Origin of the sequence: Jannaschia donghaensis, from assembly GCF_001403795.1 — a bacterium.
Lineage (GTDB): Bacteria > Pseudomonadota > Alphaproteobacteria > Rhodobacterales > Rhodobacteraceae > Jannaschia > Jannaschia donghaensis.
Genome location: NZ_CXSU01000011.1, coordinates 69300 through 124188, shown reverse-complemented (window position 1 = coordinate 124188; position 54889 = coordinate 69300). Strand labels below are relative to the sequence as shown.

Genomic DNA, 54889 nt, shown 5'->3' with positions numbered 1-54889 from the left:
TACAGGTCGACTTCTTCCGGATCGTCGTCGTTCGATACGATAGCTTTCCTGACATCCTCTTGAAACGCTTCAAAGTCCTCAAAAATCCCGATTTTATGGCCGCCGCGATCATCAATTCTCATGCCCTGCCAAAGGTCCGCAGTCGATTGAGTGATCTGGGCCCGCAAGCCTGCTGCGTGGGTGGCACGACTGATCCACGCCGGTCCAGCCATCGTGCAATTGGGTCTGGCTTCCTCGATCCCCAAAACGGCGAGGGAAGCGTCACCGTAGGCCATCCCGATCTGGTTCTTGCCCAGCGACGAGTTTCCCAGGATTGAGGCGGCCATGAACGCGCCATTGCCGACGGTATAGTTCAGATCGTCGGCGCGGAAGTTATGGACGATGACGCCCGCCATCAAAGTTTGAAAAATGGGGGGCGGCGTTTCGCTTTCCTCATCCTCTTCGATGGTCCGCCAGCCCAAATTTTCGAAGGCCTCGACCGCCAGAGGGATCGTATTGGGCAGGGCGAAACAGAGATCGATCGTGGCTGTCATCAAAGCCTGCTCCGCCTCCGTGGGGCGATGCTCATCTGTCTGACCAGACGCTGCCGCAGACAGGCAAACCCCGGCGATGGTAATCGCCAGGGTTCTGAGACACCCGAGAGAGGAGCGTCCCGATGCCATCTCATCCGATCGCTTCCTTCACAGCCTCGCCCAGCGTGGCGGGGCTGTCGGCGACGACGATGCCGGCTTCCTTCATCGCTTCGATCTTGCTCTCCGCGTCGCCCTTGCCGCCCGCGACGATGGCGCCCGCGTGGCCCATGCGGCGGCCCGGAGGGGCGGTGCGCCCGGCGATGAAGCCGGCGGTGGGTTTCCAACGTCCGGCCTTCTTCTCGTCCGCGAGGAATTGCGCGGCTTCTTCTTCCGCCGTGCCGCCGATTTCGCCGATCATGATGATCGAATGCGTTTCCGGATCGGCCAGGAACATCTCCAACACGTCGATGTGTTCAGTGCCCTTGATCGGGTCGCCGCCGATGCCGACGGCCGTGGACTGGCCCAGCCCCATGTCGGTCGTCTGCTTGACCGCCTCGTAGGTCAGGGTACCCGAGCGGGATACGACGCCGACCGACCCGCGCTTGTGGATGTGACCGGGCATGATGCCGATCTTGCAGGCGTCCGGCGTGATGACACCCGGGCAGTTCGGACCGATGAGCCGCGTCTTGGACCCGTCGAGCGCGCGCTTGACCTTCATCATGTCGAGGACCGGGATGCCTTCGGTGATGCAGATGACCAGCTCGATCTCGGCGTCGATGGCCTCCAGGATGGAATCGGCGGCGAAGGGCGGCGGCACGTAGATGACGGAGGCGTTGGCCCCGGTGGCATGCACCGCTTCGTGACAGCTGTCGAAGACGGGAAGATCCAGGTGCGTCTGACCACCCTTGCCGGGCGTGACGCCCCCGACCATCTGCGTGCCGTAGGCAATCGCCTGTTCGGTATGGAACGTCCCCTGGGAGCCGGTGAGCCCCTGGCAGATGACCTTGGTGTGTTTGTCGATGAGAATGGCCATCGGGCCCTCCTTGGTCTTGGATTTCTGGCCCCGAAGGACCGGTGTGGGTGTGGGCCGCTAACGGGCCTGGGCGTGAACGATGAGAATGACGGGATGGTCGAAGGCGGTGCCCTGCCCGGTTTCTGGATTCGTGAAAGTGGTGCGCGCGACCGGCAACGTCACGGCGAGGTTGTCGAAGAAGAAGCCGACGCCGCCGTCGACATTGGTGCCCGCCCCCAAGGGTGCCAGCAAAGTATCGCTGCCGTCGATCAACCGCGGGGCCAGGATTTCGCCTGCCAGACGGTTCGCGCGGTCGGTCCCCACCGCAGGCGAGCCGACGGAACACCCGCTGCCCGCGATGCTGCGCCGCTGGCCCTGATCGTCGGTGAAGGTCTGATCGGGGGCGGGGCCGATGCGAATGAAGGTCAGCGTGCCGGGGTTGGCATAGACGATGGAATTGCCATCACGCTCACGCACCGGGAAGTTCAGCGCGCGGGCGGCGCGGTCCTGCGTGCCGCGGGTGCGGTTGTTGAGGCAGACGGCCTCGGCGGCGAAGCGCATCCGCTGCGCGGCGATGTCGCCGACGCCACTGCCGAATCCGTTGGTGCCGGTCTGCACGCAGCCCGCGAGGGCGAGAAGAAGGACCAAAGGGCGGATCATCGGCTAGCCTCGCTTGCTTGCGGGGTCAGCCGCTCGACCGACAGAAAGGTCTCGACCCCGTTCGGGCCGGGACGGGTGCCGGTGTGGACGACGGCGATGCGGGTCGGATTGAGCGCGCGTGCGGCCAGCAGGGTCGTGCCGGGCAGGGCCGCGTTCGCGTGGGTCGCGGGTACGGGGGTGCCGGCGGTGATACCTTCGGCTTGCAGAGCGCTTGTCGCGACTTCGGCGGCGGCGTCGCCATGGCGTCCATCGAACGTCACTTCGCATCGCCGGTCGGTACCGGGGGTGATGGCCGTGCCGGGCGTTGGGGCGACGTCGGAAAATGGGTTGAGGTCGTAGAAATCGACCCGCGCGCCGGTGCTGGCGATCTCGGACTTAACGCGGGCAGGCGTGAGGTAGGGCGAGAAGCAGTGGCCGGCGAAGGCTCCCAACATTTCGTTGCGCGCTGGATTTGCGTGAGCGTGACCGAGACTTATCGCCAGCACCGCGCAGGAATATACGCCAGATGTCAGTCTCATTGGCCGCTCCCGACCGAGGGACAGGTCTGCCGACCGTGGAGAACCGATATCGTCGTGAAACGGAAATCGTTGGTTGCCGCAAGTGACTCGTTCACACGATCGAGAACAGCTCTGCCGGGAGGCGTGACCGTAACGCGGATTGGCTGACCGGCGTATGTCGTTAACCCGCTGAGATAGGTATTATTCCCCTCGCTCGTGACCTCCAAGTTCAATGACTTGTCGAAGAGCGGGCTATTTTCCAGCACGCTTGCCACGGCGGGGCTGTTCTGCGTGTCGAACCCGACGGCGCATTCACTCACCACCGGGGTGCGTGCGTTTTGTCGCGGCCCGCAAATGAACTGAACATCCATATCCAGATCGTCGGCCGCATAGGCCGTTATCTGTCCGGATCTTCTGAGGGCATAGCCGCGCGGATCCTGGGCGATAAGATCATGGATCTGTGAACGATTGCTAGCGGCATTCGAGATGTCTTGAAGGCAGAGGTCCTCAAAAATTGCTACGCCGACACTTGGAGAAACGTTCTCGCGCGTCATGCCACCTGTCGGTTCACAACCGGCAAGACCGACGATCGCGAGCAACGCGCAAGGCATTCCCCGGAGCGGACCCATTACCCCTTGACCGCCTTCACGATCTTCTGTGCGCCGTCCTTCAGGTCATCGGCGGCGATCACGTCGAGGCCCGACTCATTGATGATCTTCTTGCCCTGTTCCACGTTCGTGCCTTCCAGCCGCACGACCAGCGGCACCTTGAGCCCGACCTGCTTGACGGCCGCCACCACGCCCTCGGCGATGACGTCGCAGCGCATGATGCCGCCGAAGATGTTGACCAGGATGCCTTTGACCTGCGGGTCAGACGTGATTATCTTGAACGCCTCGGTCACCTTTTCCTCGGTGGCGCCGCCGCCGACGTCGAGGAAGTTTGCCGGTTCGGCCCCATAGAGTTTGATGATGTCCATCGTTGCCATGGCCAGACCCGCGCCGTTGACCATGCAGCCGATTTCACCGTCCAGCGCGATATAGTTCAGGTCGAACTTGGAGGCGGCGAGTTCCTTGGGGTCCTCCTCCGTCTCGTCGCGCAACTCGGCGATGTCTTTCTGGCGGTAGAGCGCGTTGCCATCGAAGCTGACCTTGGCGTCCAACACCTTGAGATCGCCGCCGTCGGTCACGATCAGCGGGTTGATCTCCAGCATCTCCATGTCCTTCTCCTCGAAGGCCTTGTAGAGTTGCCCCATCAGTTTGACGCACTGCTTGACCTGCCCCCCTTTCAGCCCCAGCGAGAACGCGACGCGGCGGCCGTGGAAGGGCTGATAGCCGGTGGCGGGATCGACGGAGAAGCTGATGATCTTCTCGGGGGTGCTGGCGGCCACCTCCTCGATGTCCATGCCGCCTTCGGTCGAGCAGACGAAGCCGATGCGGCTGGTCGACCGGTCGACCAGAAGGGCGAGATACAGCTCCGTCTCGATGCCCGAGCCGTCTTCGATGTAGATGCGGTTGACCTGCTTGCCGGCGGGGCCGGTCTGATGCGTGACCAGCGTGTTGCCCAGCATCTGCGATGCGTGATCGGCCGCTTCCTGAACCGATTTGGCAAGGCGGACGCCACCGGCGTCACCGGCCTCGGCTTCCTTGAACTTACCCTTGCCGCGCCCGCCTGCATGGATCTGCGCCTTCACGACCCAGAGTGGCCCGTCCAGCTGACTGGCGGCGGTCTTGGCGTCTGCCGCCTTGGTAACGGCCACCCCGTCGGAAACGGGTGCGCCGAAATCGCGCAGCAAGGCCTTGGCCTGGTATTCGTGGATGTTCATGGGACGCGCCCCCGCTTGGTCAAAGGTTCCACGATCCTTGACACGCGATTCGCCTATTTGAAACCGAATTGCCGGTGATTGAAGGCAATTCTCCGGGAATAGCCGTTTTTGTGATCACAGCAACGCAAGCTGTGATCACAAAGAGGAAGCGTGGCCGAAGATATCATGTGTGGATCGGTGTCGGCCAGACTGTTAGCTTGCGGAAAACAAAAAGCGCTGGGCAGATCGATGAACCACTCACAACCGCGTGAAATACCTTCGCGGGTTGCCCGCGGAGAGATTGCAGCCGTGCCGCTGGGCGCGCGGATCTGCAGCGATGAAGATCTGCCCTATGGCGAGACATTCCTGCGTCAGTTCGTGATAGATACCCGGCCGGTCGCCGTGCCGTCCAACTGGCGCCACGCCACGCTGGGGGCGCGGACTCTTTGGCATTGTCCCGAGCTGCCCTTGATGCGGCTGGTGGACGACGCCGGCGAAGTTGTCGGTCTTGTCCTTGGTATCGCATTGATTGCAGGCGCCGGCATGGTGGCCGACGGCACAAGAGTGCCCTGCACCCCAGACGCATTGGAGCGCTGGATAGAGAATGTCGCTGGCCGCTACATCGTGCTGACCGACAATCGGCTATACGTCGATCCATCGTGCAGTTTGACACCTTTCTTCGATCCGACGACCGGTCGGATCGCCGCGTCGGTTCCGCTTGCGATTGACCGCCCGCTGGCTGACTCGCCGGACCTGCCTCTGTCTCTCTTCCGGGCGGAGCGGGGGCGATACTATTTTTTCGGCGACACCGTCGACGCGACCGTGCAGCGGATGATGGCAAACCATTATCTCGACCTTTCGCAATATCGCCAGGTCCGACACTGGCCCCGCGACGATACGGATTTCACGCAACCTGCGTCCCATTCCGATCAGGTCGATGCGATCTGCGATCGCCTGACACAGGTTTTGGAGGTGTTGATCGGATCGAACCGATGCGCCCTTCCGATCACGGGCGGTCAGGACAGCCGATTCCTTCTGGGCTGTTGTCATCATCGCCTGTCGGATCTGGCATCGCTCTATTGCTGGGTCCGCAACGAGGCGACCTTCGTCGATGCCCTGTTGGCCGAGACGATTGCGGAGCGGTTGCAGCATCCCCTGCTGACCATCTCCTGCGCCGGGCCAACGGCGGAGGCGATCGGCGACGCAGACGTTGAGCGGATCGCGCGGATGATCGACCTGCGCTCCAGTTTCCAATATGCGCCGGACGCACGGTCGATCCGGGCGCACCAGATGGCACCGCCGGGCGATCTGATCCTGCGCGGCGGGCTGATCGAATTGATGCGCGCGAACAAGTGGCGGGTGGCCTGGGGGACGCAGGTGACACCCGAACTGGGCCTGCGCGCGCTCAGCATGCCCACACTGCAACCGGACGATTTCAAGGCACGGTCAGAGCCACGATATGGCGCATGGCTGGATGGTCTGCCTGAAGCGGCCAAGACCCGGGCGGCGGATCTTGGGCATTGCGAGATCTGGATGCCGACAACGCAGAGCATGATTTCCGCCGGATACGCGAACCGTACGATCGTCTATGGGGCCAATGATCGCGAACTTCTGCGCATGATCATGTGCATGACCTATCCTGTCCGCCGCGGAAACCGGCCACAGCGGCAGATGGAGCGGTGGCGGCTTCCGATGCTGCAGGGTGTGCCGTACCGCGACCGGACACTCTCGAAGGCGGTGCACGGCTCGGGCCTGTTCGAAAAGCTTGGCCGCGCAACGGGCTAGGGCGCGCGCTACCGCGCGCCCGGTTTGGTTCAGGTCAGCGAGGGGTCGATGGCTTTGCAGGCATCGACGAGGCCCTTCACCGCTTCGACCGATTTGTCGAACATCGCCTGTTCGTCGCGGGTCATCTTGATATCGACCACCCGTTCGATCCCGCTGGCACCGATGACGGTCGGCACACCCACGTACATGCCGTTCAGGCCGAGCGCGCCGTCGACCCAGGCCGCGCAGGGCAGCAGACGCTTCTGATCTTTGAGATAGGATTCCGCCATCTCGATCGCCGAGGACGCGGGGGCATAGAAGGCCGACCCGGTCTTGAGCAGGCCAACGATCTCCGCGCCGCCGTCGCGGGTGCGCTGCACGATCGCGTCCAACTTCTCCTGGCTGGTCCAGCCCATGTCGACCAGATCGGGCAGGGGGATGCCACCGACGGTGGAATAGCGCACCAATGGCACCATGGTGTCACCGTGGCCGCCCAAGACGAAAGCCGTGACGTCCCGCATGGAGACGTCGAATTCCTCGGCCAGGAAGTGCCGGAACCGGCCCGAATCGAGCACGCCGGCCATGCCCACGACCTTTTCGTGCGGCAGTCCGGAAAATTCGCGCAGGGCCCAGACCATCGCATCCAGCGGATTGGTGATGCAGATGACGAAGGCATCGGGGGCACTGTCGCGGATACCCTCGCCGACGGCCTTCATAACCTTCAGGTTGATGCCGAGCAGGTCGTCCCGGCTCATGCCCGGTTTGCGCGGGACCCCGGCGGTGACGATGCAGACATCGGCACCCGCGATATCAGCGTAATCGTTGGTGCCCTTGAGCTTGGCGTCGAACTTCTCGACCGGGCCGGATTCGGCGATGTCGAGCGCCTTGCCCTGCGGCGTGCCTTCGCTGATGTCGAAGAGGACGACGTCCCCCAGTTCTTTGAGCGCGACGAGGTGGGCGAGCGTGCCGCCGATCTGTCCGGCGCCGATGAGGGCGATCTTGGGTCGGGCCATGTTTGTCTCCGATATGACGGCTGAAGTCCGGCGGAGGGGTATCGGATCGACCGCGCGGTGCGCAAGTCCTCGTGCAATGTCGTGATTGCGCGCGGCCGGGGGCGACGAAAACGGGGCGCGCCGTGGCCGCCCCGCAAGTCCGTCTCTGACTGGGGTGGCGTCAGATTTCGGCGTCGGCCAGATGGGCCAGGTCGTCCATCCGGTCCTCCCAGGATTGACCGCTGGCGACCAGGCAGGTGCGCCCGTCGGGCAAGGTGACGGTCACGGTCCAGCTGCCCGTCTCGGGGGAGGCGAACACCTCGACCACGCGATTCTTGCTGCCCAGCCCGATGCCCCGGCGGGTTTCGCCGTACCCGGCGGACAATCGCTCCAGAACGTCGGCGCGGGGGCCGCAATTGGTCCCCTGCGCCCCGGCGGGTTCCGCAAACAGCATGAGCACCGCGCCGATCAACGTGGCGTAGAAGATGTTGGCGATCATCTGTGTTTTCGTCATGGCGTGTTCCTTTCGCAGATCCGGCCACGACAGAGAGAGAGGGTGCAGGGCCGTCTCATCCATGTGTGGTCCGGATTTCCCCGACCGAACTATGGTCATAATCTGCGCGACGGAGGTGGAGATTCGGTTAATGGAACAGGTGGTGCGTTCGCCGGTCGCGTCGCACATCGAAAATCGCCGGCGCAATAATCATGCCGTGGAGCTAAACTTCCTTGCCAATCATTGCGTAAGATGTTTGCAACCGCAGCAAGGAGAGCCGCCATGACCCAGACAGATCGCCCATTCCGTTCCGTCCTGTATATTCCCGGATCCAAGCCGCGCGCGTTGGAAAAGGCCCGGACCTTGCCGGTGGACGCGATCATATTCGATCTGGAAGATGCGGTTTTACCGGACGAAAAGAAAGCCGCTCGGACCACGCTGATCCAGGCCTTTCGGGAGGGTGGATATGGGCCGCGGCAGTGCATCGTGCGCGTCAATGGGGCCGATACGCCCTGGGGCGCGGACGATCTGGCCGCCATCGCGCCGCTGGCCCCCGATGCGATCCTGCTGCCGAAGGTCGGCGCGCCGGACGATGTCGCCGCGGCCGCGATGCATCTGACAGGCAATACCGCGATCTGGGCCATGATGGAGAGCCCCCAGGGCATTCTGAACGCCGCCGCCATCGCCCGCGCGCCGCATATGGGCGGCTTCGTCATGGGGACGAACGATTTGGCCAAGGATCTCGGCTGTCGCGACCGGCCCGACCGTATGCCGTTGATGACATCGTTGCAGACCTGCCTTCTGGCGGCGCGTGCGGCGGGCATTCCCTGTATCGACGGAGTCTTTAACGCCTTCCGCGACGACGATGGGCTGCGCGCGGAATGTCGGCAGGGCCGCGACATCGGCATGGACGGCAAAACGCTGATCCATCCGGCGCAGATCGCCATCGCGAACGCCGCCTTCGGGCCGACGCAGGACGACCTTGATCTCGCTCGCCGGCAGATCGACGCCTTCGACGCCGCGGTGGCGCAGGGACAGGGGGTCGCCGTGCTGGACGGACGCATCGTCGAGAACCTTCATGTGGACACGGCCCGTCGGACACTGGCAAAGCAGGAGGCGATTGCCGCGTTGGAGGGTTGATATGACATACCTGATCCTCGGCCTCGCCCTTTGGGTCGGGGCGCATATGTTCAAACGGGTCGCACCGGGACCGCGCGCCCGGATTGGCGATCCGGGCAAGGGCCTGATCGCCGTTCTGCTGGTCGGGTCGGTTATCCTGATGATCGTCGGCTACCGCGCCGCGCCGTACATTCCCGTATGGGAGCCGCCGAGCGTCCTGCGGCACGTGAACAACCTGCTCATGGTGGTTGCCTTCTACGTTTACGGCGTGGGCGCGACCAAGGGTCTGTTGTCCGCGCGCCTTCGCCATCCGCAGCTGACCGGCTTCACGATCTGGGCGGGTGCGCATCTGTTGGTGAACGGTGATCTGGCCGCGATGATCCTGTTCGGCGGACTGCTGGTGTGGGCCTTGGCCGAAATCGCCCTCATCAACCGCAGCCAGCCATGGCAGCGCCCCGAAGTCGTTTCGATCAAGGGCGACCTTGTCGCGCTGATCGTCGGTTTGATCCTCATGTCCATCGCCGCCGGAGTTCACATCTGGCTTGGCGTCAATCCATTCGGAGGCTGATATGTCCACGCTCTACCGCCTGCTCACCGAGGAGGATACCTCGGCCTTCTGCCACAAGGTCAGCGATGCCTTGGCGAAGGGATGGGTCCTGCACGGATCGCCTTGCTATACGCATGATCCCACAAGCGGCCTTCTGCGCTGCGCACAGGCCGTGACCAAGGACGTGGATGCGGCGTATTCCCCCGACATGAAACTGGGCGCGCAATGACCTCGAAAACCAATCCGGGCCGCTTCTTCGAGGATTACACCGTCGGCGACGTGATCCGGCACGCGGTGCCCCGGACCTTGGCCGAGGGAGAGCGGGCGATGTACACCGCGCTCTACCCGCAGCGCTTTGCGCTCCACTCGTCGGATGCCTTCGCGCTGTGGTGCGGGTTGGACGGCAGCCCGATGGACGATCTGATCACCTTTCACACCGTGTTCGGCAAGACGGTGCCCGACGTGTCCCTGAACGCCATCGCGAACCTCGGTTATGCAGACGGGCGGTTCCTGCAACCCGTGTTCCCCGGTGATACGCTGCGCTCGGAATCCGAGGTGATCGGCGTCAAGCAGAACTCGAACGGCAAATCCGGCGTCGTCTGGGTACGCACGACCGGGATCAACCAGTCGGACGAGCCTGTGCTGAGTTATGTGCGTTGGGTGATGGTGCGCAAACGCGACCCCGAGGCCGCGGCCCCCGAAGCGATCATCCCGGATCTGATCGAAGTGGTGCCCGCGGCCGACCTTCTGGTGCCGGACGGCCTGAATTTCGACGACTACGATTTCGCATCGGCCGGAGAGCCGCACCGCGCCGCCGATTATGCCATCGGAGAGACGATCGACCACATCGACGGCGTCACGATCGAGGAGGCCGAGCACATGCTCGCCACCCGGCTGTGGCAGAACACCGCCAAGGTCCATTTCGACGCCACCCACCGCGACGACGGCAAGCGTCTGATCTATGGCGGGCACGTCATTTCGCTGGCGCGCGCGCTGTCGTTCAATGGGTTGGCGAATGCGCAATGCATCGCCGCCATCAACGGCGGGTCCCACGCCAACCCATGTTTCGCGGGCGACACCGTGCGGGCCTGGTCCGAGGTTCTGGATAAGGCCGAGGTCGCGCCGGGGATCGCCGCGTTGCGCTTGCGCCTGGTGGCTACGCGGGGGCGCGCTTTCGCGTTGCGCGGCGACGATGGGAAATATCTGCCCGATGTCCTGCTCGACCTCGACTACTGGGCACTGATGCCGGCGTGATCCGGCTGATCGCCCTGTGCTGTCTCCTCTGGCCCGCCGCCGGACCGGCGCGCGCGGATTTCGTCCATAACAACCTGCGCTTCACGCTGTATCACGAACTGGGCCATGCAGTGATCGATCAGTTGGATCTGTACGTCTTTGGCACACAGGAAACCGCGGCCGACAGCTTTGCCATGGTGCTGGCCGACCGCCTGTTGTCGGAGGCGGAGATGACCCGGCTCATCATCGATGTGACTGACCTGGGGCGACAGGAAGCGGCGGAGGAGCTTTTCGATCCGTGGGATGAATACATGCCGGGCGCGCAGCGGCTGGCCCGGGCGATTTGCCTTTACTACGGCCTCGACCCGGCGGCACGGGGCATGACGGCGCGCGCACTCGGGATGCCGCGCGACTCCGAGTGGGATTGCGCCGATGACGCGACGGTGACCGAAGCGGCCTGGGCGGCGGTGCTGCACGATCTGACCCCGCGCCCCGGTAGCCCGCGCAGTCTGCGTCCGGGACGTAGCGGCAAGGCACTGCGTCTGCTGTCGGACGACATCGCGCGGATCAACTCCGCACTGACCCTGCCACGACCGATCCCCGTGATTCAGGTAGACTGCGGCGAGGACAACGCCTTTTACCTCGACGTGGAAGAACGGATCGAGTTCTGCGCCGAGATGGTCGAGGCCCTGCGGATGCGCCGCCCCCAGTGAAGCGCGGTATCAGGTTGCGACGCCGTTTTCCGCGAAAGGATCATGGCCCCAGTTCTTGAGCGAGTATTCCCAATCCGTGCCCTTCGGGTCGTCCGGCACCTGTGCGCCGTGGCGATTGATGTAGCCGACGACCTTACCCATGTGATCCCACTGATCGTCGGTCAGGTCCTCTTTGTTGGTGCGCTTGATCTTGACGATACGCCGACCCGACTCGTGGCCCGTCGATTCCCCGTCGTCTTCGTTCGCGCCCACGGATTTGCTCTCGTCCGTCTCGAGCCAATCCTCCAGTTCTTGCGGTGCCATGTTCACCAGATCGCGCCATTCGTCCCAGATTTCTTCGCGGGATTTCGACATATCGTGCCTCCGTTCAGTCAGGTGAAAAGCGAACCGTACAGCGCAAACTGTGGTTCCACGCTGATTTGTGATCACGAAGATCGCGCCGCGATCACAGGGTTTGCCGATTTCCATCTTTTTCGCCGTGCTGCGACCGCGCGCCCCCGTGACTCCGCTGTAAAAACCATTAGAACAACGCAGAACGACCGACCAACGACCAAAGGAGGCCCGCGATGGCCGACGTGAACCGTGGCAACCGGCCCCTGAGTCCGCACCTGCAGATCTATCGTCCGCAGCTGACGTCGATCACTTCTATTCTGACGCGGATCACGGGCAATGCGCTCATCCTGGCTGGTCTGATGGTCACCTGGTGGTTCGTCGCCCTTGCCGCCGGACCAGATGCCTTCGCCACCGCCGATGCCTTTCTGACGTCGTGGTTCGGCAAGCTGGTGTTCCTCGGTTCGATCTGGGCGCTTTGGTATCACACGCTGGCCGGGATCCGTCACCTGATCTGGGATGCGGGCTACCTGCTAGAGGTGGAGTTGGCCGAGAAGCTGGGCTGGGGCATCATCGGTGCGTCGGTCCTGTTGACCCTGTTCACGATCATCGTCCTGTAAGGAGCGTCGCAATGGCTTATCTCACCGACCGCAAGCGCGTCGCGGGCCTCGGCGCTGCCGGGGCGGGTACCGAACACCACTGGCATCAGACCCTTCTGTCCGCCGCGCTGGTTGTCCTGGTGCCGCTGTTCCTGTTCACCTTCGGCGCGATCTTGGGCGCCCCGTACGAGGAGGTCGTGGCCTACTACTCCCGACCCTGGCCCGCGCTGATCGCTCTGCTGACGCTGACCGTCGGTTGGGTGCATTTCGCCAAGGGTGTTCAGGTCCTGATCGAAGATTACGTATCGGGCATTGCCCGTAAGGTCGCCATCATCGCGACCACATGCCTCAGCTACGCCGCGGCGCTGGCCTGCGTTTACGCATTGGCCCGTCTGGCCCTGCAATAAGGAACGACCTCATGGCAGCTTACGAATACGAGACCCACGAATACGACGTCGTCGTCGTCGGTGCCGGCGGTGCCGGTCTGCGCGCGACGCTGGGCATGGCCGAACAGGGTCTGCGCACGGCGTGCATCACCAAGGTTTTCCCGACGCGGTCGCACACCGTCGCGGCGCAGGGCGGGATCGCCGCATCCCTGGGCAACATGGGCCCCGACAGCTGGCAATGGCACATGTACGATACCGTCAAGGGGTCGGATTGGCTGGGCGATACGGATGCCATGGAGTATCTGGCCCGCGAGGCGCCCAAGGCGGTCTACGAGCTGGAGCATTACGGCGTCCCGTTCAGCCGCACCGAAGAGGGCAAGATCTACCAACGGCCCTTCGGCGGGCACACCACCGAATACGGTGAAGGCCCAGCCGTACAGCGCACCTGTGCCGCCGCCGACCGGACCGGCCACGCGATCCTGCACACGCTCTACGGTCAATCGCTCAAGCAGAAGGCCGAGTTCTTCATCGAGTATTTCGCCATCGACCTGATCATGTCGGACGAGGGCGAATGCCAGGGCGTGCTCTGCTGGAAGCTGGACGACGGCACGCTGCACCTGTTCAGCGCCAAGATGACGGTGCTGGCGACCGGCGGCTATGGCCGCGCCTACTTCTCGGCGACTTCTGCCCATACCTGCACCGGCGACGGTGGCGGCATGGTGGCCCGGGCGGGCCTGCCGCTTCAGGACATGGAGTTCGTGCAGTTCCATCCCACAGGCATCTACGGGGCCGGGTGCCTCATCACGGAAGGCGCGCGGGGCGAGGGCGGCTATCTCACCAATTCCGAAGGCGAGCGGTTCATGGAACGCTACGCGCCCACCTACAAGGACTTGGCGTCGCGCGATGTCGTCTCGCGCTGCATGACGATGGAGATCCGCGAGGGCCGGGGCGTGGGCAAGGACAAGGATCACATCCACCTGAACCTCAACCACCTGCCCGCCGAAACGCTCAAGCTGCGCCTGCCGGGCATCTCCGAGAGTGCGCGCATCTTCTCGGGCGTTGACGTCACCAAGGAGCCGGTGCCGGTTCTGCCGACGGTTCACTACAACATGGGCGGCATTCCGACGAACTACTGGGGCGAAGTGCTTGCCCCCAAGGACGGCGATGACAACCGCGTGTCGCCGGGTCTGATGGCCGTGGGCGAAGCCGGTTGCGCGTCGGTCCACGGGGCGAACCGCCTCGGCTCCAACTCGTTGATCGACCTGGTGGTCTTCGGACGCGCCGCCGCGATCCGCGCCGGTGAGATCGTCGATCCGAACAGCGCCGTGCCCAGCCCGAACATGCGCTCGGTCGAAATGGCTCTGGCTCGTTTCGACGGGTTGCGCCACGCGCGCGGCCAGGTCGGTACCGCAGAACTGCGTTTGGAAATGCAAAAGACGATGCAGGACGACGCCGCCGTGTTCCGCACCTCCGAAACCCTGAGCCAGGGCAAGGAAAAGATGGAAGGGATCGCGACCAAGCTCAGCGATCTGTCGGTCACCGACAACACGCTGATCTGGAACTCCGATCTGATGGAAACGCTGGAACTCGCCAATCTGATGCCCAACGCCGTGGCCACAGTGGTCGCCGCCGAAGCCCGTCAGGAAAGCCGCGGTGCCCACGCGCACGAGGATTTCCCTGATCGCGACGACGAGAACTGGCGCAAGCATTCGCTGACCTGGTTCAAGGGCGAGGAGCAGAAGGCCAACCTCGGCTATCGCGGCGTGCACACGAACCCGCTGACGTCGCACAACGACGGCGGCATCGATCTTAAAAAGATCGCGCCCAAGGCGCGCGTGTATTGAATGCTCGCTGACGGCCCCCCTTTGTCGGAGCCCGGCCCGATCTTGCCCGGAGAGACGCCCTGTCGTTTCTTCGGGATGGTCGTGCCGCCGCTCAGCGCGGGGGCCGCGCTTTTGCTGATATCGGCCTGCATGCCGACTGGACCCGACGCGCGGCGCGAAGCCTATCTCGATTGCGCGCGTGATCAGGGCCTGACGGTCGAGGATGGCACGATCCGCACCGGCAGCGCCGCAGATCTGCGGCGGCTGGACGCCTGTCAGGCGGTGCCGCGATGATCCGCGCCCTGATCCTGTTACCACTGCTCGCCGCTTGCGCGCCGGTGCCGATGACGCCTGAACGCGCGGCGCGCGAATGTCGCGCCAACGTCGGTCAGGCCGACGGTACTTCCGGGTCTGTCGGGGCGGGTATCTCCAACAACGGGCCGGTTTCGACCGGGAACATCACCATCACCAACCGCGTCTTCAACCCGCAGTCCGAGACCGAATTCCTGGCCGCGTGTATCGCCCGAAAGATGGAAGGCCGCCCCGAGCCGACGACCTTCGGCATCTCAGCCGGGAGCCGTCGCTGATGATCCGATTGGCGTTCCCTTTGGCGGTGCTGGTTTTGGCCGGATGCAACGCGGTCGGCGGCACCGGGCGCAGCGTCGCCGTCGCCGACAGTCAGGTGCAGCCCGGACTCGCCTCCTGCTTGGCCACGATCGGGCGCGCGGACGTCGCGGTTGTTCCGGACGCGCCGATGTCGGACGCCGAGATCGAGGCGCTGCTGTCGTGCACTGCCGATCGGGCCAGCCGCTGATGGATCTGATCGCGCCCCGCGTCCTGTGCATTGGCACGCATCACAAAACCGGCACGCTGTGGATGCGCGCTGTGTTTCGCGCATTGGCCGACCGGCTGGGCGTGGCGCATCGTACGGTGTTTCCGGCGTCCGGAACCCGTCACGTGCCGGACGCCGACCGGGTGTTCCTATTCCAATGGTCCTCTGCTTTTCCGCAGGACATTCTGGACCGGCCCGATGCGCGGATCCTTCATATGATCCGCGACCCGCGCGACGTCCTCGTGTCCGGGATGCGCTATCATCTGACCGCCCCCGCCGACGGCGAAGATTTTCTGCATTCCGCCCGCGCCGATCTGGACGGTTTAACGTATCAGCAGCACCTCAATGCGCTGCCCGACGACACCACCCGTCTGATGTTCGAGATGGAAGAAAAACACGCCGAGACCCTGAAAGCGATGACCGCCTGGACGCCGCGCGCGAACACGATCGAAGTCCGCTACGAGGATCTGATGGCGGACGTCGAGGGGCGGGCGTTCCGCGACCACCTGCGCAATCTTGGCCTGCCTGAACCCGAGGTGGCATTGGGGGGGCAGATCTTTTGGGACAACGCCCTGTTCGGGGGTCTGGCCGATGCGGGCGCGCGCAGCGACCGGGTGAAGGCCCATATTACCGGGACCGCAACCCGCGACTGGCGCAGCAGCCTTCCGCACGATGTCGCGTCGACCTATGCCGTCCGGCACGGCGACGCGCTGGTGCAGCTCGGCTATGAAAGCCATCCAACCGACTGGACGCAGGAGATACGCGATGCGGCTTGAAGTCCTTCTGTTCCCACTGGCCGTTGCGGCCTGCAATTCGCCGCTGGCCGACGAGATTGCGCGCGACGCGGCCAAGCGCACGGTGAACCCCATCGTCGCTGCCCGTTTTCCGGGCGTGCCGCTGACCCCGGCCACGGATTGCATCATCGACAACGCCAGCGCGGGTGAAATCCTGCAACTGGCCAGCGCCGCCGGAACCGGCGCCAACGACACCGCCACGCGCATCGTCCTTGATGTTGCCGCGCGGCCCGACACAATCCAATGCATCGCGACCCAAGGTCTGCCGGTGCTGCTCAATACCCTCTAGGAGGACGACATGGTTCAATTTACCCTTCCCAAGAACTCCAAGATCACCGTGGGCAAAACCTGGCCCAAGCCCGAGGGCGCGAACAACCTCAAGAAGTTCCAGATTTATCGCTGGAACCCCGAGGATGGAAAAAACCCGCGTCTCGACACCTATTGGGTCGATCTGGACACCTGTGGGCCGATGGTTCTGGACGCGATCATCAAGATCAAGAACGAGATCGACCCCACGCTGACCTTCCGCCGGTCCTGCCGGGAAGGCATCTGCGGATCCTGCGCGATGAATATCGACGGGGTGAATACGCTGGCCTGCACCTGGGGCATCGACGAGGTGAAGGGCGATGTGAAGATCTATCCGCTGCCGCACATGCCGGTCATCAAGGACCTGATCCCGGACCTGACCCACTTCTATGCGCAGCACGCCTCGGTCATGCCGTGGCTGGAGACCAAGTCGAACGTCCCGGCCAAGGAATGGCGTCAGTCCATCGAAGACCGCGAGAAGCTTGACGGTCTGTATGAATGCATCATGTGCGCTTCTTGCTCGACGTCTTGCCCGAGCTATTGGTGGAACGGCGATCGCTACCTCGGACCGGCCGCGCTGCTCCACGCATATCGCTGGATCATCGACTCCCGCGACGAGGCGACGGGAGAGCGGCTGGATGATCTGGAGGATCCGTTCAAGCTCTACCGCTGCCACACGATCATGAACTGCGCCAAATCCTGCCCCAAGGGTCTGAACCCGGCCAAGGCGATCGCGAATATCAAGAAGATGATGATCGACCGGCACGTCTGACCGGCACGTCTGACTGGCGCGGCAGCATCCCCAAAGGCCCGCGGCACACCCGTGGGCCTTTCGTGTTCACGGTGCCATGACGTCGGTGCGTCTTGGCATGTCTTCTTTACCTGAACTGCACTGCGCGCGATGTCTCCGCCAGAGCGAGACGGAAATCGCGCCAAATCTGGAAAAACTGAGCGGGATGGGCCCAGACGTCTTTGCCGCCTCCATGATCTTGGAGGAGCAGCTTTGGTGGTGGCAGGTGAGAGATATATATTTATCAGTGGGATATGCGTCATCCAACCCGAACGTACCGGCCCCGGAATTTTCTCGGAGTCTGCGATGACGCTGATCCGGCCGAAGGGTCGCGTCTTTGCCGATCGAAAGAAATAAGTCTCTTTTGCTCGTTCCCGGAACGAAGACCTGCTGCCCGGCGTTTCACTGATTTTCAAAGCCGCGATTCGGTGCGCGGCCCTAAACAAAAAGGCCCCCACGCGGTAAACGTGGGGGCCGGTACTCGTTAACGAAACTGAGGTCTTGCACAAAAAACACGTGCACCCCGGGCAGACCAATACGCGGTCATTTGAGAATTCCTGTGTCGTCGCCAAGGCATTCCCGGCAAATTACTCGTAATTCGCCCATACTTTACAGGTGTTTGATAGACATTAGCGCGGCCGAAGACGCAATCTATCCTTTTCGACAGGTCGTCGGGCGGGCGGCGTTTCCGACCAATCGTGAGTTCCACCACAGTGTTTCTGGAAGGTCTCTTCCGGCAGAGCCTGGCTTGGACCAGGACGGCGAAAGATCTGCATATCTTCGTCCTATCCCGGGTATCCGGTGCGGATGCGGCCAAGCGGTCCTTGCACAGAACCAGCTCTATGTCGGCATCGATCGATAAAATCGGTGCAGAACGGAAAAGCCGTGATTTTGTGAATTTTCAGTCTTGACCCGAATTCGATTTGGTCTCATCTGGCCGGCATAGACGCCAACGCACGCGCCTCTGGCACGGCTCAGGCGGCCCTCATGGGTCACCCGCACGGTTACGTAGCGACGGTAACGTCTCCCTTGGAAGTGAGCGGTCTGCACCGGGTTGATCCGGGATGGCCGGGTCTATTGGAGATGACCAATGAATGCAGTCACCGGCTTCGGCCGTTCGTCCACCTTTGTCGCCCCCGTCAGCCGCGTCGAATCCTATATCGCGGCGCATGAATTTGCCCATCCGACCTTGGTGATCGACGTCGACGCGGTCGAGCGTCAGTTCCGTGCCCTGTCCGCCGGGCTGGTCCGGGCCGACGGCAGCCACGCTCACATCCACTACGCGGTTAAGGCCAACCCGCACCACGCCATCATCGAGCGTCTGGTCGCCTTGGGATCTGGTTTCGACGCCGCATCGCGCGGAGAGATCGAGCTTGTCTTGGGGCAAGGGGCCGACGTCGAGCGTGTGTCGTTTGGCAATACCATCAAGAAAGCCTCCGACATTCGCTGGGCGCACGGCGTGGGCATCACATTGTTCGCCGCTGACGCCGAGGAAGAGCTGGAAAAACTGGCCGAGAACGCGCCGGGTGCCCGCGTCTACATCCGCGTCATCGTCGATAACCCCGAGGCTGATTGGCCGCTGTCGCGTAAGTTCGGCTGTGCGTCCGACAAGGTGATGACCCTGCTGGGCCGCGCCCGTGATCTGGGCCTTGTCCCCTATGGTCTGTCGTTCCACGTCGGCTCCCAAACGCGCGAGGCGCGCATGTGGACCGGCACGCTGGATCAGGTCGCGGCTATCTGGGACCGCGCGCAGGACGAAGGGTTCGACCTTCAGCTTTTGAACATCGGCGGTGGCTTTCCCGCGTTCTACGGTCAGGAAATCCAGGCCCCGACCTCTTACGCGCGTGCCGTGATCGACCTCATCGAGGCACGCTTCTCGGACGTGCCGCAGATAATGGCCGAACCGGGTCGGGGCATGGTGGCGGAGGCCGGGGCCATCGCCGCCGAGGTCGTTCTGGTATCCAAGAAGTCCGAAAACGACCTGCATCGCTGGGTGTATCTTGATATCGGCCGCTTCTCGGGCTTGGCCGAAACGGAAGGCGAGGCGATCCGCTATCAGTTCGTCACCCCCCGCGACGGGGACGAGTGCGGTCCCTGCGTCCTGGCCGGTCCGTCTTGCGACAGCGCGGATGTGATGTACGAAAAGCGTCCCCTTCAGTTGCCCCTGTCGCTTCGGGCCGGCGACAGGGTCATCATTCGCAACTGCGGTGCCTACACGACGACCTATTCATCCGTCGGCTTCAACGGTTTCCCGCCGCTGGATTCGGTCGTCATCTGACGCGCCAGCGGGGCGGCCTTTATGCGAAGGCCGCCTCCAGCGCGATTTCGACCATGTCACCGAACGACGACTGCCGATCGGCGCTTGGCAATTGTTCTCCGGTCACAAGATGATCGCTGACGGTCAGAACGGCCAGTGCCCTGCATCCGTGCCGGGCCGCGAGATTGTAAAGCTCCGCCGCTTCCATCTCGACCGCAAGGATGCCGTGCCGGGTCATCATTTCGGTCAGGTCGGGGCGTTCGTCGTAGAACACATCCGACGAATAGATCCCGCCGACATGCACGTCGCTGCCTTTCGACTGCGCCGCGTCATAGGCCGTCCGCAGCAGGCCGAAATCGGCGCAGGGGGCGAAGTTCACCTCCCGAAAGATGCCCGCCGATGGGGTCGAGATGCTGCTGGCCGTCTGCGCCAGGATAACGTCGCGCATTTTAACGTGGGCCTGCATCGCCCCGGTCGATCCAATGCGGATCAGCGTCTTGGCCCCGAATTGGGTGATCAGCTCGTGGGCATAGATCGACAGGCTCGGCATTCCCATGCCCGACCCGTGGATCGTAACGCGGTTGCCGCGCCAGGTCCCGGTGAATCCCAACATGCCCCGGACGTCGTTGACCAATTTCGGATCTTCCAGAAATGTCTCCGCCGCCCATTTCGCCCGCAGCGGATCGCCCGGCATCAGGACGGTTTCGGCGATCTGGTCTTTCTTGGCGCGAATGTGGGCGGTCATGGAAAGCTCCGGGCAAAGAAAAGGGGCGCAATGCTGCGCCCCTTAAACCGTCATTCCAATATGGAAGTCTAGATCGCCAGATCGTCCGCCGTCTTGCCGGAGTCGATTGCGTCCTTGAACCATTGCGGTTGACGCCCGCGGCCAGACCACGTCTTGCCTGGGTTTTCGGGATGCACGAACTTCGGCGCGGCTGCCGACTTGGCTTTTTTGCCCCCGGTAAAGTCGCTGAGTGAAAAGCCCATGTCCCGCGCGATCGACTCCAGCTTGGATTGAGCCTCGGCCTTTTGCCGGTCGTCGTAATTCTTCAGGGCTGCGGTCACCTTCTTCTGAAGGTCCTGCAGCTCATCCTTGTTCATCTTGTCGAGATTCATTTCGCTCTCCGGTCTAATTCCCCAAACGCGATCTAATACCGGTGAATTACTTTTACAAGCAATTCCTATTGCGCCGCGATTTCCCTCGGATCGGCGAGTTCGATGATATCGCCCATGATCCGGTTCAATTCGAAATCCTTGGGCGTATAGACAGCCGAAACGCCAAGGCTGCGCAATCGCTGTGCGTCCTCGTCGGGAATGATGCCGCCGACGATCACTGGAACATCCGCAAGACCGGCGTCGTGCATCCGGCCCATCAGCTCCTCGACCAGCGGCAGATGACTGCCCGAAAGGATAGACAAGCCAACGACATGCACTCCCTCTTCCAAGGCAGCGGCCACGATGGCTTCTGGCGTCAGGCGGATGCCCTCGTAACGGATCGTCATGCCGCAATCGCGCGCACGGACGGCAATCTGTTCAGCCCCGTTGGAATGCCCGTCCAGGCCGGGCTTCCCCATCAGAAAAGTCAGGCGCTTGCCCAGTCTAGACGACACCGCATCGACGGCAGCCCTTAGGGCATCCAAGCCTTCGACGTCATTGGACGGTGACGACGACACCCCCGTCGGACCGCGGTATTCGCCGTGTACGGCCCGCATCACGCCGGCCCATTCGCCGGTCGTCACACCCACTTTTGCCGCCTGGATCGACGGCGGCATGATGTTCGCCCCGTCCCGCGCCGCCCGTGACAGCGCGTCCAGCGCGGCCTGAACCGCGCCGGCGTCACGTGCATCGCGCCAGGCGTCCAGGCGCCCGATCTGGTCGGCTTCGACCGCCGGATCGACGGTCATTATGCCACCGTCCTCTCCGACCAGGGGCGACGGCTCTCCGTCGATCCATGCATTGACGCCGACGACCGTGGTCTCGCCGCGCTCGATCCCGCCCAGACGGGCCGCATTCGACTCGACCAGGCGCGATTTCATATATTCGATCGATGCGACAGCACCGCCCATACCGTCCAGAATGGCCAATTCCGCGCGTGCGCTTTCCTTCAACGCTTCGACCTTCGCGGCGACTACGGGCGACCCGTCGAACAGGTCGCCGTATTCCAGAAGGTCGGTTTCATAGGCCAGGACCTGTTGCATCCGCAGGGACCATTGCTGATCCCATGGCCGCGGCAATCCCAATGCTTCATTCCAGGCGGGCAATTGCACCGCCCGCGCGCGTGCCGATTTGGAAAGGGTAACGGCGAGCATTTCCAGAAGGATGCGATAGACGTTGTTCTCGGGCTGCTGTTCGGTCAGGCCCAGTGAATTGACCTGGACCCCGTATCGGAAGCGTCGGTATCTCGCGTCCTCTACGCCATATCTCTCGCGGCAGATTTCGTCCCACAATTCCACGAAGGCGCGCATCTTGCACATTTCGGTGACGAACCGGATACCTGCGTTCACAAAGAACGAAATGCGCCCGACCAGCCGGGGAAAGTCCTCTGCCGGGACCTTGTCGCGCAATTCGTCCAGAACGGCCGTGGCGGTTGCCAGTGCAAAGGCCAGTTCCTGCTGCGGCGTCGCACCGGCTTCCTGCAGATGGTAGGAGCAGACGTTCATCGGATTCCATTTCGGGATCTCCGAATAACAATATTCCGCAACGTCCGAGATCAGCTTCATCGACGGTTTCGGCGGCAGGACATATGTGCCGCGCGACAGGTATTCCTTGACGATGTCGTTTTGGACCGTGCCTTGCAGCGCCTTGACGTCGGCACCCTGTTCCTCGGCCACGGCAACATAAAGCGCCAGCAACCAGGGGGCGGTGGCGTTGATCGTCATGGAGGTGTTCATTTGATCCAGCGGAATGTCCGCAAAGAGGCTGCGCATGTCTCCCAGATGCGCGATTGGCACGCCGACCTTGCCCACTTCGCCGCGCGCCAGAATGTGATCGCTGTCATATCCGGTCTGTGTGGGCAGGTCGAACGCGACGGAAAGTCCGGTCTGCCCTTTGGCCAGATTCGCGCGGTAGAGGGCGTTGGATTTTTCGGCTGTGGAATGACCGGCATAGGTCCGGAACAGCCAAGGCCGATCCTTGGCGGGGCGTTCGGCCTGCGATCCGTCATTCTGCACCATGGCAAGTCCCCTCGTAATAATGTTTCGTTGAATACTCGATTGGCGTCAGATTACGCAAGTCGTTTTCGCCGCACTGCGGCAGGACACAAAACGCCGATCCAATCGATCGTCCGGTACAGACGCCAATCGGTCCGACATGCCACTGGACAGGCCGGGGCGTTTCCCTAGGCTGATCCGATGACGCAGTGCCTGGCCCCCTGATCCGATGTTCCGCACCGTGGAGATGCCGATCTGGGCGCTTGTCCTGCTGCTCGTCTTTGCAGCCGTGACGTTCGCGTCGCACTTCCTTTTCCCGTCCGTGCGCTGGTTCTTTCGCAAGCGGGCCGAACGCCTTGTGGCCCGGCTGAACATTCGCCTCAAACGCCCGATTCAGCCGTTCAAGCTGGCGCGCCGGACCGATACGATCAACCGGCTGATCCACGATCCGGCGGTGGCGCAGGCGGTGATCGATTTTGCGCGCGAACGCGGCATTCCCGAAGACGTCGCCTATGAAACCGCGCGGCGGTATGCGCGCGAAATCGTGCCCGGGTTTTCCGCCCTTCTCTACTTCGGGATCGCGATGAAGCTGGCGCGCTGGACCTCGCGCAGCCTTTACCGTGTCCGCGTCAGCGGCGAGGAGGAGGCGCTGGCCGCCATCGACCCGAAGGCCACGGTCATCTACGTCCTCAATCACAGATCGAACATGGACTACGTTCTGGTGACATGGCTTGCCGCGCGTCAGACCGCGCTGGCCTATGCCGTGGGCGAATGGGCGCGGCGCTGGCCGCTGGGGCCGCTGATCCGCGCCCTCGGCGGGTACTTCGTGCGTCGCAAGGACCTGAACTCTCTCTATCGCAAGGTCCTGGCCCGCTATGTTCAAATCGCAACGGCCAACGGCGTGACGCAGGCCGTTTTCCCCGAAGGACGACTGTCGCGTGACGGTGCGTTGCAACCCGCAAAGCTCGGCATCCTCAGCTACATCATCGACGACCATGATCCGGCGCGCGACGTCGTCTTCGTGCCCGTTGCCGTCAATTACGAGCGTGTGCTGGAAGATCGCGTGCTGATCGCGGCCGACCAAGACGTCACGCGGAGTGTCGGGCTGCGCTGGTACACGGTCGCCCGCTATGTCTGGCGGCATGCGCAACTGCGGCTGACGGGACGGTTCACGCGCTTTGGATATGCCGCCGTCAGCTTCGGGCGACCGATCTCTTTGCACCGATTTCTCTGGCAGGGCCGGACCGACGCCGCCGCCGATCTGGGCACCGCCCTGCTGGAGCGCATCGACGAGGTGCTGCCCGTTCTGCCCCTTGCCCTGGTCTGCGAGGCGCTGGCGCAGGGCGCGCGCGATGTGGCTGTCGTCGCGGCCCATCTGGAACGCCGGTCCGAATATTTCCGCGACACCGGTCATCCGGTCTATCACGCCCTGCGCGCGCCCCGCGACACGGCGATGGTCGCGTTGCGAATGCTAGAGGTACGCAAGGCGATCACGCTGACTGACGACCGCATCACCATCCCCGACCCATGGCTTCCGGTCATTCAATATTATGCCCGCACCCTGCCGACCCCGGAAATCCCAGAGACATAAAATTACAAGATAGAAGATATTGGGGTTGGAAAGTTACCGGACGCCTGATAGTTTCGTTGCGACGCAGCGTGACTCGTTCCGCGCTGCAGCATTCACGCCGGAGGACAGGACATGGCTCTCGACACGCACGCTGCGCAACCCACCTACGACGCGGTCGCAAAGGACCTTTATGAGATGGGCGAAATGCCCCCGATGGGTCACGTGCCGAAGCAGATGTACGCCTGGGCCATTCGCCAGGAGCGTCATGGCGAGCCGGATACGGCAATGCAGCAGGAAATCGTCGATGTTCCCATCCTCGACAGCCACGAGGTTCTGGTCCTCGTGATGGCGGCGGGCGTGAACTATAACGGGGTCTGGGCCTCCCTCGGCACGCCGATCTCTCCGTTCGACGGGCACAAGGCCCCGTACCATATCGCCGGGTCTGACGCGTCCGGCATCGTCTGGGCCGTGGGTGATAAGGTCAAGCGCTGGAAGATCGGCGACGAGGTCGTGATCCATTGCAACCAAGACGACGGCGACGATGAGCATTGCAACGGCGGGGACCCGATGTATTCGCCCAGCCAGCGGATCTGGGGATATGAGACGCCCGACGGCTCCTTTGCGCAGTTCACCAACGTGCAGGCGCAACAGCTGATGCCCCGCCCCAAGCACCTCACCTGGGAGGAGAGCGCCTGCTATACGCTGACCCTCGCCACCGCTTATCGGATGCTTTTCGGGCATGAGCCGCATGATCTGAAGCCCGGTCAGAACGTGCTGGTCTGGGGGGCGTCGGGTGGCCTCGGCTCCTATGCGATCCAATTGATCAACACGGCGGGGGCCAACGCGATCGGCGTCATATCAGACGAGAGCAAGCGCGAGTTTGTCATGGGGCTTGGTGCCAAGGGCGTCATCAACCGGAACGATTTCAAATGCTGGGGTCAACTGCCCACCGTCAACACGCCCGAATACAAGGCGTGGTTCGTCGAGGCCCGCAAATTCGGCAAGGCAATCTGGGACATCACCGGCAAGGGCGTGAACGTCGACATGGTGTTCGAACATCCCGGTGAGGCGACGTTCCCGGTGTCCACCTTCGTGTGCAAGCAAGGCGGCATGGTCGTCATCTGTGCCGGCACGACCGGGTTCAACCTGACATTCGATGTGCGTTACATGTGGATGCACCAGAAGCGGCTCCAGGGATCGCATTTCGCCCATCTCAAGCAGGCGTCGGCGGCCAACAACCTGATGGTCGAACGGCGACTGGACCCCTGCATGTCGGAATGCTTCGGCTGGGTCGACCTGCCGGAGGCGCACATGAAGATGCGCCGTAACGAGCATAAGCCAGGCAATATGTCCGTTCTTGTTCAAGCTCCGAAGACGGGGCTGCGCACGCTTGAAGACGTGTTGGAGGCCGGACCCGCACGGTAATCTGCCACAGGTGATTCCGCGACCTTCGGCCCCGTCCACGCGACGGGGCCGTTCTCTTTCCGTTCTCTGGATTCAACGATACCAATGTAGTGTTGGCACCTGCCTCACCGGATCGGGGGAGGATGAATTCGTGAATTTCGGGGGAAATCGCCCGCGAGCTAAGATATTTTAAGACGCCATTAACCTTTGGAGGGGGAAAGTCGGATGACGAAGGACTGGATCATCGACGTGTTGGGCGACCTGCGCGGTTTTGCACGGGCCAATGGCCTGCCGACCCTGGCGGAGGAGCTGGAGGGGGCATTGGCCGTGGCTGCCTTGGAAATCGCGCAGCCTCCGACGGGGCAGGCGGAGCGGGATGGCGCGGAAACTGGACGACTTGCTGAATCGGCTCGCATGTGCGGCTGATCTAAAGGACCTGCAGGCCTCGATCTTCGGCTTGCGGGATGCCTACGACGTCGAACATCTCGTCTATCATTCGGTCAAATCGAACGGGGCCCAATGGGGCGCGCTGACCTATCCGCCCGGTTGGGTCGACGTCTATACCGCTCAGCGGTTTCAAACGGTCGATCCGGTCGTCCTGTCTTGTTTTCAGGGGTTTCGTCCCGTCGACTGGAAGCATCTGGATTGGTCGGGCAGGGTCGCGCGTACCGTATTGGGCGAGGGGATTGCGCACGGTCTGGGCAATCAGGGGTTCAGCCTGCCGATCCGGGGGCCGTCCGGACAGTTCGCCCTGTTTACCGTCAACCACCGGGCCGGTGACGACACTTGGGGGCGTTTTACCAAATCGCATCTCAACGACCTTCTTCTGGCGGCGCATTACGTCAACGAACGCGCGCTGGCCTTGGAAGGGGTGGAACTGCAACCGCGTCAGGCCCTGTCCCCGCGCGAGACGGATGCCCTGACGCTGCTGGCGGCGGGGCGGTCCCGGTCCCAGATCGCGGAAACCCTCAAGATCAGCGAACATACTTTGCGTGTCTATATCGAAGGCGCACGGCACAAGCTGGGGGCCCTCAACACCACCCACGCCGTCGCCAACGCGCTCGCCCGCGGGCTCATCTGCCTGTAACGCCGCGCGCCGCGCGTTGCGTCTGACACGGTGCACCGTACGCTAACGATCTGTTAACCCGTTCCCGATCAGCCCTTCCGTCCACGCGACAGGAAGGGACGACCATGATCCGCTACCTCTATGGCACGCAGCTGGGCGAGTTTCCCGATCTGGCGGCGGCGATGTTTCGCGACCGCACCGCACAGTTCCGCGACCGCATGGGATGGGACGTGACGGTGGATACGCTGGGTTGGGAAACGGACGATTACGACGCGCTCGACCCGCTCTACGTCATCGCCTGCGATGCGGGTGGCGGCCATGCCGGGTCCATGCGCTTCCTGCCGACGACGGGGCCGACGATGTTGGCCGACGTCTTTCCCAACCTTTTGCCCGCGCCGGTCTGCGACGCGGATACATGGGAATGCACCCGGTTCTGCCTGTCGCCCGGGGCGGATACCGATGTCGCACGACGGCTTTTGGTGGCAGCGTCGGAATTGGGCCTGAGCCTCGGGCTGCGCGCCGCCCTCGCGGTGTTCGACGCGCCGATGGACAGGGTCTATCGCCGCCTTGGCTGGGCCCCTCGGGTACTGGGGACGGCAGGCGGGATCAGCGCGGGCCGCTGGACCTTCGGCGCGGCGCGCCACGACGCGCTCTGCGCTGCTGCGAACGTGACGGCCACGCAATCGCGCGACTGGTGGGACGTGACGTTCGGCGACCTGTCCATCGTGCCTCTTCCCGTCCGCGCCTGAGCCACTACAAGGGGGCGATGAATACGCCCGCCCCGCAACTATCCCCCGATCAGGCCGAAGCCTGGGACCGTATCGCCGACGTTCTGTCGGACAGCGGCGTGTCGCTGGCCGATGGTTATGCCTCCGCGCGCGAGGACGAGGACAGCCGCGTTCTGGCGGTCACGGGCAAGGCCGGGTCGGGCAAGACGCTGCTGCTGGCGGAATTGGTCAAGACGCTGCGCGAGGCGGGCCTCGACATCGTGTCCGGCGACTATGAGCGCAAGAAGAAGGACCGCCGATCGCTGGCTGTGCTTGCCCCGACGAACAAGGCGGCGAGCGTTTTGCGCACGCGCGGTGTGCCCGCCACGACGATCCACCGCATCCTCTATACGCCCGTCTATGACCCGGAATACGAGCGGATCGCCGAATGGCTGGCCGGGGATGCCGACCGCCCCGAGACCGAAGCACTGTCGGACGACATGCTGGACCGCGCCAAGCGGGTCTTCGATGAAACCGGGTCGGTGCCGGGTGCGCTGGCCGCCGCTGGCTTGCGCGGCAGCGATTTCATCACCGGGTGGAAGCGACGCGAAAACGCACTCGACATCGGGTTCGTCGATGAATCCTCCATGCTCGACGACAAGCAGTTCGAGGACCTGAAGGAAATCTTCCCCACTCTCGTGCTATTCGGCGATCCGGCGCAGCTGGCTCCGGTGAACCAATCGGGGCGCATGGTCTTTGACCGCTTTTCCGGCGACGATCACCTGCATCTGGACCGCGTCCACCGGCAGGAGGCGGATAGCCCGATCTTGGACCTGGCCCATGCGTTGGGCGACCCGCAGCTGGACTTTCAGACGTTCGAGCAGATGATCGAAGCGGCGGCCGCCAAAGACGACAGGGTCGTTGTGGCCAGTCGCGTCGACAGCGACCTTATGGCCCGGTCGCCCGTTCTTGTCTGGCGCAACGCCACTCGCATCCGCCTGATCCGCGCGTTCCGGCAGGCGCACGGGGCCGACGACACGATGATGCTGCCGGGGGAGCCGTTGATCTGCGACGGTCTTGAACTGCCCCTGAAACATCGCAAACGCCGCATCGACCTGGAGGCGCGGGGCCTGATCAAGGGCGCGCAGGTCGTGTACCTCGGGCCGGGGCGCAAGCCGGGGTTTTCCAAGTTGCACGTCGTCGGCGCGCCGGAACCGGAGATCTCGGTCAGCAGCATCGTCAAGATCGAACACCCGGACGAAGAAGAGCCGTTCTTGCCTTTCGCCGCGCACATGGGCGCGGCTTTCCTGCACGGCGCCGCCGTTACGACCCACAAGGCGCAAGGATCCCAGTGGGATCAGGTGCAGGTCTTCGCCCCCGATCTCTACGCTGCCAGCCATGCAGGCCGGGTGGAGGCGGGGCAACAGCTGTGGAAGCGGCTGGCCTATGTCGCCATCACACGGGCCGTCAGCCGCCTGCACTGGGTCAAGCGCTATGCCCTCGCCATGCCGAAGACGCCGCTCGATACATCGGATCTGAAGGTGGAGACGGTGCCGCTTACCTTGGAAGCGCAGGAGGAAGAGACATGAAAACAATCCTGATCACCGGTGCCTCCTCGGGCATTGGGGCCGCGACCGCGCGGCTGTTCCTTGACCAAGGTTGGACCGTGGGTCTGATGGCGCGGCGCGAAGATGCCCTGCGCGCCGTCGCCGATGGGCACCCGAACGCCCATGTCCTGCCTGGTGACGTCAGCGATCCGGATCAGGCCGAAGCCGCGGTCGACGCCTTCGTCGACCGCGCCGGTCGCCTCGACGTGCTGTTCAATAACGCGGGCATTTTCTTGCCTGCCGCCGACATAGACCGCACGTCGGTCGATGACTGGAACCGGGCCGTGTCGGTGAACCTGACGGGCATGTTCTTGATGGCGCGCGCCGCATTCCGCGTAATGCGCGCGCAGGGGACAGGCCGGATCGTCAACAACGGTTCGATCAGCGCCCATGTCCCGCGCGAAGGGGCGGTGACCTATACGGTCACCAAACACGCCATCACCGGTCTGACGAAGCAGTTGGCCTTGGACGGCCGACCCCTGAACATCGCTTGCGGCCAGATCGACATCGGCAACGCGAAGACGCCGATGCTGGAGGAGCTGGACGCGGCGCAGCGTGCGGGCGGGGGCGACGGGGTGGCGATGATGGCGGTGGACGACGCGGCCCGCGCGGTTCTTCACATGGCGGACCTGCCCGAGGGCACGAATGTCCTGACCATGACGATCATGGCCAGCGCGATGCCCTATGTCGGACGCGGCTAGGCTTTGAAGACCCGGAAAATCGCGGACGCGCCCCAACCGGCGGCGATCGCGATGAACAGCGACAAAAGTCCGTAGAGGAAAGGTTGCTCATGGGCGAGGGCATAGATCCACCGCTCCATCCCCACCTTCTGCACGTAGATCGACGTGCCATAGCTGTCGACGATCGTGCCGTCCCGCGTCAGAAAGATGCTCGTTTCGTAATTGCCTTCGGTCAGATCGGCCGGCAACGCGATCTCGGCCGAAAACAGGGTCGAATCCCGGACTTGCACCGCCGCCTCCGCCGACCCGTAAATGCCGGCGTCGGTGTTCACCCGGATCAGCGCACTCAGGAAATCGGCATCGATGGCTGGCGTCCCTTCGGGGGCGGTCGCGGTCACGGCACGCGGGGTGGTTATGCCCCACAGCGCATCCTCTTCGGGCGAGAGCGCATCCGCCAGCGGGACGGAGGAGGCGACGGCATAGAAGCTGGGCACGCCGGACACCTCGACGGAATCGGTGTTGACCCAGATGCCCAGGCGGCGGTCCTTGCGCCGCACGACCACCTCTTCACGCGGGCCGGTCACGGTCACGATGATGGCGAGTTGCTGGCCCTCCGGCTCGGGTCGATCGCGCTTCACGGCCCCGAAGATCAGGATCTCTGAGCCGTCGAAATTGGTCGAGATGGAGATGCGGTCCTGACTCATGTCGGCCACGATTTCCTCGGCCCGCAGGGGCAGCGCCGCGATCAGCAGAACCACGAGGAGCCGGATCATCCGTGGCCCCCCGCGGTGCCGATGGAGTAGAGTTCGGCCGGTTGCAAAAGCAGGTCCAGCGCCAGCTTGCCGCAGACCGCCAGCACCATGATCGCCAGCAGGATGCGAAGCGATTCCGCCTTCATCTTCACACCGATCCGCGTGCCGATCTGTGCGCCGACGACGCCGCCCACCAGCAACAGGACCGCCAGCACCATATCCACGGTATAATTCGTCGTCGCGTGCAGCATCGTGGCGAACGCGGTCACGAAGATGATCTGAAACAGCGACGTGCCCACCACGACCTTGGTCGGCATCCCCAGCAGATAGATCATTGCGGGCACCATGATAAACCCGCCGCCCACGCCCATGATCGCAGCCAGGACGCCAACGAACAGGCCCACCAAAACCGGGGGAATGACGCTGATGTAGAGGCCGCTGGTGCGGAATTTCATCTTGAGCGGCAGCGCGTCGATCCATGTGCGTTGACGACGCACGGTCTTGGGTGCGGGGCCGGCGCTGCGTGACTTGCGGATCGCGTTCAGCGACTCGAGGAACATCAGGCCGCCGATCACGCCGAGGAACAGCACGTAGCAGAGCTTCACCAGCAGATCGACCTGGCCCAACTCGCGCAGGATGGCGAAGACCTGCACGCCGAGTGCCGCCCCGACCAGACCCCCGACCAGCAGGACCCAGCCCATTCGGAAGTCGACCGTCTTGCGTTTCACATGCGCCAGCACGCCCGAGAAAGAGGAGGCGACGATCTGGTTCGCTTCGGTCGCCACGGCGACAGCGGGGGGAATGCCGATCATGAACAACAGCGGCGTCATCAGGAACCCGCCCCCGACGCCGAACATCCCCGACAGAACGCCGACCAGCCCGCCGAGCCCCAAAAGCAGGAAGGCATTGACCGAAACTTCGGCGATGGGCAGGTAGATCTGCAAGGCGGCACCTCGTCGGCGGATGCCCTCCCTTGTCGAGAATGGGACCCGGAGTGTCAAACCCGGACCCCTTGGAAACCGGGCCAATATCACGCGGGACGAGCGTTGGACCTAGAGCCGGTGGCGGTCTGGCACCAATGGCTGACGGCTCGGCCCGTCAGGTGAGAAACCGGGTCAGCACCTTCTCCAGTTTCGCGGCCCCCAGCGGGGCCATGGCCTTCGTGTGATCGTGGCTGATCGCCTCATCCGAGAGGCCCGCGGCCATATTGGTGATGGTCGAGATCGCGGCGGCCTTCAGGCCCAGGAACCGCGCGAGGATCACCTCCGGCACCGTCGACATGCCGACGGCATCCGCCCCCAGCGTGCGGATGGCGCGGATTTCGGCGGGCGTCTCGAAGGAGGGTCCGGAATACCAGGCATAGACGCCTTCATGCAGGTCCACGTCTTCGGCGCGGGCGGCATCGCGCAGGGCGGTGCGCAGCCCCGGATCGTGGGCATCGCCCATCGGAACGAATCGCCGGTCGGTCGGTTCGCCGATCAGGGGATTGAGGCCCGAGAAGTTGATGTGATCCGACAGCAGCATCAGCGACCCTGTCGGCATGTCGGCGCGCAAGGATCCTGCGGCGTTCGTCGCGATCACGCCTTCCGCGCCCAGTTCGGCCAGCACTTCCAAGGGCAGGCGCATCGCGTCTGACCGCCCGTTTTCATAGTAATGCGCCCGCCCGCCGAACACGGCGACGCGCGTGTTGCCCAACGTGCCGATCACCAGCTTGGGGTTGTGGCCGGACACGCCGGCATGGGGAAAACCGGGCAGGTCGGCATAGTCGATCGCGACGCCGTCGATCTGATTGGCCAGGTGGCCCAATCCAGACCCGAGGATCAGGCCCAGACGCGGTGCCTCCGTCCCCGCGCGGTCACGGATTAGGGCGGCGAGCTCAGCGCTCCTTGACATAAGGCTCCCCCCCGGCGCGCGGCGGGATGGCCTTGCCGACGAAACCGGCCAGGATCACCACCGTCAGGATATAGGGCAGGGCCTGCATGAATTGCGTGGGGATCGGAATGCCGAACAGGTCCAGCGACTGGAACCGGTTGCCGAGCGCCTCCAGCAGACCGAACAGGAGCGTTGCGCCAAGCGCGTACCAGGGCCGCCACTTGGCGAAGATGAGCGCGGCCAGCGCGATGAAGCCCCGGCCTGCCGACATTTCTTTGACGAAACCGGCAGACAGAGCCGTCGCCAGATAGGCCCCCGCGACACCGCACAGGACGCCGCAGATCATCACGGCGGCATAGCGCAGGCCCACGACGCTGACGCCCGCTGTGTCGACGGCAGCCGGGTTTTCGCCCACGGCCCGCAGGCGCAGGCCGAAGCGTGTGCGAAACAGGACCCACCACGATAGCGGCACGAGGGCCAAAGCGACATAGACAAGGATCGAATGGCCCGACAGCAGATCCGCATAGATCGGGCCGAGGTAGGGCACATCGCGGATCGCGTTGGCGAAGGGCAGGGTGATCTCCTGGAACCGGGCCGGTCCTTCCAACTGCGGCGTCCGCCCGCCCAGCGAAAACCACGCCTCTCCGATCACCACTGTCAGGCCGGAGGCGAGGAAGTTGATCGCAACGCCGGAGATGAGCTGATTGCCGCGGAACGTGATCGACGCGACGCCGTGGATCAGGGCCAGCACCAGTGACGCAGCGATACCTGCGAGCAGGCCAAGCCAGACATCGCCGGTGAAACTGGCGACGGCCGCCGACATGAAGGCCGAGGCGAGCATCTTGCCCTCCAGCCCGATGTCGAAGATGCCCGCGCGTTCCGAGAAGAGCCCGGCAAGGCAGGCGAGAAGCAGCGGCGTTGCAAGGCGCAGCGAGCTGTCGAGGATCTGGATAATGCCGAGATAGTCCATGTCAGCTCCGGTCCGTAGCGAGGCGGAAGGCGAAGAAGGCGAAGAACAGGCCCAGTGTCCCCTCGATCCAGCGGCGCGCGCGACCGTAGGCGGCGCGCATCACGGTGGAAGACAGGAAGATCGCCCAGCCCGAATGGACAGCCGCCGACAGTGTCACCGACCCGGCGACGAAAAGGGCAACGACCGGCCATGGCGCATGCACGATGCCGCCGAGTGCGGCGATGGCAAGCCAGAACGCCAGCGCTTTGGGGCTTGAAAGGCTTACGGCAAGCGCCGTTCGGTATCCGCCCGCACCGCCCGCCCGCAGAGGAGGTGTCTTGGAGGTCGCCCGGCGAAACGCATTGAAGGCGAGCCAAGCCAGATAGGCGGCCCCCGCCAATCGCAGCGCCCAAATCCCCTCGCTGAGCGCCGTCGCCGCAGAAGCCAGGCCGAGCGACACAAGGAGTGCGAGGATGCCTGCCGCAGTCGCGGTTCCGGCCGCGGCGCGCAATGCGCCCGCCCGATCGCCCGTTGCAGCGCTTCCAAGGATGACGGCCACGACGGGGCCGGGCGTCAGGCAGGATACGAGCTGAATGCTCCAGGCCGCGAAAAGACCGGGAAGGTAGAATGCGATGTCGTTCATGGTTCCACCTTGCCCTTCTCGGGGTGACCGCCCGGTTCCAGCGGCGTCGTCGGAACCGGCGGGGTCGGGCGACGTCGCGACAGGAAAATGGCTTCCAGCGGTGCGCGCACCATGTTGTCCAGCGCGCCTGTAAACAGGATCACGAGGGCTTGGATCACCAGGATCATCTCGCGCGTCATGCCGTTCATCTCGAACGTCAACTCAGCCCCACCCTGGTAGAGCGCGCCGAAAAGCAACGCGGCAATGAACACGCCGACGGGATGCGACCGGCCCATCAGGGCCACCGCGATGCCGACGAAGCCCGCGCCCTGCACCGGGTCCAGAACCAGACGCTCCGCTTCGCCCATGGTCGCGTTCACGGCCATCAACCCGCACAGTCCACCCGAGATGAGCATCGCGATCATCGTGATACGTATCGGGGAGATGCCGGCATAGACGGCCCCCGGCTCCGATTTGCCGAAGGATCGGATCTCGTACCCCAGGCGGGTGCGCCAGATCAGGAAATAAACCGCGACGCAGGCCACGATGGCGACGAAGAAGCTGATGTTGAGGGGGGTGGAGCGCGAAAACCCCAGCCACGGCAGCACGTCGTAAGCGTTGGGCAGGCGCGCGCCCTCGACGAAGCGTGCGGTTTCGGGACTGGCGCTGCCCGGCACTTTCAGGACGTTTGCCAGAAGGTAAACCATCAGGGCGCTGGCGATGAAGTTGAACATGATCGTCGTGATGACGATGTGGCTTCCGCGTTTGGCCTGCAGATAAGCCGGGATCGCGGCCCATGCGGCCCCGAACAGCGCACCGCCGACCACCGCCGCCGGCAGGGCCAGCGCCCAGTGCGGCCAGTCGATCGCCAAGGCCACCAATGCCACGCCAAGCCCGCCCAGCGCCGCTTGGCCTTCTCCGCCGATATTGAACATTCGTGCGTGGAACGCGACGGCGACACCCAGGCCGGTGAAGATAAAATTGGTCGCATAGAACAGCGTGTAACCCCAGCCATAGGCCGACCCGACGCTTCCATTCACCAAAATATAGAGCGCCTCGAACGGGTTCTTGCCGATCAATGCAACCACCAGGCCCGATACGATCAGGGCCAGCAGCAGATTTATCAGGGGCAGCAGGACGATGTCGGCCCACTTCGGCAACGCGTCGTTCATGCCGCATCCTTTCCGGTCATGCCGGCCATCATCAGACCCAGTTCGCGTTGATCCGTTTCAGACGGCAGTCGTTCGCCCATGATGCGACCGTCGAACATGACGGCGATGCGGTCTGACAGGGCCATGATCTCGTCGAGTTCGACGCTGACCAGCAGGATCGCCTTGCCCTGATCGCGCAGGGCGATGATCTGCTGATGGATGAATTCGATCGCTCCGATGTCGACCCCGCGCGTCGGTTGCCCGATCAACAGCAGGTCGGGGTTCCGCTCGATCTCTCGGGCCAGAACGATCTTTTGCTGGTTGCCGCCCGAGAAGTTCTTGGCGGCCAGGGTCGGGTCTGGGGGGCGCACGTCGAACCGCTCCATCTTGCCCTCGCAATCGGCGCGCATCGCCTTGTGATCCATCAAAAGGCCCGGCGCGAATTTTGGGTCGTCGTGATAACCGAAAGCGACATTTTCCCAGGCTGCGAAGTCCATGATCAGCCCCTCGCGTTGCCGGTCTTCGGGCACGTGGGCGATGCCGCGCGCCCGCCGGGTCCGCGCGTCGGACGCGTTGCCGGTCAGGTCGATGGGGATGCCGTTCACTCGGATCGTACCGGTGCCGCGCGCATAGCCGCCCAGCACTTCCAGCAGTTCGGATTGTCCGTTGCCGGACACGCCGGCGATGCCCAGCACCTCGCCCGCGCGGATTTCCAGGTCGATGCCGCGCAGACGCTCGACCTTCTGATCGTCGATCACGCGCAGGTTTTCGACGTGCAGAACGACCTCGCCGGGCTTGGCCGGTGTCTTGTCGACACGCAGCAGAACCTTGCGGCCCACCATCAACTCCGCCAGTTCTTCGGGCGAGGTGTCGGCCGTCTTTACCGTCGCCGTCATCTCGCCGCGACGCATCACGCTTACCGTGTCGGTGATCTCCATGATCTCGCGCAGCTTGTGCGTGATCAGAACGATTGTCTTCCCCTCGTCGCGCAGACCCTTGAGAATGCGGAAAAGGTGGTCTGCCTCGGCCGGGGTCAGGACGCCCGTCGGTTCGTCCAGGATCAGGATATCGGCTTCGCGGTAGAGCGCCTTGAGGATTTCCACGCGCTGCTGCTGGCCCACGCCAAGATCTTCGATGATGGCGTCCGGGTCGACGTCCATCTCGTAGTCGGCCGCCAGTTTCTTGAGCAGATCCCGCGCCTTGGCCAGCGACGGCTTCAACAACGCGCCGTCTTCCGCGCCCAGGATGATGTTCTCCAGCACGGTGAAATTTTCGACCAGCTTGAAATGCTGGAACACCATTCCGATGCCCGCATCGATGGCGGCCTGGCTGTCGGGGATTTCGGTTTTCCGGCCCCCGATGAAGACTTCGCCGGAATCGGCCTTGTAGAACCCGTAGAGGATCGACATCAGCGTCGACTTGCCGGCCCCATTCTCTCCGATGATGCCGTGGATCGACCCGCGCTTCACCTGGATGGAGATGTCTTTGTTGGCCTGCACCGGGCCGAACGCCTTGGAGATGCCGCGCAACTCGATCGCCAGTGTCTCGTCCATGCCGGCCCCCGGATCGTCATCGTGAAACGGGGCCCGACCGGGCCCCGTTCTGTTCTGGTGCGTCGCGCCTCAGTAGGCGGGGCAGCTGCTGTCGGTGGTGAAGTCGTGGACTTCGATCTCGCCGGCGATGATCTTGGCCTTCGCCTCCTCGACGGCGGCAACCATCTCGGGGGTGACCAGATCGGCGTTGTTTTCGTCCATGGAGAAGCCGACGCCTTCGTTGTCGAGGCCCATGACCTGAATTCCGGCCTCCAGCTCGCCTGCGGCGGCCTGGGTGAAGGTATCATAGACCGCGTTGTCGACACGCTTGACCATGGAGGTCAGGACTTCGCCGGGGTGCAGATAGTTCTGGTTCGCATCCACACCGATCGACAGGATGTCCGCATCGGCGGCGGCCTGCAGCACGCCGATCCCGGTGCCACCGGCGGCGGCGAAGACCACGTCGGAGCCTTGGCTGATCTGGCTGCGCGTCAGCTCGGCACCCTTGACCGGGTCGTTCCAGGCGGTGGGCGTCGTGCCGGTCATGTTGACGATGACGTTGGTGTCCTCGCTCACCGCTTTGGCACCCTGGGCATAGCCGCAGGCGAACTTGGAAATCAGGGGCACGTCCATGCCACCGATGAAGGACACGGTGCCCGTCTCGGACGCCAGTGCGGCCATCATACCGACCAGGTAGGAGCCTTCATGCTCCGAAAAGACGATGGATTTCACGTTGGGCTGATCGACGACCATGTCGACGATAACGAAGTCGGTGTCGGGATAGTCGGGCGCGACCACTTCCAGGGTGGAGGCGTTGGCGAAGCCCAGTACGACGACCGGGTTGGCCCCACGCTCGGCCATGCGGCGCATGGTTTGCTCGCGCTGCGCTTCGTTGGCCAGCTCGGTCTCGGCGTATTCGCCGCCCGTTTCCTCGACCCAGCGTTGGGCACCGTTGAAGGCGGATTCGTTGAACGACTTGTCGAACTTGCCGCCCAGGTCGATGACGAGGCCGGGGCTGGCCGAATGGCCGTCGGCGAAGGACATGCCGGCGGTCAGCGCGATGGTCGCCACGGCACCCATAAGGGTCTTGTTGATGGTCATTGATCTCTCCCGTCGAAGGGCGCGTTTGGCCGACATCCGGCCGCCGCACCACGATTGATGCGAAAGATAAGGCCGCAGGGGGGCGAGAACGTCAACCTGTTGCAAGGCGGTTTGACCCGATGTCAGAGCGCTCTGCGCAGGATTAACGCGTCGATGCCGCCGTAATAGCCGGGTCTGCGTCCCGCCACGTGCCATCCCGTCGAATCGTAGAGTGCACGGGCCGCGGAATTGTCCTCCGCGACCTCCAGGAACGCCTGGGATGCGCCGCGCCGCCGGGCTTCGGCTGCGAAATCGTCGACCAGGCCGCGCCCAACGCCACGTCCCCGCCCGGGGCCGTCCACCACGATGGTCAGAAGCTCCGCCTCGTCCGCCACGGCACGTCCGACGACGAAGCCGCAAGTCGTCGCGGCGACAAACACCAGCGGATCATGGAGGATGTCCTGGAACCCATCGACCGACCAGCGGGCGGCCCCTTCGAATGCGGCCGCGTGCAGACGCGCCATCTCATCGGCGGTCACGGCAGGATCACGGGCGGCGGGTCCGATGCCGGCGCGGCATCCGCGGGACGCATGTAGACGGGGGCGGGTCGCGCGCGGCCGGGGGCGGCGCGGTCCGCCGCGATCCGCGCGATCTCCACCGCCAAGTCGGGCGTTTCGGCCAGTGGCCGACCCGACGCCTCCGCGATCCGCGCGGCAGCCGGGCCGGTCAACGGCGCGTGCCAATTCGGGGGGACGACGTCGCCCAGCAGGATTTCGGAGCCATAGGCGAAATGCACACGGTCGCGCGGCGCGTCCAGACAGACGATCACGTCGCGCCCGGCGGCGTAGGCCTCGGGGGCGGTCACACCCTCGACCGGGATGCCCAGCCCCAAGCCCAGCCCGCGTGCGCCCGCCACCGCGATGCGAACGCCGGTGAAATTGCCCGGCCCGGTCCCGACGCCGATGACATCCAAGTCGGACCAGGCGTGGCCGGCTTTGGCCAGCACGTCTTCCAGCAGTGGCATCAGACGCTCGGCCTGGCCCTTGCGCATGGACTCGAACGCGGTGGCCAGAACCCGGTCACCCGACAGCAAAGCGGCCGCGCAATGCGCGGCCGACGTATCGAAAGCGAGGGTGAGGCGGTCAGACACCGACGGGACGGACTTCCAAAACTTCGGGAATGTAATGCCGCAGCAGATTCTCGATCCCCATTTTCAGGGTCATCGTCGACGACGGACAGCCCGCACAGGCCCCCTTCATCTGCAGATAGACGACGCCGCGCTCGAACCCGTGAAAGGTGATATCGCCGCCGTCCTGCGCGACCGCGGGACGGACCCGCGTGTCCAGAAGTTCGGTGATCTGGCCGACGATGGCGCTGTCTTCCTCGGAATGGTTCGCCTCATGCGCCGCCTCGGCGGCGCCTTCCATGATGGACTCACCCGATTGGTAGTGCTCCATGATCGCGCCAAGGATGGCGGGCTTCACGTGGTCCCAGTCGGTCCCTTCGTCCTTCGTAACGGTCACGAAGTCATTGCCGAAGAACACGCCGGTCGTGCCCGAGATCGCGAAGATGCGCTTGGCAAGGGGCGATTTTCCCCCGGCGTCGGCGGTCGGAAAATCGGCGGTGCCCGCCTCCAGCACGGTCTGGCCGGGCAGAAACTTGAGCGTCGCGGGGTTCGGCGTCGTTTCGGTCTGGATGAACATGGGGCACCTCCGGTGTGTCGATCCCAATGTGAGGGTTCGGGGCGACGCTGTCAATAACTTGGAACGATTCTAATATGTCTGGCGAGCGGGAGTTTCGGAGCTGCTCAGGCGATGCCCTCCAACTGCTCCTTGGAGAGATCGCCCGGGACGATGGTGATCGGCACCGGGAGAGAGCCCGCGGACTTCGTTAATTGAGTGACCAGCGGTCCGGGCCCTTTCCCGTCGGCGCTGGCCCCCAGGACCAGGACCCCGATCTCGCGATCCTCGCGCACTTGGGCCAGGATTTCGGTCACCGGCTCTCCTTCGCGGATCACCAGGTGCGGGTCCAGCCCGTGCTTGTCACGCATCCATTTCGCGAAGACTTCGAAATGGGCCACGATACGCTCCCGGCTCTCCTCGCGCATGATGTCGCCGACGCCGATCCAGTGGTTGAACTCGTCGGGCGGAATCACCGACAGGACTTCGATGCCGCCGCCGGTGTGTTCGGCGCGCAGTGACGCGAACCGCATCGCATTCAGACATTCGCGGCTGTCGTCCAGGATGACGAGGAACTTGCGCATTTGGGGCCCGATTGTCGTTTCCGTGGTCTTCAGCATTGCCTGCCGGATGCCACTGTGTCCACCGCGTTACCGCCGCCAGTCAGATCGCGCGCATCACGCTGCGGACGGCCAGCGACCCGATGCGTGTGCCCAGGATGACCGCGATCTGCGCCGCCGTCAGCCAGATCAGGATCAGCGTTCCGGTGGCCGCGCGGCTGACCCGCAAGGTGGCGCGGAACACCCGGCTCTTGCCCAGTACGGCGAAGGTACGTGTCGTGCGGGGGCCCGCCGCTTCGGCCACGCGGGCCAGTCGCGTCGCATCCGCCGGTGTATCGACGAACCGGGCCAGGCGCAGCGCCTCCGCCGTCGAGGTTGCGGCCCGCACGCGGCCAAGGTCGGCGGCCAGCGCGCCCATTCGCGCCAGGGCTGCGCCGTCGGTCACGTCTTCGATCCGCGCGGTGCCCAGCACGAAATCGTCCACACGCGCCCACCGGATCGGCACGCGGATGAAGCGCGTCAGCTCGGGCGTGATCGACCCGATGCGGCGGGCAAGGCGCAGCAGGGTCGCGCCCGCCTTCACCGTCACCGACGATCCGCCCGAGACGAGGACCGCGCCCGTCGCACCCAGACCGACCAGGGCCAGTCCCGCGTCCACTTCGTCGACCTCCTGCCCGACGGCGAAGGCGAACGCGGCGCGGCGCAATGCGTTCAGGTCCCCCAGAACCGTCATTTCGAAGGGAACCGCGCAGAATGTCAGATGCGACAGGCTGGAACAGGCGGAGGTGTCGGCCATGCAGACCGCGCAGTCGACTGCGACCGACAGCGTGTCCGTTTCGGCCGCGATCATAGCGGTCGCAGCCGTCGTATCCACGTCGCGCCCCAGGTCCTGCGCAAGCCCGATCAGCATCGTGGCCCGGTCCGCGTCGCGGGCTGCGACGGCTTGCGTCAATGCCGCTTCAATCCAGTCGGCCGTCGCCGCGCGATGCACCTGCTGTTCCAGCGTCAGCGCCAGGTCGCCCGCCGACCGTTCCACGAAGGGGGCGGCCAGCGGATTGGCCTGCAGCGCCCAGAGCAGGGCACCCAGTGTCGCCACCAGCGGCAGGGCCGCCAGCAGGCGACGGATCATGCGACGGAAAGTGCCCAATCCCAGTACATCTCCCGCGTTCTCCGGGTGACGGGGCCGACCTGATACTGGCGGTCATCGAAGGCCGTGACCGGCGTGACCTTGGTCAGGTTGCCCGACAGGAAGACTTCGTCCGCATCGCGGAAATCCTGGAACGACAGGACCTTTTCGTGCACTTTCACGCCGTCGGCGCGCAGGTTGGCGATGTGGCGCGCGCGGGTGATCCCGGCCAGAAACGTGCCGTTGGGCACCGGGGTGAACACTTCACCGTCGCGCACCATGAACACGTTTGACGTCGCACTTTCCGCCACGTTGCCCATGACATCCGCAGACAGGGCGTTGCCGAAACCCTTGGCTTGCGCCTCGGCCAGCATCCGGCCGTTGTTGGGATACAGGCACCCGGCCTTTGCGTCGCAGACGGAGCTTTCCTGCACGGGGTGCCGGAACCGCGTTTCGGTCAGGGTCGTGGTGCGGTCGGGCGCGTGCATCGGCACTTCCTCCAGACAGATCGCAAAACCCGTCTCGGCCTTCGACGGCACCAGCCCCAGCTCGCTTCCGTGAATGCCCCAGTACATCGGTCGAATATAGATCGCGGCGTCCGGCGCGAAGCCCTCCAGCCCTTCGTGCACAAGCTCCACGATCCGCTCCGGTGCCATCGTCGGCTCCAGCATCAGCGCTTCGGCGGAACGGTTCACGCGGGAGCAATGCTTGTCCAGATCGGGCGTCACGCCTTCGAACCGGCGCGCGCCGTCGAAGACCGAGCTGCCCTGCCACATGCCATGATCGGCGGCCCGCATGACCGGCACGTCGCCGTCGTGCCAGGTGCCGTCATAATAGGTGCGGATCACTGTGCCGAACGCCATCGAAACCTCCCGTCTGGTATCGAGGCGACCCTAGGGATGGGGCGGCGTGGCGTCCAGCCGACGCTTGTGCGCGGGGACAGCCGTGCAAGAAAGGGCCATGATCGCGCAATCGCCCACCGCCCTGGTCCTCGGGGCCGCCGTCCGTCCTGATGGAACGGCGTCGCCCACGCTCCGGCTGCGGGTCGGTCACGCGGTTGATCTGTTCGATGACGGCCGGGTGGGTCGCATCTGTCTGACGGGCGGCCAGGGCGCGCACGGCGCCCCCGAAGCGCATGTCGCCCGCGATCTGGCGTTGTCGCGAGGCGTGTCGATCGAAGCCCTTCTGGTCGAAGACCGCTCCACCACCACGGTCGAAAACCTGATCTTCGCGCACCGTCTGGTCATCGGGCCAGTCATTCTCGTCTCAAACCGCTGGCACCTTCCGCGTGCGCGATTGATTGCCGGGATCATCGGGATGGCCGCCACGGTTTCGGGCCCGCGCGGTGCTCTCTCGCTCCGAAAGACGATGGCGGCGATCCTCCGGGAGGTCGCCGCCACGCCGCTCTCGGTCGTTTGCGCGCTCAGGTGGGCGCGTCACAACGGACGGTGACGAAGCCGCGTCCCTTGACCGCTTCGGGCCAGCTCAGGCGGACCGATTGGCGATCGCCCCCGACCTGCCCCGCGGCATGGGGGGCAACGAAGACCGTCGCATTGTCCGCCCGTCGAATCGCACCGTTCGCCATGAAGGCGGTCACAACCTTCGCCTGCCCACGGAACGGCAAATAGTCGGTCAGATCGGTTTCCCATGTGGCCTGTGCCGATCCTTCGTCGATGGGCACGGTGATCGGGTTCTGGAACTGCTTGGCGACGGCGTGGAACGTGTTGGAATGAATGTTGATGTCGGTGAACCGACCGTAATCCAGTTGCGCGTGCGTGGTGTCCACCAGATCCACCCGGTTCAGCGCCTGACCCCGGATCGTTTTGAAGGTATTGCCCGTGACCGTCATCCCATTGATATAGTGTCCCGGTCCAAAGGGCTTGATGTGCAACGGCGCATAGCTGCTGGGCACGTTGGAGGAGAAGATGATGTTGCCCACGATCATCAGCCCCCCGAACGAAAACTCGCTGGCGAAATCGGGGTCGCCGTCGTGTTCGTTCGTCCACTCCAGATAGGCGTTGTCGATGTAGTTTCCGACCACGACCGTCTTGGCCTGCGCCTTCGCGAATACGATACCGGCGGTCCGGTTTCCCAGAATATCGTCGTCGCCCTGGAAGAAATGGTTGCCAGTGACGATGTGGCCTGACCCCCCGATGACGGCGAAATGCCGGAATTTCACCGCGCGGTTGTTGCGGATCTTGGTGTCGTTCGCGTTGACGTTAAAGCCGATGGTCTCCCGCTGCTCCACGTCCTTGGATTGCTCGGTCGACAGGAACTGGCATCGATCGATCAGCAGGCCCTGGCATCCGACACCGTGGCTGGTGATGCCGCGATTCTTCGGCCCGTTGATGAAGCAATCCTTCACATGGAAAATGATCCCGGCCGGCGGTAGCAGGATGCCCGATGCGCGTCCCGCCATGAGGATTTCGACATCCTGCAGCGTGAATCGCTGCAACACGTCGAACCCGCTGAAATCCAGCGCATAGCGAAACCGCCGGAAGGTATAGATCTGCCGTCCCGGTGCGCCCCAGAGCGCGGCGGATAGCGTGATCCGCCCCCCGTCCACGTCCTTGGCCAGGACATATATTTCCCGTCCCACACCCTGCGGCCCTTCGACCAGCGATCCGACCTCGATCTGGGCGATGTTGGCCACGTTCGTCAGAACGCGCGGGTCGTCGGCGTCGAAATCCGCGCCGCCCGTGACGACGCCGGTGGTCCAAGCCGGGCTGTCCTGAATATCCAGCTGGCCGTTCTTGATTGACCGCTGGTTGGCATAGGTCCGCTTGTCGAAGACCGCTGCCTGCACATCGATGGGCCGCGTCAGCTCGATCCGCCGTCCCCGCAGGTCCAGCGTGTCGTGGTCGGTGAAATTGAACAGCGCCTGGATGCCGCGGCGAAAACCTTCCTCCTCGTCCCCGCCGAATGCGTCGATATAGGCGTTGATGTCGAAGTTCCGTACCAGGCTCAGGCGCTTGGCGGCGGGCATCCTGCAGCTGCCCTCGAACCGGACGGGGCTGTTGAACGTGACATGCTCATTCAGCCAATAGGTCCCGTCCGACACCAGCACGGTGCGTCCGTCTGCGGCCCTGTCCGCCCGCTCGAATGCGGCGCTGTCGTCGGTCGTCCCGTCGCCCGTCGCGCCGTAATCACGCACATCGACCACGTCGATCAGCCCGCCCAGGAATGCGCCCGTGACATCCTCGACCTCTATATCATCGATCCGCACGACCCCGCCATTCGACCCCAGAAGGTCAAGGCCGATATGAACGTTTGCCGTGCGGTCGTCGAAAGTCAGGTCCACGCCGCTGCGGTTGGACGTCGCGAAGATCACGCTGACCGTTTCCACCCGGCCATAGGATGTCAGCTCGATTTCTGGCCCCGACGTCGCCGGTCCAAACACGATGTCCCCGTTTGCGAAGACGGGGGTCGCCGCCGCACGGACCCGCGGCAGGTTCCCCGACACCGCCTTCACCCGGATCGTGACCCGCAGATAGCACCCGGGGACGACGCCGGTATCGCCCATCCATCGCACCTTCTGAAGGCCGCTGGTCTTGAGCAGTTCGAGGCAGCCGCCAAAGTCCTGATCGGCCGCGACGATCGCGGCGTTCGACGCAGTGGCATAGGTGTCCGATCCGGCCAGACCGTCCTGGCTCGACCAGACGGTCAAACCGTCGGCGAACGGCGGTGGTGTCAGTTGCAGTCCCTCGGTGATCACCTTGTTCATGTCGTCCCCTTCGGCGTCGCGCCAGTGCTTCGTGATTGCGGCCCAAACGAAAAGGACCGCCCTGGCCTTTGGCCGGGACGGTCCTCGTCTGTGAGTGTGCGGGGTTCCCCCGCGAGGGGCGACTCAGTGCCCCCGATGCGGTACAACCTGCCGGGAAACGATTAACGACGGGTTAAGGTCAATCGCGGCCTTCAGACACCCACTTCGGGCGCTTCCAGGATCTGCACGCCCGCGATCTTCCAGCCGTCGGCTGTCTCCACCATGGTGTAGCGCAGCTTGTGCAATCGCCCGAACCCGTCGGTGATCAGCACATCCTGACGCCACAGCGCGCCGGCGTCATCCACCCCCAGGTATTCGACGGTGCCGGGCTGCCAGACCATCGGGTATCCGCGCCGGACCATCAGACCGAAATTGTCCGCGGATCCGAACATGCCTTGGATATTTGGCGCCGCATAGGTGAAGGCGGTGCCGAAATCGTCGACCTTGAACGCCTCGATCTGCGACCCGATCACACCTTGGATCGCACTTTCGTCGGCCAGCGCCGGCCCCGCCGCCAGCGCCACCGATATCGAAACAAGCAGTCCCTTCATCTTCGCGTCCTCCATCAACTAATTAATTTGATGCTAGAACACTTCAGGTGTCGGACAATGCGCCGCGACGCCTCAGCCCAGCTCTCCGGCCAGCGCGCGGTCGATCAGATCGGCCGTCTCCGCCACACCATACAGCGCGATGAATCCGCCGAAACGCGGTCCCTGATCGGCACCCAGAAGCACCTGATACAGCGCCTTGAACCAGTCTCGCATGGGGTCGAACCTGTCCCGGCCGACGTCATAGACCAACCCTTGCAACGCTTCGTCGGTGACGTCCCCGTCCCAATTTCGCAATCCGTCGCGCAGCGCTTCCAGCGCCGCACGCTCGGGCTCGGTCGGCGCGCGATAGACTTTCGTCGGCTTCACGAAATCATTGTAATACCGCACCGCACCCGCCGCGGCCGCGTCCATCTGGGGGTTGGCGGAGGGGGAGGCATCGGGCGCATAGCGATTGATGAAACCCCAAAGCACGTCCTTATCCGAGGCCCCCGACACGCTGGCGATGTTCAGCAGCATCGTGAAGGGCACCACCATGTCCGATGCGGGGACGTCACCGCCGTGGATATGGAACACCGGGTTGTTTGCCTGCTTTTCCGCGTCCTGATCAGGGTAGGCGCGCAGCTGCTGGTGATATTCGTCGAACGCCTTGGGGATCACGTCGAAATGCATCCGCTTGGCCGTCTTCGGCTTGGCATACATAAAATACGACAGCGACTCCGTTGCGGCGTAGGTCAGCCATTTGTCGATACTGATGCCGTTGCCCGACGACTTGGAAATCTTGTGCCCCTCGGCATCGAGGAACAGCTCGTAGGTGAAATTCTCCGGGGCCGTCCCGCCCAGCGCGCGACAGATCCCACCATAGATCGGCGTGTTCGCAGCATGATCCTTGCCGTACATCTCGAAATCCACGCCCAGCGCGGCCCAGCGCGCGCCGAAGTCTGGCTTCCACTGGAACTTCACGTTCCCGCCCGTCACCGGCAACGTCCATTCGCGCCCGTCTTCGTCGTCGAAGGTCACGGTGCCGTCTTGCGCATCCACATGCTTCATCGGCACATAAAGGACGCGCCCGGTCTCGGGGTGGATCGGCAGGAAGATCGAATAGGTCTGACGCCGCTCCTCCCGCAATGACTTCAGCATGATCTCCATCAGATCGTCGTATCGCTCCGCCGCACGCCGCAGCACCGTGTCGAACCGGCCCGAGCCATAGAATTCCGTCGCCGAGATGAACTCGTATTCGAAGCCGAACGTGTCCAGGAACCGCCGCAGCATCGCATTGTTATGCGCGCCGAAGCTGTCGTGCGTGCCGAACGGGTCGGGAACGCGCGTTAGCGGCTTCTGCAGATGTTCGCGCAGAGCCGCTGGGTCCGGCACGTTGTCGGGCACCTTGCGCATCCCGTCCAGATCGTCGGAAAAACAGATCAGCCGCGTCGGAATATCCGATATGACGTTCAACGCGCGGCGCACCATCGTCGTGCGCGCGACCTCACCGAACGTCCCGATATGCGGCAGGCCACTGGGCCCGTATCCCGTCTCGAACAGGACATGATCCTTGCCGGCACTCTCCACCCGTTTCAACAGCTTGCGCGCCTCTTCGAAAGGCCAGGCCTTCGATGTCATCGCAGCGTCGCGCAAACTCGTCATGGGGGCATCCTCGGGGTTAAAGCCGACCTCACCTATTGTGACGGTGCGACCCCGTCAATAAATCCCTGTGGCAAGGAGCATTCAATGACCGACCACAGTTTTTCCCCGCAGGATGCGCTCGTCGCGCTGATGATCACGGTATCCGCGTCGGATGCCACGATCCGCACGTCCGAGCTGCTCACCATCCAGTCCATCGTGAACCACCTGCCAATTTTCGCGGGCTTCGACGAAGATCGGCTGGAAGGCATCGCCCAGACCGTCTTCGACCTGCTGGAGGAGGAGGACGGGCTGGACGCCATCATCGGGCTGATCAAGGAGAGCGTCCCCGACACGCATTACGAGACGGCCTATGCCCTCGCCTGCGATGTTGCGGCGGCAGACGGCAAGGTATTCCAGACCGAGTTGGAGCTTTTGCGCGAAATCCGCTACGAATTCGAGATCGATCCGCTTCACGCCGCCGCGATCGAGCGCGGGTCGAGGGCCAGGCACCTCACGCTCTGAGGCGATGCCTCGGCCTCACAGCCCGCCGTCCGAAGCGGCAAAAACCGCTCCGCCGGCCTTCGTCAGGTGCCTTAGCCGACAGTCTTCGCTTCGCGGAAAGACAGCAGCCGCCGGCTCTTTTCGTCCCACAGATGCAGCCGCGCATTCGCGAAGCTTTCACGGATGGTCATCTTGTTCACGGTCGAAAGCCCCGCGTGGTCCCGCATTACGTCCGGTAGGCGATAGAAGGGGATGCGGCTGTAGAGGTGGTGGACATGGTGGATCCCGATGTTCGCGCTCAGCCATTGCAGGACGGGGGGCAGCACATAATGCGACGATCCGTGGAACGCGCTTTCGTGCAGGTCCCAGTCCGCATCCTCGTCCCAGCGGGTCGTTTCGAATTGATGCTGCACATAGAACAGCCAGACCCCGGCCGTTCCGGCCAGCAATGTCGACGGCACGAAGATCAGCAGAACCGGCATCCAGCCGCCGAAATACACCACCAGGCTCAGGGCCGCGATGATCGCCGCGTTGGTGTACATCGCGCTCAGCCAATAGCGCGCCTGCGCCATCAATCCCATCGGCAGGCGGTTTTGTACGAAAAACAGATAGCCGGGCCCAAGGCCGAACAATACGACGGGATGCCGATAGGCGCGATACTGCAATTTGCGCAACGGCGACAGCGCCCGGTATTCCGCCACCGTCAGGGTGGAAATCTCGCCCAAATCGCGGCGTGCTAGGTTACCTGTTCCCGAATGGTGGATCGAATGGGCCCGCCGCCACACGTCATACGGCGTCAGCGTCAGCACCCCAAGCACCCGGCCGAGCCAGTCGCTGACGGCGCGGCTTCGGAAGAAGGCCCCGTGACCGCAATCGTGTTGGATCGCGAAAAGCCGAAGCAGAAACGCTGCGTTGCAAAGCGAAATCGCCAGTGTCAGCCATGCGCTGATCGACAACGCCCACCACGCCAGCGCCCAGAGCGCGACGAAGGGTACGACGGTCACAGCCACTTCGAACCAGCTGCGGAAAGTGCTCGGGTCGCGGTATTCCGACAGGACCTTGATCCAATCGCGCGCGGCGATCGGGCCGGGACCCTGAGGATCCGGTGAATTTGCTTCGGTCATGCTCTGCCCATTCTAATCGTTGCAAACTTGATAGCGGAATTTGCCATCGGGGCAACGCCCAAGGTGCGGGGGACGCCGGCCCGGACCGATGCGTTTCGTCGCATGCGGATCCAGCCGGGAACGCCTGCGTGGCATTCCATCAGCGGACCATGCCGACGATATCGTAGACCTCGCGCAGGACGGGCACCGAAATTTCCCGCGCCCGCTCCGACCCGCGGGTCAGGATGCGATCGATCTCGGCCGGGTCGCGCATCAGGCGCGCCATTTCCATCGACACAGGGCCCAGCTTGGAGACGGCAAGGTCCGCCAGATCCTGCTTGAAATGACCCAATTGCCCGCCCGCCTTCTCGGTCAGGACGGCATCGACCGAACGGCCCTCCAGCGCGGCATATATGTTGACCAGGTTGCGAACGTCCGGCCGCCCCTCCAGGTCCTCGACCGCGCCGGGCAGGGGATCAGGGTCGGTCTTCGCCTTGCGAAATTTCTTGGCGATCGTGTCCGCATCGTCGGTCAGATTGATCCGGCTCGCCTCCACCGGGTCGGACTTGGACATCTTCTTTGTCCCGTCCTTCAACGACATGATCCGCGTTGCCGTGCCCTCGATGACCGGCTCGGTCAGGGGGAAGAAATCGACGCCGTAATCGTGGTTGAACTTTGCGGCGATGTCGCGTGTCAGCTCGATATGTTGTTTCTGATCCTCGCCCACCGGCACGTGGGTCGATTTGTAAAGAAGGATGTCCGCCGCCATCAGCGCGGGATAGGCGAACAGCCCCAGCGACGCCGCCTCCGCGTTCTTGCCGGATTTGTCTTTCCACTGGGTCATCCGACCCATCCAACCCATCCGTGCGACGCAATTGAAGATCCAGCCCAACTGGGCGTGTTCGGGCACCTGGCTTTGGTTGATCAGGATGCTGCGCTCGGGGTCGATGCCGCTGGCCAGGAACCCGGCGCACAGCTCGCGGGTGTTGTGGCGCAGGGCATCGGGCGTCTGCGGCACGGTGATCGCATGCAGATCGACCATGCAGAACAAGGTCTCGTGCGTGCCGCGATCCTGCCAGTCGACGAATTTGGTGATCGCGCCCAGGTAATTGCCCAGCGTCAGCCCACCCGACGGCTGGATCCCGGAAAAAATGCGCGGCGTGAAGGTCGGCGTCTCGGCCATCGGTCTGTCCTCGCGGGGCTGGTCACGGATCGGCCCATCGCTTAGCCACCGGGGCAATCCCCGTCAACGAGGCCCGCCATGATGGACCCCCGCAACCAGAGCCCCTTCAACACGCTGCCCCCCGTCGTGGTCGCCCTTGCCGTCGTCGTCATCGCGATCGAGCTTCTGTTCCAGGCTGGTACGGCCGGCTTCATCGGCGGTCGGGAGGCGGTGGGCTGGCGTCTGACGGCCCTGCGCGACTGGGCCGTGATCGACAGCGTCTGGTCATGGATGTGGGAAAACCGCAGCTTCCCGCTGCGACAGGTGGTACGGGTTTTGACCTATCCGTTCTTGCACGGCAGCATGGTTCACGCGGCCTTCGTCGCGGTCTTCGTCCTGGCGCTCGGTAACGCGGTCTCGCCCGTCTATCCCAATCTGCGGGTGCTTTTCATCTTTTTCGGCGCGGCGACCGGCGGGGCGCTGATGTATCTGATCCTGTTCGACGCGGCCTCGCCGTTGTTCGGGGGGTATCCCGCGGCCTATGGCCTGATCGGGGCATTCACCTATCTGACGCAACGGGGCCTGACGCGCGCCGACCCGAAAAAGGCATGCCTGCTGATCGGTTTTCTGCTGGCGATCCAACCGGTCTTCGGCCTGGTCGCTACGCGCGGGTTCGGATGGCTGCCGGATTGGACGGCCGATCTGGGCGGGGCGGCCACGGGGTACGCGCTGGCCGTGCTGCTGTTCCCTGGCGCACTTGCGCACCTGCGCCAGCGCTTGCGTCAGCGCTGACGCCGCAGGGCCGCCTTCAGCTCGGCCAGCCGCACGGCCCCGACCAGTTGCGCGAACCCGAAATACGACAGGATGCCCATCCCGACCAGCACCGCCAGCGCCAGCCCGCGCCAGGTGCCGGCGAACATCGGCCCCAGGATCAGCATCGTGATCCACAACACGAACCCCATAAGCACCGCCGCCAGGACGATGCGCCAGGCCCGCGTCCGCGCGCGGTCGTCCAATGTGGCAAGGGCCCCCAAGCCGCGGACCCCGCGCGCCAGAAGAACGACCATGCCCCAGGCCGCGAGCGTGGTTCCAAGGGCAGCGGCGGGCCAGCCGATCACCGGCGACAGCCCAAGCGCGACGACCGCGTTGATGACAAGAGAGACGACGGCAAACCGCAGCGGGCTCCGCGTGTCTTCGCGCGCGAAATAGATCGGTTGCAGCACTTTCTGAAGCACGAAGGCCGGCAGGCCCACTGCATAGATCATCAGCGCGATGGCCGTCGCCGCCGTATCGTCCGCGTCGAAGGCCCCCCTTTCGAACAGGACCGAAACCAGCGGCAGGGGCACCACCAAGAGGGCAACCGCCGACGGGATGGTCAGAAGCCAGGAAAACTCGAACGCGCGGGAATACGCGTCGCGCTGGCCGTCCTCGTCGCCCGCGCGGACGCGGCGCGACAGGTCGGGCAACAACACGACGCCGATGGCGATGCCCACAACGCCCAAGGGCAGCTGATACAGGCGGTCAGCGTAGTTCAGCCAGGCGACCGCCCCGTCGAAATAGCTGGCCACCTGACGCCCCACCAGCAGGTTCACCTGCACCACGCCGCCGGCAAGCGCCGCAGGGGCCGCGATGACGAGCAGGCGTTTGAGATCCTTGGTCAGGCGTGGTCGACGGCGCGGCAGCAGGCGATGCCCCGCACGGGCCGCGGCCCACCACACCAGAGCAAGCTGCGCGGCACCGCCCACCGGGACGGCCCAGATCAGCGCACGGCCGAAGATCAACTCGGGCACTGGCGTTGCGTAGGGCACCAGCCAGGGAAAGAACCACACCAGGGCGACGGCAGCGACGAAGACGATGTTCAGCAGCGCCGGGGCCGCCGCGGCCGCAAGGAAACGACCGTTCGAATTGAGCACGCCCGACACCAGGGCGGCCAGCGAAATGAGCAGGATATAAGGAAACGCGATCCGACCGTAAAACACCGCGAGGGAGAAGCGGGCGTCGTCGGCGAACCCTGACGCCATAGCCAGGACCAGCGCGGGCATGAACACAATGCCGACCACCGAAAAGAGCGTCAGGATCATCACCATGCCAGCAACCGCGTCGCGGGCGAAGGCGTCGGCTTCCGCGCCCTCCGCCTCCAGCTTCTTTGCGTAAAGGGGGACGAAGGCCATGTTGAATGCGCCTTCGGCGAAGAACCGTCGGAACATATTGGGCAGGGAAAACGCGACGAAAAACGCCTCTGCCGCGACGCCGGTGCCCAGAAACCGCGCGATCAGGATGTCGCGCACGAAGCCCAGAACACGACTGAGCATGGTCCAGCCGCCGACGGTGAGGAAGCCTTTGATCAGGCGGGGGGCCATGGGGGTCCTGACGTTCGGGGGTCAATTTCGCCCTCGGTATAGCGGTCGCAGGCCGGCTGTATAGGGCGTCGGATTTCAAAGGAAGGAACGGGGGATCCGCGTCACCCATATCGAATCGCACCGTTTGCGAAACCAAGAGGGAATTTGTGCGCCTGTGCGGGGGCGGTTCAAATTGGCCTGTCGGAAGACTGTCGGTTCGCAGCGAACGTCCTGACTGAACCCATTCCAACTGATGCTGCGACATTGATCAATGTCGGCTTCAGTGGCAGATGGCATATCAGGTCAAGAGAACGTGATCGTGATTTATTCTTTAGTGTCTCTGTTTGGTTTGATATTTGCTCCGCTTCTGGCTCATCTTCGCGGTTGGAAGCCAGCTGCGTTATTCTTTGCCGCTGCGGTCGTCTACGGAGCTTTTGGGGCCGCCAGCTTTGCGCAAGTCCAGTTTGTTCCAAGCCAAATCAAACAAACAGAGCCCGCGTATCACGACACCTACTATGTTGTGAGCCATGGTTATTTCACGCTGAACCTTGGCATCGCAATGGCGGTCTTCGGGGCGATAACTTGGGTGCAAACGCGGTGCGGCGCGATGAGATATCCAACCCTGACCAAGATCCTTTTCTGGGTTTTGCATATCGCGCTAATCGGCAGCACCGCGTTCCAAGGGGCGCTCGCCTTCATCCTGCCAGACCGGCGCAGATACATCGACTATCCAGAGCTCATGGAAACCTACGTCCTAACCAGCTTGTGGTCAGGATTTCTGTCACAAATGGCTTTGCTCGGCCTTCTGGGCCTACTACTTTGGTCAATCTTAGAAAGATGGCTGGGTAGGTAGGTCTCGCATTACAAAAGCAGGCCTTGGCGCAGTCGCAGCGAAATAGCGCTTCGTCCGCAAAGCGGACACACACGAACTAGCGTCCCGTCTCCACCCGCCGTCGCATCACCACATCGCCCGATCCCGCTCCGTTTTCGCCGGCGGCAATCCGGGCGCAGGCCTGTGTCAGCGGCTCGTAGGCGACGGCCATGTGGTGGGCGTTCGCGTGGAGTAATGTCGTGTCGTCAGACATGAAGCCGACGTGGCCCTTCCAGAACACGAGGTCGCCGCGCCGCGCGGGCTCATCGGGGTGCAATTCGCGGCCCACACCCCGCTGCTGATCGCTGTCGCGCGGGCAATCGTGGCCACAGGCAACCAGCGCCATCTGCACCAGACCCGAACAATCGATGCCCCAGCGAGACGACCCACCCCAAAGATATGGTGTGCCCAGAAACATGTCCGCCACGCCCACCGGGTCCGAAAACCGGGCGCGCAGGCTTTGAAGGTGCCCCGTCGGGATGAAGTGACCAGTCGAAATTTTCTTGAAATCGCCAAGATCCGAGGTGACGCGGACGTGGCTGCCGAAAAAGATCGCGACTTCGGGCGGGGCCTTGAGCCGGGCCTTGGGATAGAGATGCGTGGCGGGGGCGGCGACCCAATGCGTCGCCGCTTCCTGCCGGGTCAGGGCCCCGGCGATGACATAGCCGCAGTATCCGTCGCGCAGGGATTGACCGAAGGCAAAGCCGTCGCGTTCGTCGATGACGCGGAACGCCTCTCCGAAGAGAAGCTGGCTGGAGCGTTCGCCGCGCGGGCTGTCCGACAGGTTCACCAGGGGCTGCTGTACCGTGCGGACCGTGCCTTTGACATAGCGGGTCGCCTCGACCAGCCCGCGCAATTCGTACGCGGCGGCATGGCCGTTGGCCGGCGTCATTCGTGGGTCGTAGGCCGTCATGCGAGGACCTTGGGCAGCGCGTCGAAGATCGCGCGCGCGGCCATGCCGACGCCACCCTTGGGGCGGGCGGGCGCGGCCGTCGGGTTCCAGCCGTAGATATCGAAATGCGCGAAAAGCGGCGTATCGCGCACGAACCGGTCGAGAAACAGGGCGGCGGTGATGCTGCCCGCGAATCCGCCCGACGGCGCGTTGTCCAGATCGGCGATCCCCGGCTCGATCATCGCATCATAGGGGCGGTGCAGCGGCATCCGCCAAAGGGGGTCGCGCACGCGCTTGCCCGCCTGCGCCAGCGCCATCGCAAGCGCGTCGTCGTCGGTGTAGAACGGGGCAAGGTCGGGCCCGACGGCCACGCGCGCGGCACCGGTCAGCGTCGCCATGCAGATCATCAGGTCGGGCGGCGTCTCGTCCGCCAGGGCCAGCGCATCGGCCAGCACCAGGCGACCCTCGGCATCGGTATTGTTGACCTCCACCGTCAGGCCGTTTCGCGCGGTCAGGATGTCGCCGGGCCGAAAGGCGTTGCCCGCGACGGCATTTTCCACCGCCGGGATCAGGACCCGAAGGCGCAGCGTGGATCCGGTCGCCATGATCATATGGGCAAGGCCCAGCACCGTCGCGGCCCCGCCCATGTCCTTCTTCATCAGGCCCATCGATGCGCCGGGTTTCAGGTTCAGGCCGCCGGTGTCGAAACACACGCCTTTGCCCACCAACGTGACCTGCGGCCCGTCCGTCCCCCAGGTCATGTCGATCAAACGGGGCACGCGGGTTGCGGCACGCCCCACCGCATGGATCAGCGGGAAGTTCTGCGTCAGCAGATCGTCGCCTTCGGTCACGTGCAAAGTCGCCCCGTGCGTGGCGGCCAGATCGCGCGCGGCCTGTTCCAACTCGTCCGGGCCCATGTCGGATGCGGGCGTGTTGATCAGGTCACGCGTCAGGAACTCGCCCGCCGCGATCGCCTCCAGGCGGGCGGCGTCGATGCCCTTGGGCGCCTTCAGATGTGCGCCGTCGGTGGCCTTGCCCTTGTACCGGGTGAAGCCGTAGCTCGACAAAAGCCAGCCAAGCGCCGCCTCCTCCATCTCGTTGGCCGTCAGATCACCGTCGAG

Annotated in this window: 61 protein-coding genes (1 of these 61 running past the window's edge); 27 read left to right on the top strand and 34 right to left on the bottom strand. The window is 64.0% G+C overall.

Features of this window, described 5'->3' with window-relative positions; genetic code table 11:
- From JDO7802_RS05035 to sucC, 6 genes are all read right to left on the bottom strand, one after another.
- Positions 1-533, bottom strand: the 5' portion of a protein-coding gene (locus JDO7802_RS05035) for a hypothetical protein (RefSeq protein WP_144430531.1). The gene continues 70 nt to the left of window position 1, outside the view; 533 of the gene's 603 nt are visible here — the first part of the coding sequence; its start codon is at positions 531-533; its stop codon lies beyond the left edge, outside the window.
- A gap of 130 nt (positions 534-663) precedes the next feature.
- Positions 664-1545: a succinate--CoA ligase subunit alpha gene (sucD, locus tag JDO7802_RS05030; protein WP_055083298.1), complete on the bottom strand. Its 882-nt coding sequence runs from the start codon at positions 1543-1545 to the stop codon at positions 664-666.
- A 57-nt stretch (positions 1546-1602) separates the two neighbouring features.
- Positions 1603-2184, bottom strand: coding sequence for a hypothetical protein (locus tag JDO7802_RS05025; protein ID WP_055083296.1), 582 nt, complete (start codon positions 2182-2184; stop codon positions 1603-1605).
- Complete coding sequence (locus tag JDO7802_RS05020) at positions 2181-2618, bottom strand: hypothetical protein (protein WP_055083294.1); 438 nt, start codon at positions 2616-2618, stop codon at positions 2181-2183. Before JDO7802_RS05020 ends, JDO7802_RS05025 begins: the two co-directional genes overlap by 4 nt.
- A gap of 80 nt (positions 2619-2698) precedes the next feature.
- Positions 2699-3235 carry a hypothetical protein gene (locus JDO7802_RS05015; RefSeq protein WP_055083292.1) on the bottom strand — a complete coding sequence of 179 codons (537 nt, stop codon included), beginning with the start codon at positions 3233-3235 and terminating at the stop codon, positions 2699-2701.
- A gap of 74 nt (positions 3236-3309) precedes the next feature.
- A complete protein-coding gene (sucC, locus tag JDO7802_RS05010; protein WP_055083290.1) occupies positions 3310-4503 on the bottom strand; it encodes an ADP-forming succinate--CoA ligase subunit beta in 1194 nt (397 codons plus the stop codon).
- 228 nt (positions 4504-4731) lie between these two features.
- On the opposite strand from sucC, the gene JDO7802_RS05005 reads away from it, so the two are divergent.
- On the top strand, positions 4732-6267 hold the full coding sequence (locus JDO7802_RS05005) for a hypothetical protein (RefSeq protein WP_144430530.1): 1536 nt from the start codon (positions 4732-4734) through the stop codon (positions 6265-6267).
- A 29-nt stretch (positions 6268-6296) separates the two neighbouring features.
- Here JDO7802_RS05005 and mdh read toward each other — a convergent pair whose 3' ends face one another.
- Together mdh and JDO7802_RS04995 are read right to left on the bottom strand one after the other, a co-directional pair.
- Positions 6297-7259 carry a malate dehydrogenase gene (gene mdh / locus JDO7802_RS05000; RefSeq protein ID WP_055083286.1) on the bottom strand — a complete coding sequence of 321 codons (963 nt, stop codon included), beginning with the start codon at positions 7257-7259 and terminating at the stop codon, positions 6297-6299.
- A gap of 160 nt (positions 7260-7419) precedes the next feature.
- On the bottom strand, positions 7420-7752 hold the full coding sequence (locus JDO7802_RS04995) for a hypothetical protein (RefSeq protein ID WP_083481033.1): 333 nt from the start codon (positions 7750-7752) through the stop codon (positions 7420-7422).
- Between the two features lie 261 nt (positions 7753-8013).
- Between JDO7802_RS04995 and JDO7802_RS04990 the strand changes: the two genes are divergently transcribed.
- The 5 genes from JDO7802_RS04990 to JDO7802_RS04970 are packed head-to-tail and all read left to right on the top strand — an operon-like array spanning position 8014 to position 11343.
- Positions 8014-8871 carry an HpcH/HpaI aldolase/citrate lyase family protein gene (locus JDO7802_RS04990; protein ID WP_055083284.1) on the top strand — a complete coding sequence of 286 codons (858 nt, stop codon included), beginning with the start codon at positions 8014-8016 and terminating at the stop codon, positions 8869-8871.
- Between the two features lies 1 nt (position 8872).
- The gene (locus JDO7802_RS04985) at positions 8873-9418 is read left to right on the top strand and encodes an NnrU family protein (RefSeq protein ID WP_055083282.1); all 546 of its coding nucleotides are present in this window, start codon (positions 8873-8875) and stop codon (positions 9416-9418) included.
- A 1-nt stretch (position 9419) separates the two neighbouring features.
- Positions 9420-9626, top strand: coding sequence for a DUF1737 domain-containing protein (locus tag JDO7802_RS04980; RefSeq protein ID WP_055083280.1), 207 nt, complete (start codon positions 9420-9422; stop codon positions 9624-9626).
- Positions 9623-10651, top strand: coding sequence for a MaoC family dehydratase (locus JDO7802_RS04975; protein ID WP_055083278.1), 1029 nt, complete (start codon positions 9623-9625; stop codon positions 10649-10651). Before JDO7802_RS04980 ends, JDO7802_RS04975 begins: the two co-directional genes overlap by 4 nt.
- Positions 10648-11343 carry a DUF4344 domain-containing metallopeptidase gene (locus tag JDO7802_RS04970; protein WP_055083276.1) on the top strand — a complete coding sequence of 232 codons (696 nt, stop codon included), beginning with the start codon at positions 10648-10650 and terminating at the stop codon, positions 11341-11343. The genes JDO7802_RS04975 and JDO7802_RS04970 overlap by 4 nt, the downstream gene beginning before the upstream one ends.
- 9 nt (positions 11344-11352) lie before the next feature.
- On the opposite strand, the gene JDO7802_RS04965 is transcribed toward JDO7802_RS04970, so the two are convergent.
- Positions 11353-11697, bottom strand: coding sequence for a DUF3140 domain-containing protein (locus JDO7802_RS04965; protein WP_055083274.1), 345 nt, complete (start codon positions 11695-11697; stop codon positions 11353-11355).
- A 212-nt stretch (positions 11698-11909) separates the two neighbouring features.
- Between JDO7802_RS04965 and sdhC the strand changes: the two genes are divergently transcribed.
- The 10 genes from sdhC to JDO7802_RS04915 all read left to right on the top strand — a co-directional run bounded on the left by sdhC (position 11910) and on the right by JDO7802_RS04915 (position 19481).
- Entirely contained in the window at positions 11910-12293 is a 384-nt protein-coding gene (gene sdhC, locus JDO7802_RS04960) for a succinate dehydrogenase, cytochrome b556 subunit (RefSeq protein WP_055083271.1), read from the top strand.
- An 11-nt stretch (positions 12294-12304) separates the two neighbouring features.
- A complete protein-coding gene (gene sdhD / locus JDO7802_RS04955; RefSeq protein WP_055083269.1) occupies positions 12305-12679 on the top strand; it encodes a succinate dehydrogenase, hydrophobic membrane anchor protein in 375 nt (124 codons plus the stop codon).
- Positions 12680-12690: 11 nt separating this feature from the next.
- Positions 12691-14502, top strand: coding sequence for a succinate dehydrogenase flavoprotein subunit (gene sdhA, locus JDO7802_RS04950; protein WP_055083267.1), 1812 nt, complete (start codon positions 12691-12693; stop codon positions 14500-14502).
- Complete coding sequence (locus JDO7802_RS04945) at positions 14503-14775, top strand: hypothetical protein (RefSeq protein ID WP_055083266.1); 273 nt, start codon at positions 14503-14505, stop codon at positions 14773-14775. It abuts the gene before it with no gap.
- Positions 14772-15068, top strand: coding sequence for a hypothetical protein (locus JDO7802_RS04940; protein WP_055083264.1), 297 nt, complete (start codon positions 14772-14774; stop codon positions 15066-15068). Before JDO7802_RS04945 ends, JDO7802_RS04940 begins: the two co-directional genes overlap by 4 nt.
- Complete coding sequence (locus JDO7802_RS18205; RefSeq protein ID WP_055083262.1) at positions 15068-15295, top strand: hypothetical protein; 228 nt, start codon at positions 15068-15070, stop codon at positions 15293-15295. The genes JDO7802_RS04940 and JDO7802_RS18205 overlap by 1 nt, the downstream gene beginning before the upstream one ends.
- Positions 15295-16089: a sulfotransferase gene (locus tag JDO7802_RS04930; protein WP_083481031.1), complete on the top strand. Its 795-nt coding sequence runs from the start codon at positions 15295-15297 to the stop codon at positions 16087-16089. The genes JDO7802_RS18205 and JDO7802_RS04930 overlap by 1 nt, the downstream gene beginning before the upstream one ends.
- Positions 16079-16396, top strand: coding sequence for a hypothetical protein (locus JDO7802_RS04925; RefSeq protein WP_055083259.1), 318 nt, complete (start codon positions 16079-16081; stop codon positions 16394-16396). Before JDO7802_RS04930 ends, JDO7802_RS04925 begins: the two co-directional genes overlap by 11 nt.
- Positions 16397-16405: 9 nt before the next feature.
- Positions 16406-17185: a succinate dehydrogenase iron-sulfur subunit gene (locus JDO7802_RS04920; protein ID WP_055083257.1), complete on the top strand. Its 780-nt coding sequence runs from the start codon at positions 16406-16408 to the stop codon at positions 17183-17185.
- Positions 17186-18293: 1108 nt separating this feature from the next.
- Entirely contained in the window at positions 18294-19481 is a 1188-nt protein-coding gene (locus JDO7802_RS04915; RefSeq protein ID WP_055083255.1) for a type III PLP-dependent enzyme, read from the top strand.
- A 19-nt stretch (positions 19482-19500) separates the two neighbouring features.
- Here JDO7802_RS04915 and deoD read toward each other — a convergent pair whose 3' ends face one another.
- The 3 genes from deoD to JDO7802_RS04900 form a co-directional block, all read right to left on the bottom strand.
- A complete protein-coding gene (gene deoD / locus JDO7802_RS04910; RefSeq protein ID WP_055083253.1) occupies positions 19501-20205 on the bottom strand; it encodes a purine-nucleoside phosphorylase in 705 nt (234 codons plus the stop codon).
- A 68-nt stretch (positions 20206-20273) separates the two neighbouring features.
- A complete protein-coding gene (locus tag JDO7802_RS04905) occupies positions 20274-20576 on the bottom strand; it encodes an H-NS histone family protein (protein WP_055083251.1) in 303 nt (100 codons plus the stop codon).
- Between the two features lie 65 nt (positions 20577-20641).
- Positions 20642-22633: a protein meaA gene (locus tag JDO7802_RS04900; RefSeq protein ID WP_055083249.1), complete on the bottom strand. Its 1992-nt coding sequence runs from the start codon at positions 22631-22633 to the stop codon at positions 20642-20644.
- 205 nt (positions 22634-22838) lie between these two features.
- On the opposite strand from JDO7802_RS04900, the gene JDO7802_RS04895 reads away from it, so the two are divergent.
- The 7 genes from JDO7802_RS04895 (at position 22839) to JDO7802_RS04870 (ending at position 29664) form a co-directional block, all read left to right on the top strand.
- On the top strand, positions 22839-24200 hold the full coding sequence (locus JDO7802_RS04895; RefSeq protein WP_055083247.1) for a 1-acyl-sn-glycerol-3-phosphate acyltransferase: 1362 nt from the start codon (positions 22839-22841) through the stop codon (positions 24198-24200).
- A gap of 111 nt (positions 24201-24311) precedes the next feature.
- Positions 24312-25604: a crotonyl-CoA carboxylase/reductase gene (gene ccrA / locus JDO7802_RS04890; RefSeq protein WP_055083245.1), complete on the top strand. Its 1293-nt coding sequence runs from the start codon at positions 24312-24314 to the stop codon at positions 25602-25604.
- A gap of 204 nt (positions 25605-25808) precedes the next feature.
- Positions 25809-26009: a hypothetical protein gene (locus JDO7802_RS17910; RefSeq protein WP_144430528.1), complete on the top strand. Its 201-nt coding sequence runs from the start codon at positions 25809-25811 to the stop codon at positions 26007-26009.
- Positions 25960-26670 (top strand): helix-turn-helix transcriptional regulator, encoded by a 711-nt coding sequence (locus JDO7802_RS04885; RefSeq protein WP_055083242.1) that lies wholly within the window; start codon positions 25960-25962, stop codon positions 26668-26670. Before JDO7802_RS17910 ends, JDO7802_RS04885 begins: the two co-directional genes overlap by 50 nt.
- A 104-nt stretch (positions 26671-26774) precedes the next feature.
- Entirely contained in the window at positions 26775-27398 is a 624-nt protein-coding gene (locus JDO7802_RS04880; protein ID WP_055083240.1) for an acyl-homoserine-lactone synthase, read from the top strand.
- A gap of 17 nt (positions 27399-27415) precedes the next feature.
- Positions 27416-28945, top strand: a complete 1530-nt coding sequence (locus JDO7802_RS04875) for an ATP-dependent DNA helicase (RefSeq protein WP_055083238.1) — start codon at positions 27416-27418, stop codon at positions 28943-28945.
- Positions 28942-29664, top strand: coding sequence for an SDR family oxidoreductase (locus tag JDO7802_RS04870; RefSeq protein ID WP_055083235.1), 723 nt, complete (start codon positions 28942-28944; stop codon positions 29662-29664). The genes JDO7802_RS04875 and JDO7802_RS04870 overlap by 4 nt, the downstream gene beginning before the upstream one ends.
- On the opposite strand, the gene JDO7802_RS04865 is transcribed toward JDO7802_RS04870, so the two are convergent.
- From JDO7802_RS04865 to JDO7802_RS04800, 14 genes are all read right to left on the bottom strand, one after another.
- Positions 29661-30416, bottom strand: coding sequence for a TIGR02186 family protein (locus JDO7802_RS04865; protein WP_055083233.1), 756 nt, complete (start codon positions 30414-30416; stop codon positions 29661-29663). The two genes, JDO7802_RS04870 and JDO7802_RS04865, sit on opposite strands and share 4 nt — an antisense overlap.
- Complete coding sequence (locus JDO7802_RS04860) at positions 30413-31339, bottom strand: sulfite exporter TauE/SafE family protein (protein ID WP_055083231.1); 927 nt, start codon at positions 31337-31339, stop codon at positions 30413-30415. The genes JDO7802_RS04865 and JDO7802_RS04860 overlap by 4 nt, the downstream gene beginning before the upstream one ends.
- 154 nt (positions 31340-31493) lie before the next feature.
- Complete coding sequence (locus tag JDO7802_RS04855; RefSeq protein WP_055083229.1) at positions 31494-32288, bottom strand: purine-nucleoside phosphorylase; 795 nt, start codon at positions 32286-32288, stop codon at positions 31494-31496.
- On the bottom strand, positions 32272-33237 hold the full coding sequence (locus JDO7802_RS04850; RefSeq protein ID WP_055083227.1) for an ABC transporter permease: 966 nt from the start codon (positions 33235-33237) through the stop codon (positions 32272-32274). The genes JDO7802_RS04855 and JDO7802_RS04850 overlap by 17 nt, the downstream gene beginning before the upstream one ends.
- Before the next feature lies 1 nt (position 33238).
- Positions 33239-33859: a LysE family translocator gene (locus JDO7802_RS04845; protein WP_055083225.1), complete on the bottom strand. Its 621-nt coding sequence runs from the start codon at positions 33857-33859 to the stop codon at positions 33239-33241.
- Positions 33856-35010: an ABC transporter permease gene (locus JDO7802_RS04840; protein ID WP_055083223.1), complete on the bottom strand. Its 1155-nt coding sequence runs from the start codon at positions 35008-35010 to the stop codon at positions 33856-33858. The genes JDO7802_RS04845 and JDO7802_RS04840 overlap by 4 nt, the downstream gene beginning before the upstream one ends.
- Positions 35007-36542: an ABC transporter ATP-binding protein gene (locus tag JDO7802_RS04835; RefSeq protein WP_055083221.1), complete on the bottom strand. Its 1536-nt coding sequence runs from the start codon at positions 36540-36542 to the stop codon at positions 35007-35009. Before JDO7802_RS04835 ends, JDO7802_RS04840 begins: the two co-directional genes overlap by 4 nt.
- Before the next feature lie 69 nt (positions 36543-36611).
- Complete coding sequence (locus JDO7802_RS04830; RefSeq protein ID WP_055083220.1) at positions 36612-37622, bottom strand: BMP family lipoprotein; 1011 nt, start codon at positions 37620-37622, stop codon at positions 36612-36614.
- Positions 37623-37744: 122 nt separating this feature from the next.
- A complete protein-coding gene (locus tag JDO7802_RS04825; protein WP_055083218.1) occupies positions 37745-38140 on the bottom strand; it encodes a GNAT family N-acetyltransferase in 396 nt (131 codons plus the stop codon).
- Positions 38137-38751 carry a tRNA (adenosine(37)-N6)-threonylcarbamoyltransferase complex dimerization subunit type 1 TsaB gene (tsaB, locus tag JDO7802_RS04820; protein ID WP_055083216.1) on the bottom strand — a complete coding sequence of 205 codons (615 nt, stop codon included), beginning with the start codon at positions 38749-38751 and terminating at the stop codon, positions 38137-38139. The genes JDO7802_RS04825 and tsaB overlap by 4 nt, the downstream gene beginning before the upstream one ends.
- Positions 38744-39304, bottom strand: a complete 561-nt coding sequence (locus JDO7802_RS04815) for a NifU family protein (protein ID WP_055083213.1) — start codon at positions 39302-39304, stop codon at positions 38744-38746. Before JDO7802_RS04815 ends, tsaB begins: the two co-directional genes overlap by 8 nt.
- Before the next feature lie 104 nt (positions 39305-39408).
- Positions 39409-39864: a universal stress protein gene (locus JDO7802_RS04810; RefSeq protein WP_055084714.1), complete on the bottom strand. Its 456-nt coding sequence runs from the start codon at positions 39862-39864 to the stop codon at positions 39409-39411.
- A 79-nt stretch (positions 39865-39943) separates the two neighbouring features.
- Positions 39944-40969 carry a hypothetical protein gene (locus JDO7802_RS04805; RefSeq protein ID WP_055083211.1) on the bottom strand — a complete coding sequence of 342 codons (1026 nt, stop codon included), beginning with the start codon at positions 40967-40969 and terminating at the stop codon, positions 39944-39946.
- Positions 40966-41829, bottom strand: coding sequence for a branched-chain amino acid aminotransferase (locus tag JDO7802_RS04800; protein WP_055083209.1), 864 nt, complete (start codon positions 41827-41829; stop codon positions 40966-40968). The genes JDO7802_RS04805 and JDO7802_RS04800 overlap by 4 nt, the downstream gene beginning before the upstream one ends.
- A gap of 97 nt (positions 41830-41926) precedes the next feature.
- Here JDO7802_RS04800 and JDO7802_RS04795 point away from each other — a divergent pair, with 97 nt between their 5' ends.
- Entirely contained in the window at positions 41927-42418 is a 492-nt protein-coding gene (locus JDO7802_RS04795) for a YdcF family protein (protein ID WP_055083207.1), read from the top strand.
- On the opposite strand, the gene JDO7802_RS04790 is transcribed toward JDO7802_RS04795, so the two are convergent.
- The 3 genes from JDO7802_RS04790 to JDO7802_RS04780 form a co-directional block, all read right to left on the bottom strand.
- The gene (locus tag JDO7802_RS04790) at positions 42390-44690 is read right to left on the bottom strand and encodes a glycosyl hydrolase family 28-related protein (protein ID WP_055083205.1); all 2301 of its coding nucleotides are present in this window, start codon (positions 44688-44690) and stop codon (positions 42390-42392) included. The two genes, JDO7802_RS04795 and JDO7802_RS04790, sit on opposite strands and share 29 nt — an antisense overlap.
- Positions 44691-44881: 191 nt before the next feature.
- Positions 44882-45280 carry a DUF4864 domain-containing protein gene (locus tag JDO7802_RS04785; protein ID WP_055083203.1) on the bottom strand — a complete coding sequence of 133 codons (399 nt, stop codon included), beginning with the start codon at positions 45278-45280 and terminating at the stop codon, positions 44882-44884.
- Positions 45281-45352: 72 nt separating this feature from the next.
- On the bottom strand, positions 45353-46921 hold the full coding sequence (locus JDO7802_RS04780) for a lysine--tRNA ligase (RefSeq protein WP_055083201.1): 1569 nt from the start codon (positions 46919-46921) through the stop codon (positions 45353-45355).
- Positions 46922-47005: 84 nt separating this feature from the next.
- On the opposite strand from JDO7802_RS04780, the gene JDO7802_RS04775 reads away from it, so the two are divergent.
- A complete protein-coding gene (locus tag JDO7802_RS04775; protein ID WP_055083199.1) occupies positions 47006-47422 on the top strand; it encodes a tellurite resistance TerB family protein in 417 nt (138 codons plus the stop codon).
- Positions 47423-47493: 71 nt separating this feature from the next.
- On the opposite strand, the gene JDO7802_RS04770 is transcribed toward JDO7802_RS04775, so the two are convergent.
- Both JDO7802_RS04770 and trpS read right to left on the bottom strand, forming a co-directional pair.
- Positions 47494-48525: a fatty acid desaturase gene (locus JDO7802_RS04770; protein WP_055083197.1), complete on the bottom strand. Its 1032-nt coding sequence runs from the start codon at positions 48523-48525 to the stop codon at positions 47494-47496.
- A gap of 139 nt (positions 48526-48664) precedes the next feature.
- A complete protein-coding gene (gene trpS, locus JDO7802_RS04765; RefSeq protein ID WP_055083195.1) occupies positions 48665-49687 on the bottom strand; it encodes a tryptophan--tRNA ligase in 1023 nt (340 codons plus the stop codon).
- A 78-nt stretch (positions 49688-49765) separates the two neighbouring features.
- Between trpS and JDO7802_RS04760 the strand changes: the two genes are divergently transcribed.
- Entirely contained in the window at positions 49766-50458 is a 693-nt protein-coding gene (locus JDO7802_RS04760) for a rhomboid family intramembrane serine protease (RefSeq protein ID WP_055083193.1), read from the top strand.
- Here the strand turns inward: JDO7802_RS04760 and murJ are convergent.
- Positions 50449-52026 (bottom strand): murein biosynthesis integral membrane protein MurJ, encoded by a 1578-nt coding sequence (murJ, locus tag JDO7802_RS04755; RefSeq protein ID WP_055083191.1) that lies wholly within the window; start codon positions 52024-52026, stop codon positions 50449-50451. The genes JDO7802_RS04760 and murJ overlap by 10 nt on opposite strands.
- A 250-nt stretch (positions 52027-52276) precedes the next feature.
- Here murJ and JDO7802_RS04750 point away from each other — a divergent pair, with 250 nt between their 5' ends.
- Positions 52277-52858, top strand: a complete 582-nt coding sequence (locus JDO7802_RS04750) for a cbb3-type cytochrome c oxidase subunit I (protein ID WP_144430527.1) — start codon at positions 52277-52279, stop codon at positions 52856-52858.
- Between the two features lie 76 nt (positions 52859-52934).
- Here the strand turns inward: JDO7802_RS04750 and JDO7802_RS04745 are convergent, their stop codons facing one another.
- Together JDO7802_RS04745 and JDO7802_RS04740 are read right to left on the bottom strand one after the other, a co-directional pair.
- On the bottom strand, positions 52935-53789 hold the full coding sequence (locus JDO7802_RS04745; protein ID WP_055083188.1) for a C40 family peptidase: 855 nt from the start codon (positions 53787-53789) through the stop codon (positions 52935-52937).
- Positions 53786-54889: leucyl aminopeptidase family protein (locus JDO7802_RS04740; RefSeq protein WP_245624114.1), on the bottom strand; the 1104-nt coding region annotated here is incomplete at its 5' end. The genes JDO7802_RS04745 and JDO7802_RS04740, both read right to left, overlap by 4 nt.

Coding starts and splice junctions, on each gene's coding strand:
- JDO7802_RS04865 (WP_055083233.1), bottom strand. CDS start 30,416: ATGATCCGGCTCCTCGTGGTTCTGCTGATCGCGGCGCTGCCCCTGCGG.
- JDO7802_RS04945 (WP_055083266.1), top strand. CDS start 14,503: ATGCTCGCTGACGGCCCCCCTTTGTCGGAGCCCGGCCCGATCTTGCCC.
- JDO7802_RS04885 (WP_055083242.1), top strand. CDS start 25,960: ATGGCGCGGAAACTGGACGACTTGCTGAATCGGCTCGCATGTGCGGCT.
- JDO7802_RS04810 (WP_055084714.1), bottom strand. CDS start 39,864: ATGCGCAAGTTCCTCGTCATCCTGGACGACAGCCGCGAATGTCTGAAT.
- JDO7802_RS04870 (WP_055083235.1), top strand. CDS start 28,942: ATGAAAACAATCCTGATCACCGGTGCCTCCTCGGGCATTGGGGCCGCG.
- JDO7802_RS04965 (WP_055083274.1), bottom strand. CDS start 11,697: ATGTCGAAATCCCGCGAAGAAATCTGGGACGAATGGCGCGATCTGGTG.
- murJ (WP_055083191.1), bottom strand. CDS start 52,026: ATGGCCCCCCGCCTGATCAAAGGCTTCCTCACCGTCGGCGGCTGGACC.
- sdhA (WP_055083267.1), top strand. CDS start 12,691: ATGGCAGCTTACGAATACGAGACCCACGAATACGACGTCGTCGTCGTC.
- JDO7802_RS04805 (WP_055083211.1), bottom strand. CDS start 40,969: ATGATCCGTCGCCTGCTGGCGGCCCTGCCGCTGGTGGCGACACTGGGT.
- JDO7802_RS04775 (WP_055083199.1), top strand. CDS start 47,006: ATGACCGACCACAGTTTTTCCCCGCAGGATGCGCTCGTCGCGCTGATG.
- JDO7802_RS04745 (WP_055083188.1), bottom strand. CDS start 53,789: ATGACGGCCTACGACCCACGAATGACGCCGGCCAACGGCCATGCCGCC.
- sdhD (WP_055083269.1), top strand. CDS start 12,305: ATGGCTTATCTCACCGACCGCAAGCGCGTCGCGGGCCTCGGCGCTGCC.
- JDO7802_RS04855 (WP_055083229.1), bottom strand. CDS start 32,288: ATGTCAAGGAGCGCTGAGCTCGCCGCCCTAATCCGTGACCGCGCGGGG.
- JDO7802_RS04895 (WP_055083247.1), top strand. CDS start 22,839: ATGTTCCGCACCGTGGAGATGCCGATCTGGGCGCTTGTCCTGCTGCTC.
- sdhC (WP_055083271.1), top strand. CDS start 11,910: ATGGCCGACGTGAACCGTGGCAACCGGCCCCTGAGTCCGCACCTGCAG.
- JDO7802_RS04840 (WP_055083223.1), bottom strand. CDS start 35,010: ATGAACGACGCGTTGCCGAAGTGGGCCGACATCGTCCTGCTGCCCCTG.
- JDO7802_RS04995 (WP_083481033.1), bottom strand. CDS start 7,752: ATGACGAAAACACAGATGATCGCCAACATCTTCTACGCCACGTTGATC.
- JDO7802_RS04785 (WP_055083203.1), bottom strand. CDS start 45,280: ATGAAGGGACTGCTTGTTTCGATATCGGTGGCGCTGGCGGCGGGGCCG.
- JDO7802_RS04790 (WP_055083205.1), bottom strand. CDS start 44,690: ATGAACAAGGTGATCACCGAGGGACTGCAACTGACACCACCGCCGTTC.
- JDO7802_RS04975 (WP_055083278.1), top strand. CDS start 9,623: ATGACCTCGAAAACCAATCCGGGCCGCTTCTTCGAGGATTACACCGTC.
- JDO7802_RS04980 (WP_055083280.1), top strand. CDS start 9,420: ATGTCCACGCTCTACCGCCTGCTCACCGAGGAGGATACCTCGGCCTTC.
- JDO7802_RS04760 (WP_055083193.1), top strand. CDS start 49,766: ATGATGGACCCCCGCAACCAGAGCCCCTTCAACACGCTGCCCCCCGTC.
- JDO7802_RS05015 (WP_055083292.1), bottom strand. CDS start 3,235: ATGACGCGCGAGAACGTTTCTCCAAGTGTCGGCGTAGCAATTTTTGAG.
- JDO7802_RS04985 (WP_055083282.1), top strand. CDS start 8,873: ATGACATACCTGATCCTCGGCCTCGCCCTTTGGGTCGGGGCGCATATG.
- JDO7802_RS04800 (WP_055083209.1), bottom strand. CDS start 41,829: ATGGCGTTCGGCACAGTGATCCGCACCTATTATGACGGCACCTGGCAC.
- JDO7802_RS04925 (WP_055083259.1), top strand. CDS start 16,079: ATGCGGCTTGAAGTCCTTCTGTTCCCACTGGCCGTTGCGGCCTGCAAT.
- JDO7802_RS04920 (WP_055083257.1), top strand. CDS start 16,406: ATGGTTCAATTTACCCTTCCCAAGAACTCCAAGATCACCGTGGGCAAA.
- JDO7802_RS04850 (WP_055083227.1), bottom strand. CDS start 33,237: ATGGACTATCTCGGCATTATCCAGATCCTCGACAGCTCGCTGCGCCTT.
- JDO7802_RS04750 (WP_144430527.1), top strand. CDS start 52,277: ATGTCGGCTTCAGTGGCAGATGGCATATCAGGTCAAGAGAACGTGATC.
- JDO7802_RS04770 (WP_055083197.1), bottom strand. CDS start 48,525: ATGACCGAAGCAAATTCACCGGATCCTCAGGGTCCCGGCCCGATCGCC.
- JDO7802_RS17910 (WP_144430528.1), top strand. CDS start 25,809: ATGACGAAGGACTGGATCATCGACGTGTTGGGCGACCTGCGCGGTTTT.
- JDO7802_RS04940 (WP_055083264.1), top strand. CDS start 14,772: ATGATCCGCGCCCTGATCCTGTTACCACTGCTCGCCGCTTGCGCGCCG.
- sucC (WP_055083290.1), bottom strand. CDS start 4,503: ATGAACATCCACGAATACCAGGCCAAGGCCTTGCTGCGCGATTTCGGC.
- trpS (WP_055083195.1), bottom strand. CDS start 49,687: ATGGCCGAGACGCCGACCTTCACGCCGCGCATTTTTTCCGGGATCCAG.
- JDO7802_RS05025 (WP_055083296.1), bottom strand. CDS start 2,184: ATGATCCGCCCTTTGGTCCTTCTTCTCGCCCTCGCGGGCTGCGTGCAG.
- JDO7802_RS18205 (WP_055083262.1), top strand. CDS start 15,068: ATGATCCGATTGGCGTTCCCTTTGGCGGTGCTGGTTTTGGCCGGATGC.
- sucD (WP_055083298.1), bottom strand. CDS start 1,545: ATGGCCATTCTCATCGACAAACACACCAAGGTCATCTGCCAGGGGCTC.
- JDO7802_RS04880 (WP_055083240.1), top strand. CDS start 26,775: ATGATCCGCTACCTCTATGGCACGCAGCTGGGCGAGTTTCCCGATCTG.
- JDO7802_RS04905 (WP_055083251.1), bottom strand. CDS start 20,576: ATGAATCTCGACAAGATGAACAAGGATGAGCTGCAGGACCTTCAGAAG.
- mdh (WP_055083286.1), bottom strand. CDS start 7,259: ATGGCCCGACCCAAGATCGCCCTCATCGGCGCCGGACAGATCGGCGGC.
- JDO7802_RS04900 (WP_055083249.1), bottom strand. CDS start 22,633: ATGGTGCAGAATGACGGATCGCAGGCCGAACGCCCCGCCAAGGATCGG.
- JDO7802_RS05020 (WP_055083294.1), bottom strand. CDS start 2,618: ATGTTGGGAGCCTTCGCCGGCCACTGCTTCTCGCCCTACCTCACGCCT.
- JDO7802_RS04830 (WP_055083220.1), bottom strand. CDS start 37,622: ATGACCATCAACAAGACCCTTATGGGTGCCGTGGCGACCATCGCGCTG.
- JDO7802_RS04815 (WP_055083213.1), bottom strand. CDS start 39,304: ATGTTCATCCAGACCGAAACGACGCCGAACCCCGCGACGCTCAAGTTT.
- JDO7802_RS04780 (WP_055083201.1), bottom strand. CDS start 46,921: ATGACGAGTTTGCGCGACGCTGCGATGACATCGAAGGCCTGGCCTTTC.
- JDO7802_RS04875 (WP_055083238.1), top strand. CDS start 27,416: ATGAATACGCCCGCCCCGCAACTATCCCCCGATCAGGCCGAAGCCTGG.
- JDO7802_RS04795 (WP_055083207.1), top strand. CDS start 41,927: ATGATCGCGCAATCGCCCACCGCCCTGGTCCTCGGGGCCGCCGTCCGT.
- JDO7802_RS04930 (WP_083481031.1), top strand. CDS start 15,295: ATGGATCTGATCGCGCCCCGCGTCCTGTGCATTGGCACGCATCACAAA.
- deoD (WP_055083253.1), bottom strand. CDS start 20,205: ATGACCGCCCACATTCGCGCCAAGAAAGACCAGATCGCCGAAACCGTC.
- ccrA (WP_055083245.1), top strand. CDS start 24,312: ATGGCTCTCGACACGCACGCTGCGCAACCCACCTACGACGCGGTCGCA.
- JDO7802_RS04845 (WP_055083225.1), bottom strand. CDS start 33,859: ATGAACGACATCGCATTCTACCTTCCCGGTCTTTTCGCGGCCTGGAGC.
- JDO7802_RS05005 (WP_144430530.1), top strand. CDS start 4,732: ATGAACCACTCACAACCGCGTGAAATACCTTCGCGGGTTGCCCGCGGA.
- JDO7802_RS04835 (WP_055083221.1), bottom strand. CDS start 36,542: ATGGACGAGACACTGGCGATCGAGTTGCGCGGCATCTCCAAGGCGTTC.
- JDO7802_RS04990 (WP_055083284.1), top strand. CDS start 8,014: ATGACCCAGACAGATCGCCCATTCCGTTCCGTCCTGTATATTCCCGGA.
- JDO7802_RS04915 (WP_055083255.1), top strand. CDS start 18,294: ATGAATGCAGTCACCGGCTTCGGCCGTTCGTCCACCTTTGTCGCCCCC.